Source organism: bacterium, from assembly GCA_035549195.1.
Taxonomy (GTDB): domain Bacteria; phylum Oederibacteriota; class Muellerivitia; order Muellerivitales; family Muellerivitaceae; genus DASZRK01.
The window spans coordinates 1-43435 of record DASZRK010000063.1 but is presented as its reverse complement, the minus strand read 5'-3'; the positions used below and the strand labels follow the sequence as shown (position 1 = coordinate 43435).

34 protein-coding genes and 1 tRNA gene are annotated in these 43435 nt (G+C 59.5%); 5 read left to right on the top strand and 30 right to left on the bottom strand.

Annotated features, from left to right (window positions below):
• The 13 genes from VHE12_11545 to pheA form a co-directional block, all read right to left on the bottom strand.
• Positions 1 to 476, bottom strand: a 476-nt coding sequence (locus VHE12_11545) for a tetratricopeptide repeat protein (protein HVZ81410.1), incomplete at its 3' end; no start/stop codon positions are given.
• A 285-nt stretch (positions 477 to 761) separates the two neighbouring features.
• Positions 762 to 2480: a 30S ribosomal protein S1 gene (locus tag VHE12_11540; protein ID HVZ81409.1), complete on the bottom strand. Its 1719-nt coding sequence runs from the start codon at positions 2478 to 2480 to the stop codon at positions 762 to 764.
• 205 nt (positions 2481 to 2685) lie between these two features.
• Positions 2686 to 3309: a lysophospholipid acyltransferase family protein gene (locus VHE12_11535; protein ID HVZ81408.1), complete on the bottom strand. Its 624-nt coding sequence runs from the start codon at positions 3307 to 3309 to the stop codon at positions 2686 to 2688.
• A gap of 18 nt (positions 3310 to 3327) precedes the next feature.
• On the bottom strand, positions 3328 to 4440 hold the full coding sequence (locus VHE12_11530; GenBank protein HVZ81407.1) for a 3-deoxy-7-phosphoheptulonate synthase: 1113 nt from the start codon (positions 4438 to 4440) through the stop codon (positions 3328 to 3330).
• Between the two features lie 90 nt (positions 4441 to 4530).
• Positions 4531 to 5148, bottom strand: coding sequence for a PH domain-containing protein (locus VHE12_11525; protein HVZ81406.1), 618 nt, complete (start codon positions 5146 to 5148; stop codon positions 4531 to 4533).
• A 79-nt stretch (positions 5149 to 5227) separates the two neighbouring features.
• On the bottom strand, positions 5228 to 8938 hold the full coding sequence (locus tag VHE12_11520) for a hypothetical protein (protein ID HVZ81405.1): 3711 nt from the start codon (positions 8936 to 8938) through the stop codon (positions 5228 to 5230).
• Complete coding sequence (locus tag VHE12_11515) at positions 8928 to 10637, bottom strand: hypothetical protein (protein HVZ81404.1); 1710 nt, start codon at positions 10635 to 10637, stop codon at positions 8928 to 8930. Before VHE12_11515 ends, VHE12_11520 begins: the two co-directional genes overlap by 11 nt.
• 35 nt (positions 10638 to 10672) lie before the next feature.
• Positions 10673 to 11707, bottom strand: coding sequence for an adenylate/guanylate cyclase domain-containing protein (locus VHE12_11510; protein ID HVZ81403.1), 1035 nt, complete (start codon positions 11705 to 11707; stop codon positions 10673 to 10675).
• A gap of 3 nt (positions 11708 to 11710) precedes the next feature.
• A complete protein-coding gene (gene cmk, locus VHE12_11505; GenBank protein ID HVZ81402.1) occupies positions 11711 to 12400 on the bottom strand; it encodes a (d)CMP kinase in 690 nt (229 codons plus the stop codon).
• The gene (aroA, locus tag VHE12_11500) at positions 12397 to 13692 is read right to left on the bottom strand and encodes a 3-phosphoshikimate 1-carboxyvinyltransferase (protein ID HVZ81401.1); all 1296 of its coding nucleotides are present in this window, start codon (positions 13690 to 13692) and stop codon (positions 12397 to 12399) included. Before aroA ends, cmk begins: the two co-directional genes overlap by 4 nt.
• Complete coding sequence (locus tag VHE12_11495) at positions 13689 to 14528, bottom strand: prephenate dehydrogenase (GenBank protein ID HVZ81400.1); 840 nt, start codon at positions 14526 to 14528, stop codon at positions 13689 to 13691. Before VHE12_11495 ends, aroA begins: the two co-directional genes overlap by 4 nt.
• Positions 14528 to 15619, bottom strand: a complete 1092-nt coding sequence (gene hisC / locus VHE12_11490; GenBank protein ID HVZ81399.1) for a histidinol-phosphate transaminase — start codon at positions 15617 to 15619, stop codon at positions 14528 to 14530. Before hisC ends, VHE12_11495 begins: the two co-directional genes overlap by 1 nt.
• Position 15620: 1 nt before the next feature.
• A complete protein-coding gene (gene pheA, locus VHE12_11485; protein HVZ81398.1) occupies positions 15621 to 16694 on the bottom strand; it encodes a prephenate dehydratase in 1074 nt (357 codons plus the stop codon).
• 201 nt (positions 16695 to 16895) lie between these two features.
• Between pheA and VHE12_11480 the strand changes: the two genes are divergently transcribed.
• From VHE12_11480 to VHE12_11470, 3 genes are all read left to right on the top strand, one after another.
• The gene (locus VHE12_11480) at positions 16896 to 17636 is read left to right on the top strand and encodes a PAS domain-containing protein (GenBank protein HVZ81397.1); all 741 of its coding nucleotides are present in this window, start codon (positions 16896 to 16898) and stop codon (positions 17634 to 17636) included.
• 367 nt (positions 17637 to 18003) lie between these two features.
• Positions 18004 to 19035, top strand: coding sequence for a hypothetical protein (locus VHE12_11475; GenBank protein ID HVZ81396.1), 1032 nt, complete (start codon positions 18004 to 18006; stop codon positions 19033 to 19035).
• A gap of 13 nt (positions 19036 to 19048) precedes the next feature.
• A complete protein-coding gene (locus tag VHE12_11470) occupies positions 19049 to 20047 on the top strand; it encodes a hypothetical protein (GenBank protein ID HVZ81395.1) in 999 nt (332 codons plus the stop codon).
• 53 nt (positions 20048 to 20100) lie between these two features.
• Here the strand turns inward: VHE12_11470 and glyA are convergent, their stop codons facing one another.
• The 15 genes from glyA to VHE12_11395 all read right to left on the bottom strand — a co-directional run bounded on the left by glyA (position 20101) and on the right by VHE12_11395 (position 37020).
• Positions 20101 to 21408, bottom strand: coding sequence for a serine hydroxymethyltransferase (gene glyA, locus VHE12_11465; protein HVZ81394.1), 1308 nt, complete (start codon positions 21406 to 21408; stop codon positions 20101 to 20103).
• A 347-nt stretch (positions 21409 to 21755) separates the two neighbouring features.
• A complete protein-coding gene (locus VHE12_11460; GenBank protein ID HVZ81393.1) occupies positions 21756 to 22625 on the bottom strand; it encodes a type II secretion system F family protein in 870 nt (289 codons plus the stop codon).
• 1 nt (position 22626) lies between these two features.
• Positions 22627 to 23493, bottom strand: a complete 867-nt coding sequence (locus VHE12_11455; protein HVZ81392.1) for a type II secretion system F family protein — start codon at positions 23491 to 23493, stop codon at positions 22627 to 22629.
• Positions 23490 to 24203, bottom strand: coding sequence for a tetratricopeptide repeat protein (locus VHE12_11450; GenBank protein HVZ81391.1), 714 nt, complete (start codon positions 24201 to 24203; stop codon positions 23490 to 23492). Before VHE12_11450 ends, VHE12_11455 begins: the two co-directional genes overlap by 4 nt.
• Before the next feature lie 43 nt (positions 24204 to 24246).
• Positions 24247 to 25902, bottom strand: coding sequence for an arginine--tRNA ligase (gene argS / locus VHE12_11445; GenBank protein HVZ81390.1), 1656 nt, complete (start codon positions 25900 to 25902; stop codon positions 24247 to 24249).
• Positions 25899 to 26264, bottom strand: coding sequence for a hypothetical protein (locus VHE12_11440; GenBank protein ID HVZ81389.1), 366 nt, complete (start codon positions 26262 to 26264; stop codon positions 25899 to 25901). Before VHE12_11440 ends, argS begins: the two co-directional genes overlap by 4 nt.
• Positions 26236 to 27066: a LytR C-terminal domain-containing protein gene (locus VHE12_11435; protein HVZ81388.1), complete on the bottom strand. Its 831-nt coding sequence runs from the start codon at positions 27064 to 27066 to the stop codon at positions 26236 to 26238. Before VHE12_11435 ends, VHE12_11440 begins: the two co-directional genes overlap by 29 nt.
• Positions 27063 to 27641: a bis(5'-nucleosyl)-tetraphosphatase (symmetrical) YqeK gene (gene yqeK, locus VHE12_11430; GenBank protein ID HVZ81387.1), complete on the bottom strand. Its 579-nt coding sequence runs from the start codon at positions 27639 to 27641 to the stop codon at positions 27063 to 27065. Before yqeK ends, VHE12_11435 begins: the two co-directional genes overlap by 4 nt.
• Positions 27634 to 28563, bottom strand: coding sequence for a carbohydrate ABC transporter permease (locus tag VHE12_11425; protein HVZ81386.1), 930 nt, complete (start codon positions 28561 to 28563; stop codon positions 27634 to 27636). The genes yqeK and VHE12_11425 overlap by 8 nt, the downstream gene beginning before the upstream one ends.
• A gap of 8 nt (positions 28564 to 28571) precedes the next feature.
• Positions 28572 to 29828, bottom strand: coding sequence for a sugar ABC transporter permease (locus VHE12_11420; protein ID HVZ81385.1), 1257 nt, complete (start codon positions 29826 to 29828; stop codon positions 28572 to 28574).
• Positions 29829 to 29867: 39 nt separating this feature from the next.
• Complete coding sequence (locus VHE12_11415; GenBank protein ID HVZ81384.1) at positions 29868 to 31172, bottom strand: sugar ABC transporter substrate-binding protein; 1305 nt, start codon at positions 31170 to 31172, stop codon at positions 29868 to 29870.
• 78 nt (positions 31173 to 31250) lie between these two features.
• Positions 31251 to 33596: an OmpA family protein gene (locus tag VHE12_11410; protein HVZ81383.1), complete on the bottom strand. Its 2346-nt coding sequence runs from the start codon at positions 33594 to 33596 to the stop codon at positions 31251 to 31253.
• Between the two features lie 224 nt (positions 33597 to 33820).
• The gene (locus VHE12_11405) at positions 33821 to 34123 is read right to left on the bottom strand and encodes a YggT family protein (GenBank protein ID HVZ81382.1); all 303 of its coding nucleotides are present in this window, start codon (positions 34121 to 34123) and stop codon (positions 33821 to 33823) included.
• Positions 34124 to 34125: 2 nt separating this feature from the next.
• Positions 34126 to 36711: a pitrilysin family protein gene (locus tag VHE12_11400; GenBank protein HVZ81381.1), complete on the bottom strand. Its 2586-nt coding sequence runs from the start codon at positions 36709 to 36711 to the stop codon at positions 34126 to 34128.
• 222 nt (positions 36712 to 36933) lie between these two features.
• Positions 36934 to 37020, bottom strand: a tRNA-Leu gene (locus VHE12_11395).
• A gap of 150 nt (positions 37021 to 37170) precedes the next feature.
• Between VHE12_11395 and rnr the strand changes: the two genes are divergently transcribed.
• Both rnr and smpB read left to right on the top strand, forming a co-directional pair.
• On the top strand, positions 37171 to 39243 hold the full coding sequence (gene rnr, locus VHE12_11390; GenBank protein ID HVZ81380.1) for a ribonuclease R: 2073 nt from the start codon (positions 37171 to 37173) through the stop codon (positions 39241 to 39243).
• Complete coding sequence (gene smpB, locus VHE12_11385; GenBank protein HVZ81379.1) at positions 39209 to 39673, top strand: SsrA-binding protein SmpB; 465 nt, start codon at positions 39209 to 39211, stop codon at positions 39671 to 39673. Before rnr ends, smpB begins: the two co-directional genes overlap by 35 nt.
• Before the next feature lies 1 nt (position 39674).
• Here smpB and VHE12_11380 read toward each other — a convergent pair whose 3' ends face one another.
• The gene (locus VHE12_11380) at positions 39675 to 42998 is read right to left on the bottom strand and encodes an EAL domain-containing protein (protein ID HVZ81378.1); all 3324 of its coding nucleotides are present in this window, start codon (positions 42996 to 42998) and stop codon (positions 39675 to 39677) included.
• Positions 42999 to 43071: 73 nt separating this feature from the next.
• Positions 43072 to 43435: thioredoxin family protein (locus VHE12_11375; GenBank protein ID HVZ81377.1), on the bottom strand; the 364-nt coding region annotated here is incomplete at its 5' end.

Here is a 43435-nt window from a genome sequence, read left to right as displayed (position 1 = left end):
GCCGCCTCGGCCTGTCCGTAATGCTCCAGTTGGAAATGACACTCCGCCTCCCAGAAAAGGAGGTCGCAAAGGGTCTCCACTTCGGTCGCCCTTTGTTCCAGTTCGCGGAATTTCGGAATGGCCCCTTGATAGTTCTTCAGGTAGACCAGGGCCACCGCGGAGCGGAATTCCAGCCCCAGGGCGTTCGGGGTCAGGGGATTCAACCGGAGGGATTTTTGAAAGGCTTCGTAGGCTTCCCCATATTCCTTCTCGTGGAAGCGCGTCTCCCCGATGAGCTTCAGGGCCAGGGCCTGTTCCACGTAACTTTCGCTCCTCTCTTCCACTTGGCGGAATCGTTCCATGGCCAAGTGATAGGCGCGCGCCTTGAGGAGGGCCCGTCCCTCATCGGCGGGAGAAGGGGCATCGATGCCAGCCGCGCCGGCGCGGGCCGATAAAACAAGGAGGAAGAGGATGATCAGGACGATGAAAGGCCTCACTGGGTCGGATCTAGTGGATCACGTGGACATCGGTCCGGGCAGAGTTTAATGGAAGCCGATCGAGCCCCGCAAGACCACTGCCTTTGGACGCCCGGCCGAAAGGAAAAGACCGGCCGCTGGGCGGCTCGATCGATCGGACGTCCCTTGGATGAAAGCAGGAACGATGCCGACGCTCCGGCTCCGTTCCCATTTCATTTTCAAGGAACGAACGGGATGCAATGCATGAAAAAGAACGCACCGCCCCGTCCCATGCACCGGCCCAGAGGAGGACCGGCGGACGGCCGATCAGTAAAGTTCTTCTTCCTCTTCATCCGTCTTGGTCTTTTTGAGGAACTTCTTGAGCATCTTTTGGAAGGCGTTGGTCCGGCGGTCCACCATCTGCTCTTCGGAAACTCCCGGTTCGGCCGGCTTCTCCTCTTTTTGGGCGAGGGCCTTGATGCTCAAGGAAATACGGCGCTTCCCCGTATCCACCGAAAGGACCTTGACCTGGACCTCCTGGCCCGGCTTCAGGACATCCTCGAGCTTCTTGGGGACATGGGCGGCCACCTCGGTCTTATGGACCAGACCCTCCACGTTCTTTTCAAGTTCCAGGAAAGCCCCGAATTCGGTCAACCGGAGGACCTTGGCCGCCGCCACCTGGCCGGGCTTGTACTTTTCCTCGGCCTTGTCCCAAGGATCGCCGGTCGCTTGTTTGAGCCCGAGCGAGATGCGCTTCTTCTCCTGGTCGATGGCCAGCATCTTGACGGTCAGCTTTTGCCCCACCTTGAAGTCCTTTTGGGGCGTCTTGGTCCGCTTGTCCCAGGAAATATCCGACTGGTGCAGGAGCCCCTCCAGTCCATCCTCGATCTCCATGAAAAGGCCGAATTCGGCCACATTGGTGACCGTCGCCTCGAGGTTCGACCCAATGGGATACTTCTTCATCACATCTTCCCAGGGGCTCTTTTCCAGCCGCTTAAGGCTGAAGCCGATCTTCCGTTTTTCCAGGTCCAACTCGGTGATCTGGGCCTGTCGTTTGTCCCCCACCTTCAGGATCTCCGTGGGTTTCCTGCCCTTCTTGGACCAGGACAGTTCGGAGATATGGCAGAACCCCTCCAGGTTCTCCGGTGTCCTCAGGAAGGCGCCGTAATCGACCAAGTGGGCCACTTCCACATCCACGTTCTGTCCCACCCGGTGCCGTTTCTCCGCCTCCGCCCAAGGGTCCGGCATCATCTGCTTGAGCCCCAGGGAGACCTTCCCCTTTTCCTTGTCGACCTGGAGCACCATGACCTTGAGGGTACTGTCGGCCTTGACGAAATCCTCGACCTTATTGACCCGGCCCCAATCGATGTCGGCGATATGCAGGAGACCGTCGACGCCGCCCAGGTCCACGAAAGCCCCATAGCTCACCAGGCTCTTGACCTTCCCCTCGAGGATGTCCCCGGGATGGAGTTCACCAAGCCTTTTTTGCCGGTTTTCATCCCGTTCCAGTTCCAACACCGGGCGCCGGGAGACCACCACATTGTTCCGATTGCGGTCGATCTTGATGATCTTGAAGTCGAAGATCTTTTCCAGGAGGTCGTCCCCCGGATCGGGGTTCTTCTGCAGGGAGGATTGGCTGGTGGGCAGGAAGGCCTCGACCACCCCCAGGTCCACACGGAAACCGCCGTTCACCTTCTTGGTGATACGGCCCTTGATGAGTCCCCCGGCGTTGAACAATTCCTCCAGGCTCTGCCAGACCCGGCTTTTATCGACATTGCGCCTGGAGAGGCGCAGGCGTCCGTTCGAATCGGACATCCGTTCCACCGAGACCTCCACCTGATCGCCCACCTTGACGGTCAGTTGGCCCGTGATGTCCTGGAACTCGGCGCGGGGAATGACACCTTCGGTCTTATAGCCGACGTCGACGATGAGGTCGTCGGAATCGATCTTGACGATCTGGCCCGTGACGACCTGACCCCTGGAAAGGCGTTTCTCCTCGTTGAGAAGCTCTTCCATTGTCATTTCATGGATGGGTGATTCGGGCATGGGGGACCTCATGTTCTCGGCTCCATAGGATTAGGAGGGATGGAATAGTTCAGAGGGGCCCTCCCGGTCCACCTTTCCACCCGCCCTTGCGGACAACGGGTTCAGGGGGGAAATCTGGGTACGGAGGCCTGCCTTTGAAGGAAGGCCATTCTACATCAGGGGTGGGGGACTTCAAATCGAAACGCCCTGTAAATTCGGGTGTTTTTCATTTTTTAGGGGCTGGTTTCAGGTCGCGGATCCTTTGGGTCACGCGTTCCGCGATGAGGGCGTAGGTCCTACGGTCCGCCGGCAGCCGGTAAAGGTCTTCCAGGTCGATCGTGGGGCCATAGGTCACGGACGTGGGATGGGGTTTGGGCAAAAGTTTTCCCTTAGGCCACGCCTGGAAGGTCCCGTCGATGAAGGCTGGGATGACCGGGACCCGGGCGTTATAGAGGAGCATCCCTGCCCCTTTTTTGGCCGGTTGAAGGTTCCCGTCCAAGGTCCGCGTCCCCTCCACGAAGACCACCAAAGGCTTTCCCGAATGGAGGAAATCGTGGAAACGCTGGATGGCCTGCTGGTCCCGGGTCCCCCGTTTGACCGGAAAGGCCCCGCAATTGCGGATGATCCATCCAAAGAGCGGAACGCGGAACAGCTCCTCCTTCGCCATGAACCCGACCTGGCGATGGATACTGGTATAGCCAATGAGATAGGGATCGAGGAAGCTGGCATGATTGGCCACGACCACGAAAGGCCCTTCGGCCGGGATGTTCCCCAGCCCGGACCCACGGGTCTTGAACAGGAGTTCGACGAGCCAAGTGGTCGTGAAACGGAGTTTAGGGAAGGAAGGCACTGGACCCCCCGGTCAGGCCTAGCGGCCCCAAAGCTTCTTGAGCCTTTGGTGGGCCGATAGGATGAGCTCTTCGGTCGTGACCCAATTGATGCAGGCGTCGGTGATGGAGACCCCGTATTTCAACTGGGACCGGTCCTTCTGCAGGGGCTGGTTCCCCTCGTTCAGGTTGCTTTCCAGCATCAATCCCACGATGGACCTGTTCCCCGCCTCGATCTGGTCCACCACCGCATTGAAGGCCACCGGCTGGAGCCGGTAGTCCTTGTTCGAGTTGCCATGGCTGCAATCCACCACGATGTTGACCGGAAGCCCCTCTTTCCCCAGGGCTTCTTCGCAGGCCTTGATGGAGGCCGGGTCGTAATTGGGTTTGGACCCTCCCCGAAGCACGATATGGGCGTAAGGATTTCCGGTGGTACGGAAGACGGCCGATTGACCGTTCTGGTCGATCCCCAGGAAATGGTGGGAAGTGCGGGCCGACTTGATCCCGTTCAGGGCCACCTGGATGCTTCCGTCGGTGGCGTTCTTGAGGCCCACCGGCATGGAAAGTCCGCTGGCCATCTCCCGATGGGTCTGGGATTCGGTGGTCCGGGCCCCGATGGCCGACCAGCTGATGAGGTCCGCGATGTATTGGGGAATGATGGGGTCCAGGGCCTCGGTAGAGGTGGGCAGACCCATCTCATTGAACTTCAGCAGGAGGCGGCGGGCGAGCAGGATCCCCTTTTCGATGTGGAACGAATCGTTCATGTCCGGATCGTTGATGAGTCCCTTCCAACCGATGGTGGTGCGGGGTTTCTCGAAATAGACCCGCATGATGAGCACCATCGTGGACTTGACCATGCCGGCCAGGCGCTTGAGCTTGACCGCGTATTCATAGGCGGCCTGGGGATCGTGGATGGAACAGGGGCCCACCACCACGAAGAGACGGCGGTCCTTCCCGTCCAGGATGGCCTCCAAGTCCTTGCGGGCGGTCAGGACGGTCTCAAAGGACTTGCGGTTCCCAGGAAGCTGCTTCTTGACCTTTTTCGGGGAGATGAGGACTTCCGCCCCCGCCACATGGGTGTCCTGGGCCCGAGCCCGCAGGGAAACCTTTCCGATCTGGGTGAGTTTTCTTTTACGGGTCTTGGTGGTCGCCATGCTTGTTCTTTCCATTGGATTCAGGCCGGTGGGGCGTCGGCTTCAGAGCGGGGATTATAGGAAGAGCGGAAGGCACTTCCAAGCCTTCCCTCAGGCCGTATCCCCCGCCCGCCGATGCGGCCCCAGGTGGGGCTGGAGGATGGACTCGACCTTCGGTTGCAGGGCTTGGATGAATTGACGGGGCCTGGGGCAATTGACCAACAGGACGGGGCCTTGGGGACTCCCTGTATCGAGCTCCACATGTCCGAACTGAAAGATCATCCCCACGGGCCCTTGGGTGAAACCCAGCCGCCGCACCGCCCCATAGGGGATCGAGATGAGTTGGCGGAAAGGGAACCAATGTTCCACCTGGATGTCATGGGCGGTCAGCCGGTAACGGGTCCCCAATTGCCAAAGTTGGTGGTAAACCGCCGCGCCCCAAGCGATCCAAGCCAGTCCTCGCTCAGCCCAATCGAGTCCCAGGTCGGCCCATTCCACCGGAAGCCCCCGCAGGTTCTTGAAGACCTCCCGCAAGTAAGGCGGGAACCAGAGGAAGAATTGATGGCTCACCCAGCAAAAACCAAGCGCCAACCCATAGGCCACCAGGACCATCCCCCAGGACGGCATGGCGCGCAACAGGTCCTCTCCATGTCCCTCACGCCCCTTGCCGGGGGCATTCTCATGGTTTTTTTTCTTCAACTTGAACAGGTTGAGCACCGGAGCGCGCATGGCCATCCTTTTCAAATAGGCTGAATCACTCTAACAAAATTAAACGTCCAGGGAAAAAAAACTGAGCCCTTCCCCCGGCCTAGAACTTGTCCCAAGCCGACCGCATGTCCTCGACCAATCCCGGGGACAGAAGGGCCTTGAAGATGGGGACCGAATCCTCCATGGACAACTCGCTTCGGATCAGGAACCCATTGCCCACCTTTTGCAGGATGACCGCCCCCTGGTCCCCGTGCTGGGCCAGGACGACCGGGACCTTCCAATCCTTCCCCTTGGGGATCAAGCCGTGGACCACCGATCCGATGTCCTGGTTGGCGCCGAAACCGAGCATCTCCGGGAGCGATTCATTGCGGCCGCCCTCCACCGCGTACATCCAGAGACGGTAGGCGTTCACTTCCTCCCCGTTCTTGGAGACCAAGCGGAAGGTCGTCCGCTCGGAAATGATGAAACGGTCAGGAACATCGAAATAGAGCGACTCGAAGTGCCGGGTCTCGCCCAGGTTCTGGGTCCGCACCCCCACCTGGGTCCACCCGTCCCCTTGTTGGACCTGCAAGGCCATCCCCTTGATGTTATGGGCCGTGTTGACCCGCAACCAAAGACGGTGGCGCTTGCCGGGAACGGTCCGCATGGTGAACTGGTAGTAGCCCGAAAACCCGCGGCCGTGTTCCTGGATCATCTTCTTCTCGTCCTGGAGGTCGGGAAGGGTCTGCTGGTCCTCGAAAGTTTCCCCGGTCACGCTCACGCCATGGGCCTCCTCGGCCCCCTTGTCGTTGACCGGCAGTTCGTCCAACTTCGTCTGGATGGACGAGACCTTATTGGCGTTGATGGCCAGGGCCTTATCCTTCGAAAGCCCTTCCTCCCAACCGCCCGTGAGGTTGACCACCCATTGGGGGAGGACCTCCCGGTCCGGATAAGAAGGGCCCAGGAAGAGCACACCGCCCTGCTCGAGGAACTTCTTGATCCCCTGCCAAAGCTTGGGGTGGGTCCAATAGATCTCGGGCTTGAAATCGTGCTTGCCCGACGAAAAGGCGCCCCGCCCCAGGACCGCCAGTTTCACTTTGTTGGCGCCCTTGGCGTCCAACAGTCCATTGACGATGTCCTCGGGCGCGATCGGAAGGTCCAGGTCCAGGAAGGACAGGGACTTGGTGACCCCTTTCATGAGCCGCAGCTCTTCCCGCCCGGTCTCCAAGAACCGCTCTGGACGGGCATGTTTATGCTGCTGGAAGACGCCTGTGGGGGTCGTCAGGAGCAGGACATCCCCCGATTCCGTCTCATAGGGATCCGGCTTGAAGGTCTGGGGGCCCGGAGGATCGATCTCGCTGTCGCTCAGGGTCCCGCCTTCCTGGATGGTGAAGACAAGATCCTTGTCCGCCTCCAGGGTCGTTTCGCAAAGCGCTTCCCTTCCCTCGGTCATCTCCAAGGATTTCCGCCATTCGACCTTCGGCGCGGCCTCGACCGATCGGAAGCGCCGGTGGTCGGCCCAAAGGTCCATCACCACTCCGATCTGCTCACCGCGATCCAAGTGCAACGTCGCCGTCCACTCGCGGGAGGAGGTCCTTTTCAGGGCCAGGGACACGCGGACCGGTCCGACCCAAAAACGCTGGGCGTCCAGTTCCTTCATGTCCTCGGGCAGGTGGGGGGAAAGGACCAGGCGGTTGTTCCCGGCGTCCGGTTCGAACCCCGTCAAGTATTCCAGGACCGATTCGGTGTTAAGGCCCCCTTCCCAGGGACGCACCCGGCCGCTGGTCCCCACCCCCCAGACCGGCGGATTCCAGGGTCTATAATCGCCGTCATACATTTCGGCGAACTCACCGGAAGGCGTAGCGGCCTTGAGGACGGCTTGATAGGCCTTGCCCGCCCAGGCCAGGTGCGCCTCGCAGAAATCGTAGAGAAGCTGACCCGGGTTCATGCCCACGAAGAAATCGACCGTTGGGGTGGTCTTCCAAAAACCGTCGGGACGGCCCAGCCAAGGATAGGCATTCCAAAGGGCCGAGACCGCCCGCCCAGTGCTCAAGGGCGTAGGCCCCAGGGGGTCCAGTTCCCCGCGGGCATAACCGCACCAAAGCGGATTGACCAGGATATTGGCAAAAGGGGCGTTGTAGAGGGGGCCCAGGAGGGACTGGGCGGGCGCCCAATAACCGTGCTTCTCGTCCCAATAGGTACTTTCGGCCTTGTCACGGACCGCTTGGGACAATTTCTTCAGGTCCTCCACCTCCCGGTCCATTTCCAGGTATTTTCCCAGGTAAGCCAGGTGGTCCGCGGCCGAGACCAGGTCGAAGCTGGAATCCGTGGAGAAAGCATAGGTGGAAAGATAGTAGTTCGGGAAAGGCACCTCGTCGAAGCAGCGGGACTCCAGGCACCAAAGATAGGTCTCGTCCCGGTGGAAGAAATATTGGTCGTCCTCGTTGACCTGCCCTTTGATGCAACGCACCAGGTAATTCCACCGGGCCCGGATCAACTCCAGGTCGCCGGTCGCGAGGTAATACCACCAGTGCTGGAGTACGATCCAGTTGGGCGTTTCGGCGTGTTCCACGTGGATGTTGGAAAGGTCCTTCTTGCGGTAGTCCAGGGGATAATCCACCCGGATGCTGTTGGGAAGGGATCCCATGGTGGAACCGACGCCATAGAAGAAATCCATGGCGCCCTTGGCCTCTTTCGGATGTCCCGTCTTGAGGAACCACCGGATGGGCCCGTTGTTGTCCCGGATCCAAGTGTAGGAATAGCCGATCAGGGGTGAGAAGCCGCCCGAATAGGACTGTTGGGACTTGAAGATCATGGATTCGATCTCGAAAAGATCGGCGATCTTGGCGTCCCCGGAAAAGGTCGTTCCCTGGTCGAACCATCGGGTGAAATAATCCCGGGTCTCGTCCAAAAGACGCACAGCTCCCTTTTTGCGGACATCCTCGGCCAGGTTGTGGGCCTCGGTCCGCCCCCCGGCCGAGAGGAGATAAAAACCGGTCCAAGTCTCTTGCCCCGGCTTCAGGGACTCGATGCCGTAATGAAGGTTCCCGTCCCAGATCCGTACCCGTTTCGGGTTGAAGGACCCCATCCGCCAGATGGTCCGCTTCTTGGCCCTTTGGGCCTTCTGGTCCCAGACCAGTTCATGCCCCTCCTGTTCAGGATGGATCTTGACGTTCCAAGCCGATTGGATCTTGAGTTGGATGTCCAGGTCGTTCTCGTCCTGGTCCCCGTTGTTCTGGATATGGACCAGCCGGACCAGGACCGGCGGATTGTCCCAACTGTCGCTTTCGTTGGCCCGGGCGGGGGCGAAGTCATAGGTCTCCACTAGGATGCCCTTCCCCACCGCGCGCACCCGCACCACCCCGGAGCGTTTGACCCATCCGATCTCCTGTTTCGGGCACCAAAAATCGTTCCCCGCCCTTGTCACGTCCATCTTCATGGCCCCCAGGTCGGGTTCCTGGTAGGAGGCTCCATAGAGGTTGGACCAGCTCCAAAGGGGACTGGAGAGGCCGACCAGCGCGAAGGACCTCCCATTGCCGATGCAATAGGCGCCCGTATTGGCGGCCTTGACCTCCTGATGGTCCAGATCGAAGGTCTCTCCCCAGGAATAAAGGTCGTTCAACCAGGGATGGTCCAGGAGCATTTCCGGGCCCATCTCCTCCAGTGGCAGGTCCTTGTGCGCCTCGGAACGGGTCGGGGTGGGCTGGGCCTTGATCACTTGCGGGGAGACTTCCAGGGGGACCACATCGACCACCGGGGTTTTTTCCCCATCGGCCGGGATCCGGAAGAACAAAAAGAGGAGAACCAGGGGCAGGAGGGTCCTAGGGCGCATGGAGGGCCTTGGGGGACGGCTTGGGCGAGGGGGTTGGACTGGGCTGGACCACCTCGTAGAAATAGATCTTCTTCTGGTAGGTCACGGGCCTCAATTCGTAGCTTTTGAAGAATTCGGTCAACTTCCCCGGCGGAAGCTTCATCAGGTTCTCCAACCGGATCCGCCAATCATCCTTTTCATCCACCGCCTCGGTCAAGACCCAAACCTTCCGGTGGCGCTTCCAAACGCCCGCGAAAAGATCGGAAAGATCCTTCCACGGATCGGGCGGAGGCGTTGGCGTCGCCTGGGACGTCGGGACCGGGGTCGCCTTCTTGTCGGCGGGTTTGGGTTCGTAGCGCTTCAGGAAAGCGTGCAGGCTCAGGTAATCCCGCTTGTAGTAACGGTCGATATAGAAAGGAATGGTGTTGATGCCGTCCAGGACCAGCAGGTCGTCCTTGCGCACCTTCCAGTCCAAGGCCCCCAAGAGGGCCTTGTGGCCATAGGCATTGGTGGCCGACCTCACCAGATTGCCGTGAAAATTGTAGAAAAAAAGCAAAACCACCAATCCGGCCCAAAGTCCGCTGAAAAAAAGGCGGTTGGCCCAATGGACCACGGGCTGGGACCAGAGGCTCGACAGGTCCGAAGCCACCAGGCCGATCAGGACCCAGCAAGGGACGGTGGAGGAAACCCAGAATTCGATGTTCCAAGGTTCCCACCAGATGAAGAAAGGGACATAGGCGACGAGCCAAAGCAGGGACATCCAAAGGGCCTGACGGTGCCCCTTCCAATAGTGGAAGGACCTCAAAAGGAGCACCGCCAGGAGGGACCAAAGGGCGTATTGGAAAAGGGTCTTGGCCGCTTCGAAAGTGAACGGATCCACCATGACCTGCGTGGGCACGGCCTTGGCGAGAAAGGCCTGCACCATGGCGAATTTCCCCCGGTCCACCCCGGCCTGTTCCAGATGCCCGCCCCAGGCCTTCACATGGAAATAGGAAAAGACCCACCAAAGCCAGCTCTCGTAGGTCTTGCGGTAACAGACATAACGTCCGACGAAACCATAGGCCGAAAGCACCCCGGCGGTGAGGGAGACGGAATAATAAAGGCACATGCGCAGTTTTTCCCACGCCGTGCGGCCCGGGATGCACCAGAACCCGCCCAGGAAGGCCGGAACGAGCAAAAGGTTGGTTTGATGACCCAAGGCGGCCAGGGCATGGAAAAGACCCACCACCAGGCCGAAGAACGGCGGGAGCTTTTTCTGCCAGGTCAGGACATACCAGGCCAAAAGGGGCGTGACCGTGGCGAAGATCCGCACACCGGGCGTGGTGGAGAAATACCAATAGCTGAGGGTGCAGGCCAACCCCGTGGCGCAAAGGGCGGCGACGAACCGGTCGTCCGTCTCCCGCACCAGGAGGTGGAAAAGCAACAGGACGCCCAGCACGCCCGTGGTCAGATCGAAGAACTGAAGGGTGACCAGGCCGTCCCAAGCGGCCCCATGGGCCCTTCCCCAGAGGAACAGAAGACGGCCCAGGAAGGTGTAAAGGAGATGGTGGGGATGGAAATAATCCCAAAGCGGGAAATGGTCGCTCTCGACCTTCGAGGCGAAGACCATCCCGTCATAGGTGTAATTGACCGGCAGGTTGGAAAGGTAAAGGTTGAGGCAGAAGAAACAGAGGGCCATCCCCAGGAGCAAGGTGAAAGCGGGTTTGCTCCAGTCGCGCATGGGATCCTTTCGGATGCCGGACAGGAGGACGGGTTTCAGGCGAGTCCCTGCCGGATCATTTCACCCGTCACCGAATAGGGACGATAGGTGCCCGTCTTGCCCTTCAACCGCACCGGCTCCAGGGCTTCCATCCGGAAGGAATCGGCGGCCACTTGGGCCAAGTCCTGGTTGACCAATACCTGTCCGTCCTCGGCGATGGAACAAAGACGGGAAGCCAGATTGACCGTATCCCCGATCAGGGTGAATTCCATCCGGCGGGCGGACCCCAGGTTCCCCAGGATCACCTCCCCACCGGCCATCCCCACGCCCAAACCGGTGTGGACCGACTCCGAATAGGTCTCCCGGAAGGTCCCCTGGATCTGATGGAAGGCGTCCTGGAGGCGCAGTCCCGCCAGGATGGCCCGTTTGACGGCGGGCTCGGGGTTGTCCTCCGGGAACGGGAAGAAGCAAAGCACCGCGTCGCCGATGAACTTGTTGATCTCGCCTCCGGCGAAGGCGAGGACCTCCTCGAACTCGGTGAACATCCGGTTCAGGAACCGCACCGTCTCCTGGGGTTTCAATTTCTCGGTCATGGAGGTGAACCCGCGCACATCCGAAAAAAGCACGATGGCCCGTTGGACCTGCCCCTCCCAAACCGCCTGCCGTCCCTTCTCCGTCGCGAATTGGGAGCCCTTGGTCCCCACGAAACGGTCCAGGACGTACCGGGCCTCGGTCAATTTTTTCTCGCTTTGCTGGAAATGGGCGGCCGCCATATCCATGAATTCCTTCTTCCGTTTTTCCAGGGTGGAAAGGCTCGGGTTGCGGTCGATCTTGTAGTCGGCCGGCAGGATCTTGCAGCGTAAAAGGAACTGTTGAAGCTCGACGTAAAGGCCTCTTTGGGATTTGTGGGAAAGGTCCATCCAGGAAAAAATGAGGAAGACCGCCCCCGCCGATCCGACCTCCACCGAGACCCCCGGATCTTGCGTGAGATAGAAACAAAAACCGGCGGTCACGCCGAAAAGGAGCATGGCCCAACCGGTCAACTCGGTGATCTTTGGTCTGTAAATGAAACGGTCCTCAGGAGCGCTCATGGGTCACCGGGGATTCTTGCGGATGAATTCAAGCAAGGCCTGGGCCGACTCCTCCACGCCCAGGTCCGAATGGTCCATCACGATGCTTTCGGGGGTCTTTCGTAGGCCCCCGACGGCCCGGTTCATGTCCCGGTCGTCGCGCGCCTTCACGTCGGCCATGACCTCCTCCAAACTGGTCTTGACACCTGTCTTGGCCAGCTCCGCCAGACGCCTTTTGGCCCGGGTCTCCACCGAGGCGTCCAGATAGAACTTGTATTGGGCGTCGGGGAACACATCGGTGGCGATGTCCCTTCCTTCCAGGACCGCCCCACCGTAAGGGGCGCTGTCGATCCTGCCCATCTGCTGCTGGCGGGCCACCAGGATCCGACGGACCGGCACGCAATTAGCGATATGGGCGGAAGCCTGGGTGACCTCGGGGGTGCGGATGGCCTGGGTCACCTCTTCCCCGTCCAGGAAGACCCGGTTCTGGGGTTCGGCGGGTTTGAGCTCGATGCGGGCGGAGCGGGCGATGGCCTCCAGAACCTTCTCATCTTTCAGGTCCGCTTTTTGGCGTAGGGCCGCCCAAGTGACCGCGCGGTACATGGCCCCGGTATCGATGTGCAGGAAACCCAGTTTCTTGGCCAGGGTCTTGGCCACGGTGCTTTTACCCGCGCCGGCGGGCCCATCGATGGCGACGATGATGACAGGACTCATGGGATACAGGCCTTTCGAAGCATTTTTTCGAACCCCGGGAAGGATGTGTCGATGTTCTCGGTATCGTTGATGGTCGTGGCCCCTTGGGCGATGAGCCCCGCCACCGCCAACGACATGGCGATCCGGTGATCGCCTCCCGAAGAGCAGACCGCGCCCTTCAGGGGCGTGGGGCCCTTGATGACCCAGCCGTCGGGCGTGGCCAGGATATCGGCGCCCATCCGGCGCAGGGTCACTTCCATCATGAGGATGCGGTCCGATTCCTTCACCCTTAATTCCTGGGCGTCCCTGACCACCGTGGTCCCATGGGCCTGGGTGGCCGCCACGGCGAAGATCGGGAATTCATCGACCATCCGCGGGACCATTTCCCCCTCCACCCGGATCCCCTGGAGGGACGAGGTGCTCACCGTCAGGTCGGCCACGGGTTCCTCGCCCCGGCCCACCGGGATGTTCTTGATCGTGATCTTGGCCCCCATCCGTCCGAGGGCGTCCAAGAGGCCGGTGCGGGTGGGGTTCACGCCCACCCCCTTCAACTGGAGCTTGGCACCGGGGACGATGAGGCCCGCCACGATGAAGAAGGCCGCGGAGGAAATGTCTCCGGGGACCATCAGGTCCCTTCCCTTGAAGGGCGCCGTGGGCCCCGGGACCGTGATGACCTTCCCCTTTTTTTTGAAGGGGATGGAGAAGGCACTGAACATCCGTTCCGTATGGTCCCGGGTCGGGGCCGGCTCGGTGATGACCGTCTTGCCGTGGGCGAAAAGGCCCGCCATCATCAGGGCGCTCTTCACCTGGGCGCTGGCCACGGGAAGTTCATAATGGATGCCCTTCAAGGGTCTCGGCTCGATCCTCAGGGGCAGAAGATTGGATTGGTCCGGCCCCGAGAACCGGGCTCCCATGCGGGTCAAGGGCTCGACCACCCGGCGCATGGGACGTCGGCGAAGGTATTTATCCCCCGTCAGACGGGTGGTGAAGGGCTGGCCGGACAGGAGCCCGAGGAGGATCCGCGCGGAAGTCCCCGAATTGCCCGCATCCAGGACCTTGGGGCTTGGCTTGAGCGAGTTGAGGCCCTTTCCCCATATCTCCATCCGGTCGCCTTTTTGTCGGATCTTTACCCCCAGGGCCCGGAAGATGGCGGCCGTGGAGAGGCAATCGGCCGAATCAAGGAAATGCCGGACAGTGGTCTTGCCATAAGCAAGCGAACCCAACATGACGGCCCGGTGGGAAATGGACTTGTCCCCGGGGACCACCAAGGTACCCTTCAGCCCTTGGACAGGATGGACGGTCATCTTTTTCACGGGAGTTTTTCCCTCCGCCGTTTGGCCTTACCAAAGAAATCGTTCCAATAGGCCCCCTTGCCCGACTTCAGGTTCCGTTCCATGGATCCCAGGATCCTTTTGTAGCCCCTCAGGGCCCGTTCGATCTCCTTGTGATTCATCTCGACGATGTCGCGCCACATGGTTGGATTACCACCGGCGATCCGGGTGAAGTCACGGAAGCCGGACCCGATGGCCCGGGCGAAGGCGGGGTTCCCTCCTTTTTCTCCGTAGAGCGCCATCATGGCCGAGGCCAAAAGATGGGGCAGGTGGCTGGTCATGGCGACCACCCGGTCATGCCGTTCGGGATCGAGCTTGCAAGGCAAAGCCCCCAAAATTCTCCAAAAGGCTTCCGCCTTCCTCACCAAGGCGCGGGGCGTTCCCCGTAAGGGCGTGATGAAAAGCGTCTTGCCCCGGTACAGGTCGGCGTCCGCATGCGCTGGCCCGGACCTCTCCTTTCCGGCCATGGGATGGCAAGGGACAAAATGCCGGGCGATGCCGGGAACATTCCGGGCGGCGGCAACGATGCCGCCTTTGACGCTGGAAACATCCATGATAAGGACACGGCGTTTGGAAATCGCCGGTATCCGCCGAAGTTCCTCACCAATGGCCGAGGAATGGGCGCAAAGAAGGACGATATCCGAATCCTTCACCGCCTCCTCGAAGCTCGTGGCCACCGGCAATAACTTCGCCGCCTTCTTGCGCGAGGAAGCCCGGTGGTTCCACCCCACCAACCGGAAACCGCCCCGTTTCCGAAGTCCCAAAGCGATGGATCCGCCCAGGAGTCCGACCCCGATGATCGCGACCTTGGGGCGCATCACTTCTTCCCCCAGGCCAGCACTTCGCGAAAGGCCTTGAGGAAGGACCGGGTCTCGGCCTCCGTACCCGTGGTGACCCGCAAAGCCCCCGGGCCCATGGGACGCACGATCATCCCCTTTTGGAGGAGCGCTTGGTAGAGGTCCGGTGCTCCTTCGATCTCGAAATAAACGAAGTTGGATTGGGTCGGCAAGGGCCGCAATCCAAGTTCACGCAGGCCGTCGGACAGGACCTTGCGCATACGTCCATTCAATTCCACCGCTTTCTTCATGTGGTCCGGGTCGCCCAAGGCGGCCTCGGCCGCTGTCATGGCCATGCTGTTCACGTTGAAGGGCTGGCGGGTCTTTTGGTAGATCTCCACCAATTCGGGCCGGGCCACGCCGTAGCCGACACGCAGGCCCGCCAGCCCGTAGGCCTTGGAAAAGGTCCTCAGGACCACCAGGTTCGGATATTTCGACAAAAGGGCAATGGAACCGAAATAAGCCGGATCTTCCACGTATTCGTAATAGGCCTCGTCCAGGACCACTAGGACCTGCGGGGGGCAGGCCTTCAGGAAGTCTTCCACCTGGGCGAGCGGGATCATGGTCCCCGTCGGATTGTTGGGGTTGCAAAGGAAGACCAACCGGGTCTTGGGCGTCAAAGCCTTGAGGAAAGCCCCCATGTCGTGGGTGAACTCCTTGGCCGGGGCCTCGACCGGTTTCGCCTCGAAGAGTTGGGCCACCAACGGGTAAAGCAGGAAACTTCCCTGTGAAAAAAGGACTTCATCGCCCGGCGACAGGACCATCTGTCCCAAAAGGACCAGAAGCTCGTTCGAACCATGGCCCAACAGGATTTGCTTGGGGTCCACGCCCAAGTGTTTCGCCAGGGCTCCCGAAAGATGATGGGCCCCCCCATCCGGGTAACGCCCGATCTTAGGCAGGGCTTTTTGGATCGCCTCAAGGACCTTGGGCGATGGTCCCAAGGGGTTTTCGTTGGAGGCCAATTTGGAGGCGTTGGTGATGCCGAGTTCCCGTTCGAGCTCTTCGATAGGCTTGCCCGGAACATAGGGCTTCATGGCCGCTAAATGGGCACGAAAGGCGACGGGAAAGGCCATCTTAATTCTCGCTGCGGGGATAGGAACCCAGCACTTTTACCGTCAGGGAAGCCGATTCGATCTCCTCCACCGCCTCCAAAACCAGGGGATCGCTGATGTGCCCCAGGAAGTCGATGAAGAAATAATAATCCCAGGCCTTCTTCCGCGAAGGACGGGACTCGATGCTCGTCAGGTTCAACCCTCGTTTCTCGAAAGGACGGAGGAGCGCGAAAAGGGCGCCCACCTTGTCCTTGATGGAGACCATGAGGGAGGTCTTGTCCGCGCCCGTCCGCTCGGCATTGGTGCGGCCGATGACCAGGAAGCGGGTGTAGTTGTCCTGCATGTCCTCGATATGCCGCGCGATGGGACGCAGCCGGTACATTTTGGCGGCTAGGTCCGGAGCGATGGCCGCGGCCTTGGCATCGGAAGCCGCCTGTTGGGCCGCCTTGGCCGTACTGGCGCTTTCCACCACCTTGATGCCCGGCAAGTTGGCTTCCAGCCAGATCCGACACTGCCCCAGGGCTTGCGGGTGGCTATGGACCGTCTTCACCTTTTGGAGCGACCCGGTCCTCGACATGAGGGTGTGGGAGATGGGCATGAGGATCTCGGAGCATATCTTCAGGTCCGATTCCACGAAGAGGTCCAGGGTATGGTTGACCATGCCTTCGGTGGAGTTCTCGATGGGGACCACCCCGTAATGGGCCCGTCCCCGCTCCACTTCCAGGAAAACGTCCTTCAGCGTCGGGCCGGAAATGTAATCACTGGAATGTCCGAATTTCTGGAGAGCGGCGATGTGGGTGTTGGTCCCGGGCAGTCCGAAAAAGGCGACCTTCAGTTTGGATTCCAAAGCCAAGGAACCCGACATGATCTCGCAAAAAATGGAATGGAGGGTCTCCGTGGGAAAGGGTCCCTGGTTGGCCTTGGCCACCCGCCGATAGACCTCTTTTTCCCGGTGCGGAGCATAGAATTGCAGAGCCCCCTTGTCCTTGAGTTCCTTGATCCCCAGGACATGGCGGGCTCGTTCGTTCAATAACTTGACCAGTTGTTGGTCCACCCGATCGATGGCATCACGGTAGTGTTTCAGGTCTTTTTTCAAGGTTTTCCCGCTTTATTGGGTTTGGAAATGCCCTAAAATGAAAAATGTTGCCGGATTATAGCCCTTTTTGAAAACCCTGGAAAGACAATGGAACGCCCTTTCCCCTTTAAAATGGCCTCCCTCATCCTGTTTCCCGCCTTGGCGGTCTTTGCCATCTCTTTTGGGTGTGTTCTTCATTTTGACCTCAAGCAGGAAACCGGCTTGGCCCAGGTCCTTCAGGACCATCTTCGATATATCCTCCGATCGGGCGACGATATGGGCGCCATCGATTGGGGAAAATCCCTGGAGTCCATGGAGCAGACCCGGGTCTTTCGGGTGACCCGCAACGATACCCCGATCCTTTCGGGCGGGAATCAGAGCTTATTACCACGGCCCGGGAACGATGGGGACCGTTTCCTCTTTCCGGATTCGATCCTCCACGAGGCCTCTTTCACCGGCGAGGACAATGCTCAATACCATTTCATCCTGGAACTTGCTCCTCTCCTCGATCCATGGAAAACTGCCTCATCGTGCGGTCTATTGACCTTCCTTTTGGGTCTCTGTTTTTTGATGCTTCCATCCCGATATCGACCGGTTCCAGACCCTATTCCGGGTTCCCTTCCCGCCTCGACTCCTTCGGTACCCGGTCGGGAGATCCACGTGCCACTGCCCGCCCTATCGGCCGGCCACCTTTTGATCGATCCTCATTTCAATATCCGGGGGACAGGTCCTGCCGTTGCGGAACTCCTGGGCCTCCCTGGAAAGGATCTTTTGAACGGGCATCTTTTGGACCTATATCCTGATCCTTCCCTTCTTCAGGCCATGGAGACCCGGGAAAAACAGAAGGTAATTGGAGCTTTTCCCAAAGCCCCCGCTTTGCAGGTCACTTTAGAGCCGGTCAACGAAGGCCACCTCTTGCTCCTAGAACCGATGGAGACCTCCCAAAACCCCAAAAACCCCTGATTTCGTTGACTTTCAGGGGGGGACCTTCTAGACTGCTTCTCAACGGTTTGGCACCAACAACTTCATCTCTTCGGGGAACAACGATTTGCGCGAAACCTTAAAAAGCCTGTCCATTTTTTCCGCAATGTTGTTGCTGATCCTTCTGTTTTCCGCGGGTTGTGACGTCAATATCCCCGGTTGCGGTAAGCGCTCCCTTCCCTTTTTCAAGAAGATCCAACCTAAAGTACCTGTCAATCCGCCTGCCCCTGCTGAATCCTCTTCCTCGAACCCCGGAACCAGCCCCTCGCCGGTCCCGACCGTTCAGGTCCCTGCCGCCCACCCTGTCAAAGATCAAAAAGCAGGCACCGGGCTGGAAATGTCCACTGAAATGTCCATTACCAAGGCCAAGCCGACTTCCACCGCCACTCCGACGGCCACCCCTACGCCAGAGGAGATCGAGAAGATCGCCTACACTGTTTTGGAGGACAAGAAGCCCATTATTTGGACCATGAACAACGATGGGACCGCCCGTCTTCGCTTGACCCCCCTGGGGACCAGCAGTTGGTTCCCCCTTTGGTCCCCGAATGGGAAGATCCTGGCTTTCCTTTCCGATATGAAGGACGGCAAGCCCAATCTTTTCGTGGTGAAAAAGGGATCTTCTGAATTCAAGCAATTGACCTTCTATTCCGACATGAGCCTCCCTAACGAATTGAGCCTCAAGGCTCCTTTTTCTTGGTCGCCCAAGAGCGACGAGATCGCCTTTGCGTACAAGAATTCCCTTTGGAAGGTGAATCTCGATAGCCTCAGCCAAGAGACCCTTTCGACCCAGGACCCGGCATTTTCGGTCGTTCAGGTCGAATGGGCACCCCATCGGGACAATAAATACGTGGCTTTTTTGGTCCGCAAGGGCATGGACCACTTCAGCCTCCGCCTTTCCAATCCCCGTCTTTTGGACGAGTTGGGACTGGCCGAGACCTCTCGACCCATCTTTGATATGACTTGGTCGGCCGACGCCCGGGAAGTGGCCTACGCCGTTGGAGGGGATTCGGTCTATTCCGCTTCCTCCGAACGTTCGGTCTCCAAAGCGATCCTGGTCAACCAAACCATCCCCCTCGGAAACCTCCTGACCTATTCCCCTTCGGAAACCACCAGCCTCCTTATGCTCCTGGCCAAGAAGGACCCCAGTGAAGAGGCCTACCGGGTGGCGGTCGTGGATAAACCTTCCAAGGACGGCTCCGATCCCGGAACGGTCAAGTTCTTGACCGAACCCGGCGTGAACAATGCGATCTTCTCCCCCGATGGCAGCAAGATCGCTTACGTCCAATCCGGTGAGCTTTGGGTCATGGATTCCGCCACTGGCGCCCACAAGACCCGTTTGGCCGCCATCGCGCCCCAACAACCCTGCTGGTCGAAGAAATGAGGTCCAGCGAACCATGAAAAAGACCGTTCCACTCTTTCTTCTGGCCCTGGCCTTGTCCGTTGGGTTCTCCCTTCCCATAACGGGTTGTAAACCCAAAAAAGTAGAGGTCCCTCCCCCTCCTCCCACCCCAACCCCGGTGATCCCGCCCGGAAGTTTGGTCTTTGTCCAAGGCGGCCACTTGGTCCGCCTGGACCTTGAGAATTCGCAGATCACCCCCCTCACCAGCGGAAAAAGCGTGGAGTGGTTCCCTGTTTGTTCCCCTAAGGGGGACCAAGTGGTTTACTGGTCGAACGCCGAGAGCCCGGACGGGAATTACAATCTCTGGAAGATCGACCTGGATGGAAGCCGGCGGACCCAGTTGACCTTCGAGGGCACGAACCTATTGCCGACGCAGTACCAGAACCTGCTCATCAACGACAGCGCTTCCTGGTCCCTCGATGGAAAGAGGATCCTCTATTCGCTCCATGGGGACATCTGGTCCATGGATCCCGACGGATACGACCCCGAGACGCTCATGGTCGGACGCAATGCCATCTGTCCCTTCCTCTCCGCCGACGGTAAGAACCTTTACTATCTTTCGGACCTGGACGACACGGTCTTCAATCTTTGGTCCTACAGCCTGTCCGAAAAGTCGGCCCAGCGGATCACCCGTTATACCGATTGGAACGTGGGATCCCCCTCCCTTTCGGCGGACGGGAAGAAGGTACTGGCCAACCTTTACCGTTCCAACACCACCCAGATCTATACCTTCAACGCCTTGGACGGGAGCGATCCTCTCAATCTGACCAATAACAATCGGAGCCTCAGCCCCCGGTTCGCCCAGAACGACCGCAAGATCGTCTTCACCTCTTTTGGGACCGGGGAGGATGTTGGCACCAAGATCTTCATGGCCAACGCCAACGGGACCGATATCAAGGACCTGATGCTCCCCAGCGGTTCTTCACCCTCCTGGGCGGCCGCCCGTATCCTGGTCGCGGCCGATTCCCCGACCCCCACACCCGCCAAGAAATAAACCCAATAAAAAAGGCCGGATCCGATCGGATCCGGCCTTTTTTTGTTTATCGCCTAATCCTTCAGCAACTCGGGATAAAGCGGGAACTTCCGGGTCAATTCCGCGATCTCGCCCTTGACCTTCGTTCGGACCGCCTCACTTTCCGGCGCCGACAGGACCGCGTTGATCCATCCCGCGATGCTCTCGAATTCCCTTTCGCCGAAACCGCGGGTCGTCAAGGCCGGGGACCCCAGCCGAAGCCCGCTCGTCAAGAGCGGCGATTCGGCGTCCCAGGGCACCGAATTCTTGTTGGTGGTGATATGGGCCTCGTCCAGGGCCAACTGGGCCTGTTTTCCATTGATCTTTTTGTTGCGCAGGTCGATCAACATCAAATGGTTCTCGGTCCCCCCCGAGACCACCTCGAAACCGAAACCTTGAAGGGCCCCGCAGAGGGCCTTGGCATTGGCCTTGACCCGCTTGGCGTAGTCCTTGAACGAGGGTTTCAAAGCCTCCCCGAAAGCCACCGCCTTGGCGCCCACCACGTGCATCAAGGGACCGCCTTGGATGCCGGGAATGATCTGGCTGTCCAGTAATTCGCTCATTTTTTTCGTCCGGCCGCTCTTGGGGGCCGTGAGGCCGAAGGGATTATCGAAATCCTTGCCCATCAGGATCATTCCCCCACGGGGTCCGCGGAGGGTCTTGTGGGTGGTCGTGGTCACCACGTGACAATAGGCCATGGGATCGTTCAATTCCCCGGCCGCGATGAGCCCGGCGGTGTGGGCGATATCCGCCCAGAGGAAAGCCCCCACCTCATCGGCGATGGCGCGGAAAGCTTTGTAATCCCAGTCACGGGAATAGGCGGAGGCCCCGATGCTGATCATTTTCGGCTTGTGCTTCCGGGCCAGGTCCCGGGCCTGGTCCAGGTCCACCCTTCCATCCTCTTTGCGGGTCTGATAGGCGAAAAAGTTGTACATCTTCCCGGAAAAATTCACCTTGCTGCCATGGGTCAAATGCCCGCCATGGGAAAGGTCCAGACCCAGGATGGTGTCCCCGGGCTGAACAAAGGTGAAATAGACCGCCATGTTGGCTTGGCTCCCCGAATGGGGTTGCACATTGACGTATTCGGCGTTCCCGAAGAGCTTGCGGGCCCGGTCCCGGGCCAAGTTCTCCACCACGTCCACGTATTCGCATCCTCCGTAGTAGCGGTTCCCCGGATAGCCTTCCGCGTATTTGTTGGTCATGACCCCGCCTTGGGCCTCCATGACCGCTAGGCTGGTGAAATTCTCCGATGCGATCAGTTCCAGTTTCTCGTTCTGGCGCCTCAACTCGTTCAGGTTGGCTTCGCGGACCTCCGGATCGGACTTCAGGAACTCATAGGCCATTGACCGCCTCCAGGTTCAGTTTATCGTTAGGATCTCGAGCCGGGTTTTCCCCGACTTCCACCCATGGGCACGGGCCGTCCCGCGGGGTGCTTCCAGGCAATGACGTGTACCACGGGGGCCCCAGAAGAAACGCCAAGGCCCCGCTCCCGCCACGACCCTCAGGATTTTATTGTTTTTATCCGTAAAAACAATATCGGGCCGCAGGAAGGTGAAGAAGGTATGGACCGACCCGCATTCCGGGAAGAAAAGGAAGGGACGCTCCCGGGGCCAGCGAACGCACCCCATGAGCCCCATCATCCGGTCCCAAAAGGAGGTCGCCTTGAAAACGCCCTTCAGCCGTTCCGGCCTCAAGGACGCATGAATTGCAGCAGGATGGGCCCGAAAATGATCAGGAATGTCACGGGCATGATGAAGAGGACCAATGGGAACAGGAGCTTGACCGGCATCTCTTGGACGGCCTTTTCGGCGCGTTGGGATTGCTTGTCCCGCAGGGTCCCGGCCAACCGACGCAAGGTCCCTGCGACCCCCGTCCCGAACCTCTCCGCGTGGATGACGCTGGAGGTAAAAAGGGAAAAGTCGGTCAAGGAAAGCCTCAGGGCCGCCGATCCCATCGCCTCTTTTCGGCTCGAACCCGCACGGGTCTGCTCCAGGATCTCGCCCAGCTCGGTCGCCAAGGGACCGGTTCCGGCATGACGGACATATTGGTCCATGCCCTGCTCCAAGGAAAGGCCGGCCTCCGAGCAGAGCGAAAGGACCTCCAAGGCGTTCGGAAGTTCGATCAGCACCGCCCTTTCCCGGGCCAGGGCTTTCTCCCGGAGCCACAGGAACGGATAAAAAGCTCCCAATCCAAAGGCCAGGGTGGCCAGCAACCCGCTATCGGATAGGAGATAAAAAAAGGAACCACCCCCGAAGGCGGCCAGGGCCTGGTAGGCCATGACCTGGGTCGCTGTCCATTCCGCCTTCCTGGACCGGCGGATCCAATCTCCCAAGGATCGGTGATGATCCCGCAACAAGGGAAGGTCCACCCATCGGGAAAGCCAGCCTTCCAGGACGGGCAGGAGCGAGGCCAAGGGGACCCGGCGAACACGGGTTGTCCGGGCGGTCCGTAGCCGGGCCTCGTTCCGCGTCCGGTCGAATCTCTCCAGGCCCGTTCGAGCCAGCCCATAGCCCCCATAACCGATGGAAAGGGCGCAAAGGACCATTAAAAGCGATGCCATTTCAAACCTCCAGCCGGAGCAGCTGGCGGATCCAAAGGAAACCCGCAGATTCCAACAGGACAGCGGCCAGGAGAATGCCCCACCCCAGCTTGTCGGTGAAAAGCGGCATCATCATGGTCGGATCCATCAGGAAAAAAACGGCCCCCAGGAAAAAGGGAAGGCTCCCCATCAAGAGGCCGGAAAGACGGGCCTGGGCCGTCATGGCCTTCATGCGCCGGAGGATCCTCGCCTTTTCCTCCATTCCGTCCAGGAGGACCTCCAATAGCCTTGTCAAATTGGCCCCGGTCCTCCGGGAAATACGATAGGCCTCCACAAAACGCTGGACCGGGTCCAGGCCCCTCAAGCGCAAGGCCATTTGCGACAGGGCATCTTCCGGGGAGGAACCCAATTCGATCTCGGAACAGACGCGCTTCCATTCATCCGCCAAAGGCGCGGGCGTTTCCTCGGAAAGGTAAAGAAGTGTTTGGGGGATCGTCTGACCGGTCTTGAGGGCTTGGATGGCCATCCCCAGGGATTGGGGAAAAAGATCCTCGATGACCTGGGACCGCCGGCTCAGGTCCCATCCCATTTTCCAGCGGGGACCCCATTTCACGGCCGTCCAAACGGAGCCGATCACCAGGAGGGACCAAACACCCAGGTCCAGATCCACAAGGACCGCGATCACCAGTCCGGCCAGCGCCGCCACCGACCAAAGGACATCACGGCGGGAAAGCTTGAAAGTTCCTTTCCATAAGGGTCCTCGGGGAGCTTTTCCCCGGGGATCATTCCCCGCAATCCTCCGGGTCAGGTTCAGGGTCGCCGAAAAGATGAAAGCCCCAAAGCCCATAGCCGCCAGGGCCAAAAGGGCCGGAACCAGCCGATCCATCATGGGGTAACGCTCTTTTCCCGCTCAAAAGTTTCTTTTTCCACGATCTGCTGGAGCGATTCCTGGGCCTGGGTCTTGAGGAACGGGTCCTGGGATGCTGTGATCAAATGGTGCAATTGGGTCTTGGCGTTCTTCAGGTCCTGCAGTTTCAAGTAAGAATTCACGATCGAGAACTGGGCCGCATCCGCCATGGGATCCTTGGGGAATCGGTCGACCACGTTCTGAAAGCAATCCAAAGCTTCCGTGACCTTGTCCTCCAAAAGAAGACAGAGCCCGATCTGGAAGAGCGCATAGGATTCCCATCGTCCTGTCCCGGATGCGGTCAGGAGCTTCCGGTATTCCTTCGCGCTGGTCTGGTAATGGCCCTGCCAGAAGTGGCAATCCGCCAAGGCCTTTTGGCCTTCGACCGAAAGGAAGCCGGATGGGAAGGTCGCGACCAACGGGCGCAAGGGGACCCGGGCCCCTCCCAGATCACCTCTCCCGACCATCTGGGTGTAGGTCTGCAAGAAAAGGGCCTCGTTCTTGGCAGGGCCCGCCGCCAATTGCCCCGACGCGTCTTTTTCCAAAGCCAAAGCTTCGTCGTAACGGCCTTGGCGCAGGGACTCCTTGATCCTTTCGAGCGGGGCAGCTTCCAACTGGGTTGCGGGCGAAGGGGCCTGATGGCACCCCCCCAGGAGCAGCGTCATGAAAGCGACTAAATAAAGGTTCTTCATGGGTCCCCTCCGTCCTGTCGAAAGAATCCGCAACTCCCGTCGGTTACATTTGTTCCGGCGCCGAGACCCCCAAGAGTGAAAGGGCGTTGTGGATCACCCGGCTCACCCCCCGCGCAAGTCCCAGGCGGGCCGAGGAAAGGTTTTCCTCGCTGTCCAAGACACGGTGTTTACTGTAATACAGGTGGAAATCCGCCGCCAGGGTCTGCAGGTAGATGATGATCCGGTGTGGTTCATAGGCCCGGGCACTGTCCGCGACCCACTTGGGGAACTCCAGGAGCTCCCGCATGAGGAGTTTTTCCTCAGGCTCCACCAAAAGGGCGAACTGGGCCGGTTCCGTCGCCGGGCGCCTTCCCCGATCCGCGCCCTTGCGGATTAGGCTGCAGATGCGGGCATGGGCATATTGGATGTAGAAGACCGGATTTTCTTCGGTCTGCTTTTTGGCCACTTCGATGTCGAAGTCCAAATGGGTATTGGCGCCCCGCATCAGGAAGAAGAACCTGGCCGCGTCCCGTCCGACCTGGTCGAGAAGTTCCTCCATGGTCACGAACTTCCCTTCCCGCTTGGACATCTTCACCTTTTCCCCGCCGGAGAGGAGGCTCACCTGTTGGGCCACCAAAACCTCGAAACGATCGGGAGCGAACCCGAGGGCTTGATGGGTGGCCTTCATACTGAGGATATGGCCATGGTGGTCCGGGCCCATGATGTTGACCACCCGGTCGAAGCCACGGCCCAATTTATCCAGGTGATAAGCGATGTCCGCCACGATATAGGCCGGGATCCCATTGCTCTTGATGAGCACCTCATCCTTGGGGCCCCCGAACTCGGTGGCCTTGATCCAGACCGCCCCGTCCTTCTCATAGGTCAGCCCCATGGACTTCAATTTCTGGAAGGCCCTTTGGACCAGGCCCGTATCGTGCAACCCACGCCGCTCGGAGAACCAACGGTCGAACTGGACCCCATAGCGCTCCAGGGAAGCCCTTTGTCCGTCCACCATCCGGTCCATGCCCCATTCCCCCAGGAATTGGGGATCGTGAAGCTTTGGATCGGAAGCGGGAAATTGGCCCAGCGCCATCCGGGCCAGGTCGTCCATATAGGCGCCTTGATAACCCCCCTCCGGGGCCTCTTGATGGGTTCCTTGGGCGCGGCTCAGGGCAGCGGCCAGGGACTCCCCGAAAAGGCGGGCCTGATTGCCCGCGTCGTTGATGTAGTATTCGGTGGCAATCCTGCCGCCCGAAGCCTGGACCAACTTCCGGATGGCATCCCCCAGGACCGCCGCCCGGGCATTGACCACGTTCAAGGGCCCGGTCGGGTTCGCCGATACGAATTCCAGTAAAAGGTGCCAGTCCTTGAGCTCTTGGTTGGACCCATATCGGTCCCCCTCCTGGATCAAGGCCGCCAGCCGGGACTGAAGGGCCGAGGGCTTCAGCCAGAGGTTCAGGTAACCCGGGGGGGCCACTTCCGCCTTTTCAATGAGCGAAGGGTCCCATTCGGTCCTTGCGAGCAGGTCCTTGGCGATGACGAGCGGGTTTTGGCGGAGTTTCTTGGCCAACGACATGGCCAATGGGGTGGAAAGATCCCCGTGGCCCGCGTCCTTGGGCTTTTCCAACGTGATGGGCAAGGCTTCCTGTCCCAGGGCCTGGAGGCCCTTTTGGAGGGAAGCGGTCAGCGAATTTTGGATGCCGAAGATGTCCTGGTTCAAGGGTTCAGGGTCAGCAGGTTCTTGTAGATCAAGGACCGCATTTTGAGCTCCACCGATTCCAGGTCGCTCTTACGTCCCTCGAACATTTCCCGGATGATCTTCTCGATCTCCAAGGATGGCGCGGGAAGGAACTCGATCTGGCGGTCCCCACCCTGGTCCGACGTGACATGGACCAGGCCCATCCCGGCGAAGGTCTGAAGCTTTGCCTCTAGGGCGTCCTCCGGGAAGGAGATCAACTCGGCGATGGAGGACATGGAGAACCGGGACCCCTTGACCTGGAGCCAGACCCCCAGCAGGATCCGGGAGGTCGTGTTGGCGAAGAGCTTCTTGAATTTATTTCTTTCCGTGACGATCTCGCTCACGCCACTTCTCCTTCAATTTCGGGAAGTCCTTCCCCACCACGATGACCGCATCCACGCCGGGGATGGGCGTCGCCAACCCCTCCACCCGGGAAGCGTCCAGCCCCAGGCGGTCCAGGACCTCCTCCAGGGCCGGGGAACTGGAAAGGTTCGTCCGTAAAAGGGTCCGGGGATAGCGGAAATTGTCGGCGTTCCCGGTCCCGACCACTTGGGCATGGACACCCTTCAATCGGCGGGCCACCCAATCGGCGGCACCCGTTATACCACAACCATTTTGGATTTCCACAAGCAGAAGGGAAGGTGCTGGAGCCGTCGTCCCCACGGTCGGCGTCGGCTTGGACGCCGGCGCGGAAGCCTGATCGGACGGCGGGACCATGCCCGGGGCCGGGGGCGCGGGTCGGGGACCGGTGGCCAGGTAGGAACGGTCCGCCCAGGTCAGGTCATCGAATTCGTCGTCCGGCCCATGCCCCCGGAGTCCCTTCTCCCAGAAGGCGGGCCAGGCATCCTCGACCGCGGGAAGGCCAATAACGGCATGGAAGCGGCCCAGACCCTTCGCAAAACCCTCCAATCGTTCCGCATCGCCGCTCTTGAGGACTTCCATCGCGGTCTTTTTTTGGCCGGCATCCAGTTGCACCGGATCGACCTGCGGCCGTCCGGGCCCCAAGGGGACCTGGACCCGGAAGGCTTCCGGTATCTCGGCGTCACGCAGGACAAAAAAAACAAGGGGTGCCTGGGACCGGAAGGCGAGGAAACACCCGGCCAGGACGGCCGCCCCGATGAGATAGCCCCAGATCTTCGCTCTCACGTTCCACTCCCGATGAAGAAGTTATAGGTCTCCAGCAACCGGGGATGGACGACCCTGCCATTCCCCATCAAATGCCCGATGGTCATCCTGCATTTCAGCGTCACTGCGCCCGCCAACCCCCGGTGAGCCGCGGCCCGCGCCCGGTCCACGCCCGGAAAATGCCGTCCGGGTTCGATGAAATCCGCCACGAAGATCACCTGGGCCACCGGCGCCATGCCGGGACTCCCGAGGGTATGGCAACGGATGGCCTCCAGGATCTCCCGGTCACGGATCCCCCAGATCTCCCGGGCCAACCCCACTCCCGCATGGGGGTGCCAGAGGGCCGGGATCCCTTCCTCCCCGGGATCCATTCTTCCCCGGCTCTTCCCCACCCAGCGGAGCAGGAGGGTGCGGTCCATTTCCTTGGCGCTGTCATGGAGCCAAGCCGCCCAAAGGGCCTTGGGGACCGAAAGACCCGAACGGCGGGCCAAGCGGGCTGCGGTCCGGGCGACGCCCTGGATATGGCGGAACCGGCCGGGGCCGACCCGCGCCTTCACCCAGCGGACCACCTGGGGTCCCGGGGCGGCCTCAGCCATAGATCCCGGTATAGGCGATGCCCCGGATGATGGTGCGCTGGAAGAAGAGCAGCAGGATGACCGAAGGAATGGTGGCCAGGGTCAAGGCCGCCATGACCACGTTCCAAGGCTCCCCGGTGTCGATCAACTTTTGCACCCCCAGGACCAGGGGATAGTAATCGGGGTTGTTCAGGACGATCAAGGGCCAGAAGAAGCTGTTCCATGTCGTCACAAAGGAAAAGATCGCCAGGATGGCCATGATGGGCCCGGTCATGGGAAGGATGAAACGGATGAAGACGCGGGTCTCGCCGCAACCGTCGATGCGGGCGGCGTAGAGGATCTCATTGGGGATGGAGTCGTAGAAATCCTTCAGCACGATGATGCTGAAGGCGCTGAAAAGGCCGGGCAGGATCAAGGCCCAATAGGTGTTGATGAGGTTCACGTGATGGACCCCCGGGCCGAACGGGAAATATTTCATGATCAGGTAAAGGGGGATGACCAGGACCTCGACCGGTACCATGAGGCTCGTCATGAAGAGCAGGAAGATGCCGCTGGCGAAGGGGACCCGCAGCTTGGTCAGCGCATAGGCGGCCATGGAGCAGACCAGCAGTTGGCCCACCACCACGCAGACGCAGATGAAGAAACTGTTGAGGAAATAACGGTCGAAGGCCACCAGTTTGAAGGCCTGGAGGAAGTTGTCCAATCCGAATTGGGCCGGCAGGTAAGTCTGCGGCGTGGAATAGATCTCCGCCGGGGTTTTGAAGGCCCCCAGCACCATCCAGAGGACCGGCAACATGACCACCACCGCCCCGGCGACCAGCAACAAGGTCCCGAGCAGGATCATCAATCTCACCGAGGCCTTCTTCCTGTCCTGGTGGGAAAAGAGTCCCCGGCTGGCCGGGGGCGCCTTGGTTTTTTCGAAAACGACCGGACCGTTCTCCATGGTTCCCCCTAGCGCGAGACTTGTTTGATCTGGACGAAACGAACGAAGGTGAAGGCGAAAAGGGCCCCGAACATCAGCATGGCCATGGCCGAGGCATAGCCCAGGTCCATGCTCCCGAAGGCCGTCTTGTAGATGTAGGTCCCGATGACCTCGGTGGCGTGCATGGGCCCGCCATTGGTCATGACATAGACCTCGGTGAAGATCTGGAAGGTCATGATCACCTGGATGATGGACAGGGTCCACATGACCGGCACCAGGTAAGGGAGGGTGATGGAAAAGACCTTCTTCTTCAAGCCTGCCCCGTCCAATTCGGCGGCCTCATAGAGCTCGTCGGGCAGGTTCTGGAGCGAAGCGAAGTAGATGAGCATGAACCAACCCGTGTTCTTCCATACGAACATCAGGACGATCGAGATCAGCGCCCACTTGGGGTCCGAGAGCCACCCCACCGGCGGCTGGCCCAGGGCGCCCAGGATGGAGTTCAAGACCCCGAAGCCTTCATCGAAGATCCATTTCCAAAGATTGGCCGCCGGCACCACCGGGATCACGTAAGGGATCAGGTAAAGGAACTTCAACAGGCCCTTCCCGCGGGTCACCTCATTGAGCAGGATCGCCAGGAAGATCGGCGGCCAGAATCCCAGGATGATGGAGAGCAGGGTGAAATAGACCGCGTTGACCACCGTCTGCCAAAAAAGAGAATCCTGGAGGGCCCGCTCGTAATTGGCCCAGCCGACCGATTGACTGTGCCCCAACGGGTTGAAATGGCTCAAGCTGATCTGGAAACCCTGGATCATGGGGTAGAGATAGAAAATGACGAACAGGACCAGGGCCGGGAAAAGGAACCAGAAGGATTGGGCCCGGTAGCTGAAAGGGTGCCAGGCCGCCCGGCCAGGCCGGATGGGCTTATCCGGTTCGATCGGTTTGTCGAAGATGGAGGCGACCTTCCGGCGGTCGCGGATCTTCCCCGTCTCCTGGCGCTTGCGGATCAAGGCCTTGGCCCGGTCCTCGACGGACTCATTGGCCTCGCCCTTCAGGAAAGTGGCCTGTTCCAGGGCCTCGGAGGTCTTCTTTTCCCCGACGGGTTCCCCGGATCCCATCCCCAATTGACGCATCAGTTCATCCCGGGTCTTGTCGTCATCCCGGGTCGGGACATCCTCGATCTCGAGCCCCAAGTCGCCCTCATGGTCCTGGGGCACCTCGGGGATCGGGACCTTTTTGTCCTTCTGCTCATCGTCGTCATAGATCGAAAAGGGCTTGAAGTCAGCCATTCCCAAGGTCTCCTAACCGTGGGCCTTCCATCCCCTTTTTCAGGGAGTGGCCGGCACCTTGGCGAAAATATCCCGGTCCGCTTGCCGGGCGAAGCTCAATAAAAGGGCCCGTGGATCGGCCTCCGGGTCCAAGAGGATGTTCTGCAGGGGGTCGGAGTCCAAAAGGTCCCGGACCTGCGGCCACCCGTTCACATGGGGCTCGAACTTGGCCATGTTCATGGAATCGGCCACCATCTGGAATTCAGGTAGATTATTGACCTGGGCCGAAGGGCTGAAGGCCCCCGGGAAGATCACCATCCCCAATTCCCGCATCCGGGTCCACTTCCATAGTTGGTTGACGGGGGAAAGGTCGAATTCGATCCATTTCCAAGCCGCCTTCTTCCGATCCTCGTCGGCGGTGGAATTGATGACATAGACGTTCCCCCCCAGGTGCGCGGCCTTCCCTGCGGGGCCCGCCGGCAAGGGGGCGATCCCGATGGTCTTGGGGTCGATCTTGTAACGACTGATCAAGGGCGGCAATTGGTTCGCCACCCCGAACATCATGGCCACCTTGCCCAGGGCGAAAAGGTGGAGCAACTCGGGTTCCTGGATGAGCACGTCGGGCTGGAGGACATTGTCCTTGAACCGCAGGTCCTTCCAGAATTGCAGGGCCAGGACCGCCGGCGCCTCCGCGAAGGCCGCCCGCGGCTTCCCGTTCTCCATGCGGATCATCTCCCCGCCCGCCTGCCAGACGAAGTCCTGGAAATACCAGGTCTTCGGGATGAGCCCCAATCCATATTGGCCGGCGTTACGGTGGGTCAGTTTGCGTGCATCGGCCTGCAGGTCGGCCCAGTTCGCAGGAGGCTGGTCCGCAGGGATGCCGGCTTCGGTGAAAAGGTCCTTACGGTAGAAAAGAAAAAGGAAGTTGGTGTCCGAGGGGACCCCATAAAGATGGCTTCCCACCTGGGTGCTTTGCCACATGGTGGGGGGCATGAAATCCTGCTGGGACCAATTCTGCATATAGCTGTCGATGGGCTCCAGGAACCCCAGGGAGGCCAGGGTCTGGATGGCGCCCGCCCAGACCTTCACCAGGTCCGGACCCTTCCCGCCCGCCATGACGGTGATGAATTCCTCGGGCTGGTATTCCCGCTCGACCCCCTCGACCGCGATCCCCGGATTCTCTTTCTCGAACCTTTGGACCTCCTCCTCCCAAAGCTGCCGGTCCAAGGGCAGGGACTTGGGGGGCATGTTCCAGAGGGTCAGGTGGACCTGCCCGTCAGGGGGCCGGTGGTTCTGTTGGATGAAAAATTGGCTCAGACCGAAGAAAAGACCGGCGGCAAGGAGGATCAGAAGGACGTTCTTCATGGAAAGGACCGGCCTCCGGTTGGGTGGATACCGGGCATTTTAACAGAATCGCGGGGTCCGGGGGGGCGATTCGCTCCTTCAGTGCAAGGTCGTCAGGGAGATCACGACCCGGCGGTCCGGGTCCTCGGAAAGGGGCGTCGTCCCCTTCTTGGTGGAATCCTTATCGGCGTACCCCACCGCGAAAACGGCGGACTCCGGGACACCCAGGTTCTTCACCAGGTATTTCTTTACCTCCACCGCGCGGGCGTGGGACAGGGTCAAAAGATCCCCGGTCTCCGAGGAGGATGCGTAGCCTTTCACCACCAACAGGCTCTTGTTCATGTATTCCTTGATGGAACCGGCCGCTTTGTCCATGTCCTTTCGGGCGTAATCGGTCAGTTGGGAGCTTTGGGCGTTGAAATAGAGGGTCGTCAGGTTCAGCGTCAGTTGCTCCTGGTTGGAAGGGGGGCGATAGTCCACTTGAAATTCCACCGGATCGCTCTCACCCTTGTTCCCCGCCTTGTCCGTCGCTTCCAGCACCGCGCTCACCAAGGCCCCGGGTTTGACCGTTTGGCCGTTCGCATCGGTCCCGTCCCAGGTCTCGCTCTCGGGCGGTTGCCCGCTTCCATGGAAATCCTTGACCACCCTGTCGTCCTCGTCGCTCAGAACGAGCGTCCAATTTTCGACGCCCGAAAGGTCGGCGACATCCAAGGTGTATTTTTGCGGCGTCTTGTCCGACGGAGCCAGCCAGGTATTCTCCGCCTTCAAAGCGACCTCGGGCGGCGTGGAATCCAGCGTGAATTGGAGCGCGTCGCTCTTGAGGTTGTTCCCCGCCAGGTCTTGGGCCGTCAGGAGGGCCATGTATTTGCCGTCCTGGGCGGCGTGGTTGTTCAAGTCCTTGCCGTTCCATTTCAGGCTCTTGGGGAGCTTCCCTTTGCCCTGCTGTTGGTGGACCACCTTTTGGGTCGAGGAATCGCTGATCTCGAAATCCCAGCCCTGGACCGCGGCAGAACCGCCCGCGTTGACCGAAAGGGTCAGTTCCTTCTTTCCTCTTTTCTTCAAGAGCGGGGAAAAATAGGGATCGTCCAAGGCGATCTCGAACTTCGAGCGTGGAAGGAGGATATCGACCGTTTGGGAATCATCGGAAAGCATCTCATTTTTCTCGTTAAAGGTCCTCAGAACGATGGAATAGCGGCCCTCGGGGACAGGCTGTCCCGAATCATCCGTGCCGTCCCATAGGAATCCCGGCAGCAAACTGCCCGTGCCTCCCAATTCCCTTAAAGGTCTTTCATCCTGCCCCTGGATGAGGACCACCCACCGGGCGACACCCGGCCCCGTCTTGCCGGGGAACTTCACCCACGTGGTCTTTTGCCGCCCTGCCGGGGAGAAGACCTTGGGATCCACTTCGATGGACATTTTCCGTAAAGGAACGCCCGAAATCGGCTTGCCGACCTGAGTGGCGCCCCGCGTCAGGTCCTCCGAAGGCCCCAAAGTGATGGTGGAGGATGCTTCCGTGCGGGATCCCGGCACGGTCCCGGTCGGTTTGAACAATTCCCCGAAACGATAGACCAGGGACGAGAACAGCCCGATGTCCCCGCTTTGGGGGGCAGCGGTCAAGGCCAAGGTCACTTCAAAAGGTTGGGCGGGATGGTAACCGGCCCCCAAAGTGAAATAGCCGTCCGCATCAAAAGGATCGTCATAACCGATTCGGCCCGAGAATTGCCTTTCCTCGAAGAAATGCTCCACACCGAACCGCAGCCGGTTGTGCAGGGGAGTGTTCTGGAGGGTCTGGTCCACGATCTGGAAATCGGCCTCCACGCGGGTATCGGGAATGTTCTGGTAGGCGACCCCCAAGAGGAAGGTCCTGGGCAGGGTCAGGTCGTAACTGTTCCCGAAGCGGACCTCGGTACTGAGGTCCTGGATGGCCAGCGCGAAGGAGGCGATGGTCCCTTCGGGCCTTCGAAGATCGTAGGCGATCCCCAAGTCCAACCCCAGTCCGCTTCCTGGCATCACATTGGCCCCATTGAGGTCGGAGAGGGAAAGCACCTTCAAGTTCAACCCGAAAAAGAGGTCCCGGGCCGTATTAAGCGGCATGGCCACGGTCCCGATGTAGGTGGTCCTTGAAAAAGGCTGGTTCGGAAAATCGCTGAACTGGGAGAGAGCGAAGACCGTGCCGTCGGTCATGGGGTAAAGAACGGAAGTGTTCAGGAAAAGATCGGGACCTTGGGTGCCCAACCCCAATTGGGCCATGGGCTCGTTGGCACGGGCGACCCCGGCGGGGTTCAGGGAGATGGCATGGGTGCCCCCGACCACGGCCGAATCGGCTTGGCCCATGCCTAGGCTGTAGGCATCCTGCTGGGCCTGGGGGGACAAAGCGAATGAGGGCCCGGCGAACAAGGCGAGGCCCCATAGGAAGGTAAGGTGTGGGAAAGGTGTCTTTTTCATGATCGGCTGCCAAGGCTCCAAAAGGCGGATCGATCCGCCCATGCGTCATTCGGTGGCTCATTATAGTGGGTTTAACGAAAAGAGAATGCTTTAAGCCTGGGAGAGCTTACCACCGAAAAGGGAGAAAAGCGGTCCCTCGCCTTGTTCCCTACTAGATGTTGTACTGGGAATTGCCAAAATCTTTCAGGTCAGTAAATTCGACCGAAGAAAAAACTGGATCAACCTCACCGTAAATGATTCCCCAGGTCGTAAAGGGTGGCGACCAGGAAAGCCTTGAGAAAATAAAGGATCAAAATGACGATCATGGGTGAAAGGTCCACCCCATGGAGACGCCAAGGCGGAAGGATGCGGCGGACGGGACTCAGAACAGGTTCCGTGACCGCGTGAATGAACCGGACCAACCCGTTGTAGGGATCGGCGTTCACCCAGGAGATGACCACGCGGAAAATAATGACCCAGATATAGAGGAAGATGACCCCGCCCAGCAATTGGGCCAAGGCATAAAAAAGGTTCCCGAGAACGAACATGGTCAATCCCTCCCTTGCGGGGTCACCAGGACCCATGTTTTCTTGTCCGTGTCCAGGTATTTCTCCGCCACACGCCGAACATCCTTCAAGGTGACCTTCTGGATCTTCCCCGGGACGAGGGCGAGGGTCCCCGCCCCATGCCCGGCCATTTCATAGCGGGCGTAGGAAAGCAGTTGGGATCGGTTGGATTGCAGCCCCATCTTGAAAAGTCCCGCCATATAGGTCTTGGCCCTTTCCAATTCGGCCTGTGTTATGCGCCCGGTCCACAGATCGAAGAGGACCCGCTCCATCTCGGCGCGGGCCGAATCCGCCTTGGATGGATCGCATCCGATATAGATCTGATAGATCCCGGCCCGGGCGCCGGCGTCATGGGAAGCATAGACACTGTAGGCCAAGCTCCTTTTTTCACGCAATTCCAAGAAAAGCCGTCCCCCCATTCCGTTCAAAAGGGTGTTCAAGACCCGGAAAGGGAAATAATCGTCCGAACGGAACGAGGGCGCCGAAAGTCCCAGGACCAAATTGGATTGTTGGGTCCCCTGCCGAAAGCGCAAGGTCCTGGATGCCACATCATGATGGCCCCCGTCCCTTCCGGGCCTCCCAGGCTTGCGGCGGCCCCGCGGATCGGTTTCCAGGAGTTTCAAGAGTTTTTCCGGCTCCATATCCCCTACCGCGAACCATGTCAGCGGTTTCTTCTTGATGAACCGATGGTGCCAATCACGCATCGCTACCGAACCGATCTTGGAGAGGGTCTCGGGCTCTCCGAGAGGAGCGTGGGCATAGGGCGTTCCTTGGAACGTCAAGAGATCGGATTGAAGGAGGGCATATTCCGCCGGATCGTCCTTCAACCGGGCGACAGCCGCCATTTGCATCTTTCGCTCCTTGGCCGTTTCCGAGGGGAGGAAGGCCGGGTCCCGCAGGGTTTCCCGGAAGAGTTCGTAAGCCCTCTCGAATTGCGGTACCAGGCAATCCAAGGTCAGGCCCCAATAATCCTTATCCATGGAGGCGTCCAAATGAGCCCCCAGACTCTCGATACGGTGGGAGAAAATGTCATGGGAAAGTCGGCTGGTTCCTTTGAGAAGGCATTTGGTCATTAAGGAGGTGATCCCATAGACTTCGGGCCTTTCCTCACTGAACCCGCCCGGAACGAACGCCCCCAGCGAGACCAAGGGAAGCGACTTTCGGCGCCGGAACCAAAGGGTTTCGCCGTTGCGAAGCACAATCTTGGCCGGGCCATCCGGGCTTCTTTTCACCGCCTTCCGGGGACGGTTTTTGGGGGAGAGCGCTTTCTCCAGCACCCCTTCCCAATGGGCCCGGTCACCTTTCGGGGCTTGGCCTTTCGGATGATAAATGAGGAGCGATGCCCGGACCGCTGTCAGATAGCGTCGCCCCACCCGGGTGATGTCCTTTTCTGAAACCGCATCCAAGGCTCGCAGGAAGGCTTCTTCCTTCTCATAGCCTCCCTGCAATTCCCAGAAACCGAGGGTCTTTGCCTGGCCATCCACGTTTTGCTTTTCGAAAACTTTTGAGGATTTAATACGATTTTTCACCTTTTCCAATTCTTGCGGCGGAAGAGGCCCCTCCAGGAGCCGGTCGATCTCCGCTCCAATACCCGATACGCAATTTTCGAGCCGCGAGGAGTCCGTCAGGGCCTGGAACACCAAAGCCCCACCGTATTTTCCGGAGAAATGCTCGCTGGCCACATCGTCGGCATCCTGGGTCCTTTCGCGCAAGGAAAGATTGAACCGGCTCGAGGCCCCATCCCCCAAAAGTGCCGCCAGGATCTCCAGGGGCGCCGAATCAGGGTGTTCCAGGGCAACGGTCGGGAACCCGACCGATAGGTAAATCTGCTGGACTTCCCCCTCCTCCAAACGCAGCTTCAATCCGGCCGGTTCGTTATCGGATGCCGTCCGACGCACCGGCGGCAGGACCTTCCCCTTTCGACCCCACTGGGCCGCTACCCAGCGTTGGACCTTGGACGCTTCCACGTTCCCTACGACTGAGATCACCATATTGGCTGGAACATAATGATGGTCATAATAACGCTTCAGCCTCTCTCGGGGCACCGCTCGAAGGATCTTGAGGTCGCCAATGACCGGCCAATGATAGGGATTCTTTCGGAACAGCATTCCCAGGAGTATCTCCCAGGACCAGCTCCAGGGATCGTCACGGCGCATCCGCATCTCTTCGAAGACCACCTCCTTTTCCTTCGCCAATTCCTTGGCGTCGAAAAGGGAGTGCTGGTAGGCGTCGAATTCGATATCAATGGCCTTTTGGACCTGTTCGCTGGGAAGGACCACATAAAAACAAGTGTGCTCGTAACTCGTGAAGGCGTTCAGGTAGCCGCCGGCCGCCTCGACCTGGCGGGAGATCTCCCCGACCCCCCTTTTCCGGGTACCCTTGAAGATCATATGTTCGATCAGGTGGGCCATTCCCCGTTCATCCGGCCTTTCGTCGACGGAACCGGCTTCGACCCAAAAGTTCAGGGCCACCACAGGAGTGTTCGGCTCTTCCTTCACCAGGAGGGTCGCTCCATTCTTGAACTTGAACCGTGTCACGGCGCCCGGAGCGGGGATCGATTTTGATGGCATTGATTACAAACCTTTCCTTTTAAGGAACGGATTATTAGGAAAACAACGAAGGGATCATGCCTAAGGTAAGGAAAAGAACGCAGGGGTTCAAGGATGGGAGAGGATGCTGACCAGGCCCCGAAGAGCTCTGGGACTCTAAAAAAGTGGTGCGCGCCCCAACAGGCACTACACCAACCCTTTTTCATCGAAAGCCGACGGCTTTCAATATCGAACAATGAGAGTTGGTGCGGAAGGGGGGAGTTGAACCCCCATGAGGTTGCCCCCGCTAGCACCTGAAGCTAGTGCGTCTGCCAGTTTCGCCACTTCCGCAAGATCATCTGGCTTGTCTCAAAAGGCCCCGTAGTATAAATTGACATCCGAGAACCTGTCAAGCAAGGCCCCCTTCCCCCTCGCTTCCCCCCTCGTTCCAAATAAAATACTGAAGATCGCTCCATGCTTTTTTCATGAAAGAAGAAACATTTGTCGAAGAAACACAGTCACAAAAATTCGAATTCCCGTAAACGCAAGGGACCCAGGCCCCCGCGGCAACACCAAGGCCCGCATTCTCGCCACCACTCGAAGGGCCACAAACCCTCGGGTCCTTCGCAAAAAAAGGGTGCCCACCTGCTGGAAGGCCGTGTCCAAGCCAATGAGAAAGGCTTCGGCTTCTTCATCCCGGCTGACGGGAGCGAGGACGCCTTCGTTCCGCCCCGCTTAATGAACGGCATTATCGACGGGGACCTGGTCAAAGCCGATGTCCGGATCGACAGCTATAAGCCCGGGAAATTCATCGTGGAAAGCCTCGAACTCGTCAAACGGTCCCACAACACCGTGGTCGGGACCCTTTTCAACGAGCAAGGACAGACCTTCCTGAAACCCGACGACACACGGTTGCCGGTGGCCAAGGTCGAAAAGGGCCCCATTCCCCCCGTCGAGGGTCAAAAAGCCGTGCTTCGGATCAGCCAATGGCCCGGGGAGGGCCGCCGCCTGATGGCGGGCCGGCTGGAGGAGCTTTTGGGCTTCCCCGGCGCGCCCGGCGTCGACATCAAGAGCGTCATCCGCAAATATGAATGGCCGGAAAGCTTCCCCCAATCCGTCATGGACCAGGTCGCCCGCTTCCCCGCCGATCCCGGTCCGGAGGACTGGGAGGGCCGCATGGACCTGCGCCACCTGCCCATCCTGACCATCGACGGCAAGGACGCCAAGGACTTCGACGACGCCATTTCCCTGGAGCGCCTGGCCAACGGTCGCCTCCGGTTGGGGGTCCATATCGCCGACGTTTCCCATTATGTTTCCGAAGGAACGCCCCTGGACGTGGAGGCCTTCGCCCGCAGCACCAGCCTCTACCTGGCCGACCGGGTGCTCCCCATGCTCCCCCAAGCCCTGTCCGACGGACTTTGTTCCCTGCGGGAAGGTGTCCCCCGCCTGACCGTCAGCGCCTTCCTGACCTATACCGCCCAAGGCCAATTGCAGGGGACCGAGTTCCGCAACACCGTCATCCAAAGCGGACGGCGGGGCATCTATGAAGAGGTCCAGGCTTTCCTGGATGGGAAGGCCACGCCCGAGATCAAGTCCAAATACGAACCCTTTGCCGCCACCCTCCAGGACATGCTCCATTTGTCCCGGGCCATCCGGAAGGAACGCGAGCGGAAAGGTTCCCTGGATTTCGATTTCCCGGAAGTGCGGGCCATCATCGAGAACGGCAAGATCGTGGGCGTCCAGCAGAAGGAACGCCTGGAGACCCACCGGCTCATCGAGGACTTCATGGTCTCGGCCAACGAGGCCGTCGCCACCTTCCTGGACGGCAAGAACTTCCCGACCCTCTACCGCATCCATGAGCCGCCCGAGGCCCGGGACCTGGAGGACCTGACCACCTTCCTGGACGCCTACCACATCCCCCACAAGGGCTTGGACCTCTCTACCCCCCAAGGGATGCAAAAACTCATCCGCTCGGTCCAAGGCGGGCCTTGGCAGGCCCCCGTCTCCACCCTCTCCCTCCGGTCCCTGAAACTGGCCGTCTATGCCACCCGCAACGCGGGCCATTTCGGGCTGGGCCTGGATTCCTACTGCCACTTCACGTCCCCCATCCGGCGCTACCCCGACCTTATCGTGCACCGTTCGTTGAAAAAAGCTCGGTTGCAGTCGACCCCGCCGCCTAAAAGCCGTCACCTGGACAAAATGGCCCTGCAGACCAGCGAGCAGGAACGGAAGGCCGAGAAAGCCGAGCGGGAAAGCCAAAGGATCCTTCAGTTGCGGTTCATGGAAGGGCAGGTCGGCAGGACCTTCCCGGGCACGGTGCGGCACCTCACGGCCCACGGGGCCTTCGTGGAACTGGAGGCCCTGGGAGTGGAAGGCTTCTTGCCCATGGAAAGCCTGACGGACGACCTCTATACCTTCAATGAGGGGTCGCTTTCCCTCAACGGAAAAAGGAGCCGACGCATTTTGATCGGCGATAAGATGACCGTGTCCGTGGCCAACGTGGACATGGTCCTGCAACGGATGACCTTGACGAGGATCTATGAGCGAGAGAGCACCAACACTCCAAAACCGTAAAGCCCATCACGATTATTTCATCCTGGAAAGCCAGGAGGCGGGCATCGCCCTGGCCGGATGCGAGGTCAAATCCATCCGCAACGGCAAAGCCAGCCTCCAGGACAGTTTCGCCAGGGTGGAAAAGGACGAGGTCTGGCTCTATGGGATGCACATATCCCCCTACGAACAAGGGAACCGCTATAACCTTGAGCCCACCCGGGTCCGCAAATTGCTCCTGAAACGCTCCGAGATCCAGAACCTGGCCCACCGGGTCCAGGAAAAGGGCCTCTCTATGGTCCCCATCCGCCTTTACTTCAAGCACGGCAAAGTGAAGATCCAATTGGCCATTGCCAGGGGGAAATCGGTCCGGGACAAACGGGACAAGCTGCGGGAAAAGGAAGCGAACCGGGACATCGACCGGGCGCTCAGGGCCCGCCAGAAGCGTCTCTAGGTCAGATCTTTTTGGCTTGCGCCCTCAGTTCCTTGAGGAAATTGTCTTCCGAGAGCGGATGGCTGAAGATATATCCTTGCACCGCATCACAATGATTGTTCCGCAGGAACTCCAATTGGGTCTCCGTCTCCACCCCTTCCGCCACCACGGTCAATTTCAGGCTATGGGCCAGGGCCACCACCGCATTGACGATGGCCGCGTCGTTGGGATCGGTCGTAATATCCCGAACGAAAGAACGGTCGATCTTAAGGGCCTCCAAGGGGAACCGCTTCAGATAACTCAAGGACGAGTAGCCCGTCCCGAAATCATCCAAGGAAAGTTTGATCTTCATCTTCTTCAACTCGTTCAGTGCCGAAATGGTGAAATCGGCGTTCTTCATGGCGATCGATTCGGTGATCTCCAGTCCCAGCCACTTCGGGTCCAAGCCCGTGTCGTGGAGGATCTGGGAAATAGAAGCCACCAGGTTCCGTTGTTGGAACTGGCGGGCCGATAGGTTCACGCCGATGCAAACCTTCTCACAACCCGCCTCCTGCCATTCCTTGTTCTTGGCGCAAACGTTCCGGATGACCCATTCCCCGATGGGGACGATCAGCCCCGTCTCCTCGGCCAATCCAATGAACTCCGTCGGAAAGACCAAGCCAAGGTCCGGATGCTTCCAACGCACCAGGGCTTCGGCCCCCACCAGCTTCTGGGTCTTGATCTCGTACTGGGGCTGGTAATACACGACGAATTCTTCCCGGTCCAGGGCCCGGCGCAGGCTGTTCTCCATCAAAAGCTGCTTGAAGGCGCTTACGTTCATCACCGATGCGTAGAGCTGATAGTTGTTCCGCCCCTGTTCCTTCGCCCGGTACATGGCCGTCTCGGCGTTCTTCAGCAGCAGCTCGGCGTTCTCCCCGTCCTCCGGGTAAAAGGAAATACCGATGCTGGTCGTCAGATGGAGTTCGTGGTTGGAGACCTTGAAGGGCGCGGCCAATAGTTCAATGATCTTCTGGGCATGTTGGGTCGCCTCCTCCACGCTGTTGATCTGTGGCAGCAGCAGGGTGAACTCGTCACCCCCAAAGCGCGCGATGGTCTCGCTTTCATGGAGGACCTCGAGCAACCGCTCGGCCACCGCCACCAAGAGTTTATCCCCCAGGATATGGCCCAGGGTCTCGTTGATGTTCTTGAAACGGTCCAAGTCCAGGACAATGACCCCCAACATCTGCCTGTTCCGGTGGGCCTGTTTCATCGCCTGTTCCAAGCGGTCCTTGAAAAGCATCCGGTTGGGCAGGTTCGTCAAGGGGTCGTAATAGGCCTGCCGGCGAATGGTCTCCTCCGCCCTTTTACGATCGGTAATGTCCCGGGCGATCGCCTGGACCAGTCTTTGCCCCCCCCATTCGAAAAGATGGGCGTTGATCTCCACCGGGATCTTGAGACCGTTCTTGGCCACCTGATGCTTCTCGAAACTCAAATGGTCCTGTTGAATGAGCTTTTGTAGGTGCTTGGGGATGTCCCCGGTCTCATCCTGGATGAATAATTCCTGGAAGGTCTTCCCAAGCAACTCCGACCTGGCGTAACCCAATTTGACGCATGCCACATCGTTGGCTTCCAGGATGGGACCAGGGCTCCCATCCGGCCGGATGGCGAAAAGAAAGATGCTGTCGAAGGCATTATGGAAAAGGACCCGGAACTTCCCCTCGCTCTCCAAAAGGGCCTGTTCGTTCCTCTTACGCATCAAGGCGCCCGCGAACATCTCGCCCGTGATCTTGAAAAGGGCCAAGTCCTCAGGCGTCCAGGTCTTCGCCGCCCGGGTGGTACTGAAGGTCAGGAATCCGATCAATGTTCCGGCGGTCGCCAAAGGAACCGCCACGATGGACCGGACACCCCTGCGCCCCAGGAATTCCCTTTCCGCGGAGGCTTCCGCCGGAAGCTCCTCCAAGGAGACCAATTGGATCGCCTCCCCCTGGCCCAGCTTTTCGGAGAACCACGGGAAGGAATCAAGAGAGATCCCCGAGACCTCATCGGAAAGGGGGTCCACCCCTTCCGAATACCACTCAAACGCCGGGTTCGGGCTCTTTTCTTTCTGGACGACGTACATGAAGACCCGGTCGACCCCAATGAACCGACCGATGGACCCGATCCCGTTGCGGATTCCCTCGTCGATCTGGGGCAGTGGCAGGTTGATAAAGTGGGAGGAAAGGCTTGTGATGAGCTTCTCGAATTCCATCCGTTTTTGAAGGACCCTCTCCATGGAGCGCCGTTCGGTCACGTCCACCGAGAATCCGTTCACTCCCACCACGGCTCCTTGGGCGTCCCGGACCGGGGAAAGGTGGGTATCGAAGACCAGGCCACCCGTCTCTAGGAATTCGGAGAATTCTTCCCCGGACAAGGCCCGCTTCAAGCTTTGGACGATCCCCGGATTATCGCGGTAAAGGTCGAAAGCGGAAGTGCCGACCACTTGTCCCGGCGCGAAGCCAAGACGCTTGAGGGCGCTACCCTCCGAAAGGGTGAAGATCCCATTCCGATCGATGGCGAAAAGGACCACCGGGGCCCCGGTGACAACCGTCCGAAGCCTTTCCTGACTTTCCGTCAGCGCCTTTTCGGCCTTTCGACGCTCCGTAACATCATCGACCATGATGACGCGGGCCTTTCGACCTTCGAACTCGATGGTATGGGAAATGATCTCCACATCCCGGATCTCGCCGGACTTCGTTCGATGGCGGACAATCTCATGGACCACGGAAAGTCCGTCGCGGATCTGATCAACCTTCCGCATCAACTCCCCGAGGTCCTTCGGGTCCCGGAGATCCGGCAATTTCAGGGAACGAAATTCAGCGGGGGTATATCCGTACTTCTGGACCGCCTCGTCATTGACCGCCAGGATCGAGAGATCCTCCAGGTCGTAGATCAACATGGGTTGGGGATTGCTCTGGAAAAGGAGCTTGTACTGGAGATCCTGGGACCGGAGGCTTTCCCTGAGGCTTTTCTGCTCGGTGACGTCCCGGATGATGGAAACGATCTTCTTATCGCCACCGTCCAAGAAGGCCTTGATGGTCCATTCCAATTGGAGCGGCTCTCCTGTCTTGGCCATGAAAACCCCCTCATGGCGCACAAACCCCTTCCCGCTTTTCAGGTGATGGTCCAATTTTTCCTGGATGGTCTTGCGGGTTTCAACGGAAAGGAGGTCAAAAAAAGACTCGAAGGAGGTCAACTCGTCACTGGAGAAACCGCTGATCTTGCAAAAGGTCTCGTTGGCATAAAGGACCCGGGGCGGGTCCAAGACGAGGATCCCCTCGCCCAACTCCGCCACGGCCTTCAAAAGGACGTCATCAATGAAGCTTTTCAATTGATGAGGAAGGTTCAATAGTGGCCCTTTCCGGTGCAACGGGATGGGCTAACATTTTACTACGAGCCAGGCCTTATCCATGGAGGAAATAATCAGGCTCATTCCCCGGCCGCCATTTGATATTGCAGCCGATGCCCGGCTTTTGTTCTACAGAAAGCGGCTTTCCGGCCAAGGCGCCATCCAAGGCGGCCCGGAGGTCATTTCCCGTAACAGGAACCTGGTTTTTGGGACGGCTGTCATCCAGCTGACCCCGGTAGATCAGTTTCCGGTCCCGGTCGAAAAGATAGAACTCAGGGGTACAGGCGGCGCGGAAAGCCTTGGCAGCATCCTGGGAAGCATCGAAAGCCAAGGGGAAATTCAAGCCCAAGGTCTCCCCCATTGTCTTGAGGTTTTCCGGGGAATCATCCGGGTGGGTCCCAGGATCATTGGAGCTGATA

What these genes read in the sequence shown, in the direction of transcription:
- VHE12_11540 (HVZ81409.1), bottom strand. Translation starts at nt 2,480, where the DNA reads ATGCCCGAATCACCCATCCATGAAATGACAATGGAAGAGCTTCTCAAC.
- VHE12_11530 (HVZ81407.1), bottom strand. Translation starts at nt 4,440, where the DNA reads ATGGCGACCACCAAGACCCGTAAAAGAAAACTCACCCAGATCGGAAAG.
- VHE12_11525 (HVZ81406.1), bottom strand. Translation starts at nt 5,148, where the DNA reads ATGCGCGCTCCGGTGCTCAACCTGTTCAAGTTGAAGAAAAAAAACCAT.
- VHE12_11520 (HVZ81405.1), bottom strand. Translation starts at nt 8,938, where the DNA reads ATGCGCCCTAGGACCCTCCTGCCCCTGGTTCTCCTCTTTTTGTTCTTC.
- VHE12_11515 (HVZ81404.1), bottom strand. Translation starts at nt 10,637, where the DNA reads ATGCGCGACTGGAGCAAACCCGCTTTCACCTTGCTCCTGGGGATGGCC.
- VHE12_11510 (HVZ81403.1), bottom strand. Translation starts at nt 11,707, where the DNA reads ATGAGCGCTCCTGAGGACCGTTTCATTTACAGACCAAAGATCACCGAG.
- cmk (HVZ81402.1), bottom strand. Translation starts at nt 12,400, where the DNA reads ATGAGTCCTGTCATCATCGTCGCCATCGATGGGCCCGCCGGCGCGGGT.
- VHE12_11495 (HVZ81400.1), bottom strand. Translation starts at nt 14,528, where the DNA reads ATGCGCCCCAAGGTCGCGATCATCGGGGTCGGACTCCTGGGCGGATCC.
- hisC (HVZ81399.1), bottom strand. Translation starts at nt 15,619, where the DNA reads ATGGCCTTTCCCGTCGCCTTTCGTGCCCATTTAGCGGCCATGAAGCCC.
- VHE12_11475 (HVZ81396.1), top strand. Translation starts at nt 18,004, where the DNA reads ATGTCCATTACCAAGGCCAAGCCGACTTCCACCGCCACTCCGACGGCC.
- VHE12_11470 (HVZ81395.1), top strand. Translation starts at nt 19,049, where the DNA reads ATGAAAAAGACCGTTCCACTCTTTCTTCTGGCCCTGGCCTTGTCCGTT.
- glyA (HVZ81394.1), bottom strand. Translation starts at nt 21,408, where the DNA reads ATGGCCTATGAGTTCCTGAAGTCCGATCCGGAGGTCCGCGAAGCCAAC.
- VHE12_11460 (HVZ81393.1), bottom strand. Translation starts at nt 22,625, where the DNA reads ATGGCATCGCTTTTAATGGTCCTTTGCGCCCTTTCCATCGGTTATGGG.
- VHE12_11455 (HVZ81392.1), bottom strand. Translation starts at nt 23,493, where the DNA reads ATGATGGATCGGCTGGTTCCGGCCCTTTTGGCCCTGGCGGCTATGGGC.
- VHE12_11450 (HVZ81391.1), bottom strand. Translation starts at nt 24,203, where the DNA reads ATGAAGAACCTTTATTTAGTCGCTTTCATGACGCTGCTCCTGGGGGGG.
- yqeK (HVZ81387.1), bottom strand. Translation starts at nt 27,641, where the DNA reads ATGGCTGAGGCCGCCCCGGGACCCCAGGTGGTCCGCTGGGTGAAGGCG.
- VHE12_11425 (HVZ81386.1), bottom strand. Translation starts at nt 28,563, where the DNA reads ATGGAGAACGGTCCGGTCGTTTTCGAAAAAACCAAGGCGCCCCCGGCC.
- VHE12_11420 (HVZ81385.1), bottom strand. Translation starts at nt 29,828, where the DNA reads ATGGCTGACTTCAAGCCCTTTTCGATCTATGACGACGATGAGCAGAAG.
- VHE12_11415 (HVZ81384.1), bottom strand. Translation starts at nt 31,172, where the DNA reads ATGAAGAACGTCCTTCTGATCCTCCTTGCCGCCGGTCTTTTCTTCGGT.
- VHE12_11410 (HVZ81383.1), bottom strand. Translation starts at nt 33,596, where the DNA reads ATGAAAAAGACACCTTTCCCACACCTTACCTTCCTATGGGGCCTCGCC.
- VHE12_11405 (HVZ81382.1), bottom strand. Translation starts at nt 34,123, where the DNA reads ATGTTCGTTCTCGGGAACCTTTTTTATGCCTTGGCCCAATTGCTGGGC.
- VHE12_11400 (HVZ81381.1), bottom strand. Translation starts at nt 36,711, where the DNA reads ATGCCATCAAAATCGATCCCCGCTCCGGGCGCCGTGACACGGTTCAAG.
- smpB (HVZ81379.1), top strand. Translation starts at nt 39,209, where the DNA reads ATGAGCGAGAGAGCACCAACACTCCAAAACCGTAAAGCCCATCACGAT.